Consider the following 57671-nt stretch of genomic DNA (forward strand, 5'->3'; position numbering starts at 1 on the left):
TACCGCCTATGCCGGCATGGGCGCCTCGCGGTTCATGCTGACCTACGAAAGCGAAGACCCGAACCCGAGCTATGGCCATTTGATCGTGCGCACCTCGTCGCTTGCGGTGATCGAGGACGAGATGAACGCGCTCGAGGAATTCGCGCTCGAGGCGGTGCCGCAAGGCGAGTTCCGCGTCAAGCGGTTGGCCTTTGGCCCCGGCGGCGGCGCCCCGATCGAGGTCCGCTTCTCGGGCAGCAACCCCGAGGTGCTGCGCGATCTCGCCGACGAGGCGATGGCGCGGATGGCGGCGGTCTCCGACAATGTGGTCTCGCTGCGCAACGACTGGCGCGAAAAGGAACTAGTGCTGCGGCCGATCTATGCCGAGGACCGCGCCCAGGAGGCCGGAATCTCGCGCACGCAGATCACCGAAACCCTGCAATTCGCCACCGAAGGCACCACCGCCGGGGTGTTCCGCGAAGGCGACCGGCAGATCCCCATCGTGCTGCGCGCCGCACCCGATGCCGATCTTTCCCTGGTCGATCACGTGATCTACTCCGACAGCGGCGGCGGCCTGGTGCCGATGGCGCAGATGATCGACGGCTTCCGCTTCGAACCGCAGGACACGCTGGTGCATCGCCGCGACCGGGCCAATGTGATCACTGTCGGCGCCGACATTCCGCGCGGCATGACCGCCACCGAGGTGCTGACCGAGGTACGCGGCACCATCGAAGAGATGACGATCCCCGAAGGCTACACCATGGCTTGGGGCGGCGAATACGAAAGCTCGACCGATGCCCAGGCCTCGCTCGGCGGGCAATTGCCGCTCAGCCTGATCGTGATGGTGCTGATTTCAGTGCTGCTCTTCAACGCTCTGCGCCAGCCGGTCATCATCTGGCTGCTGGTGCCGATGTCGGTCAACGGTGTCAGCCTGGCCCTGCTGGGCGCCGGCCTGCCCTTTACCTTCACCGCGTTGCTGGGCCTCTTGTCGCTCTCGGGGATGCTGATCAAGAACGGCATCGTGCTGGTCGAAGAGATCGACCTGACCCGCGAGGCCAACCCCGACATGCCGCTGGAAGAGGCCATCGTCAGTGCCTCGACCTCGCGTCTGCGGCCGGTGTTCCTGGCGGCGGCGACCACGATCCTCGGCATGTTGCCGTTGCTGTCGGACGCCTTCTTTCAGTCGATGGCGGCGACGATCATGGGCGGTCTGGCCTTTGCCTCGGTGCTGACCCTGATCGCGGCCCCGGTGCTCTACTACCTGTTCTTCAAACGCACGGCGCGCCGGGCCCAGGCCGCCCTGCCCGCCACCGCCTGACGACAAAGAAAGGGCCGCGCGGCAATCAGCCACGCGGCCCTTTCATATGGGGTCAGGGCGCGCTCAGCGGCCGATGAGGTAGTCCGCCGCGACATAGCCGGTGACACCGGGCGCATCCGCCAGGGCCACCCGGCACCAGAGCTGGCCCAGCTCGGTCACACAATCCTTTTGCCGCAGCTGCGTGCCATCGGGCAGCCCCAGGATCACCCGAAACCCCAGGCCCGGTCCGGCCCGCAGCTTCAGAAACTCGCCCTCATCGACCCGATCCACCGTGGTCGGCGTGCCCGTGACGCTGCCACATGCGGCGAGCAGAAGGAGCGAGAGGAAAACGGAATGAGTGGTACGGCGCATGGTCTGCCCCCGGCTGTTTCTGGAGCCGCCTGTGTCGCAGAGCCAAGGGTCCGAGTGAAGAAAAATCTGGCCCTGTCCCCGGGTCTTGTGCGGGCGGCTGGGGATATGGGGGGTGGCGGACAGTGAGGGATTCGAACCCTCGAGACGGTCTCCCGCCTACACACTTTCCAGGCGTGCGCCTTCGACCACTCGGCCAACTGTCCGTGCGCGGGTGTTTAGCCCCGACCTTCACCGGGTTTCAAGGGCAAATCGAAGTCATTCGCACAATTGATGTATTCCGGTGTCAACAGGTCGATTCTCAGCTGTCGAGGATCACGTTCAGCCGCCGGTTCTGGCGGCCCTTCTTCTCGATCTTGCCCAGCCGGATGGCGCCGATCTCGCCGGTGCGTGCCACATGGGTGCCGCCGCAGGGCTGAAGATCGACCTGGTCGCCGCCCTTGCCGATCCGCACCAGACGCACCCGGCCCTGGCCGCGCGGCGGCTTGACCGACATGGTCTTGACCAGCTCGGGCGTCGCCTCGAGCACGGCATCGGTGACCCAGGTCTCCGACACCGGCAGATCGCGCTCGATCAGCAGTTGCAGCGCCTCTTCGATGATGTCGCGGTCTGCCGGGGCCTCGGGCATGTCGAAATCGAGCCGGCCCTTCTCGCTGGTGATCGCCCCGCCGGTCACCGGCAGCGGCACCACGACCGACAGCAGGTGCAGCGCGGTATGCACCCGCATGTGGCGGTGGCGGCGCTCCCAGTCGAGGTATTGCATTACATGGGTGCCGGTGCCCGGCAGCGGCATCGGTTCCGCCGGGACAAGCACCACCGCCCCGCCCTCGCCCTTGACGGTGGTGGCGATGGGCATCTCGATCCCGTCCCAGACCAGCAGGCCGCTGTCGCCGGGCTGGCCGCCGCCGGTGGGATAGAACACCGATCGGTCAAGCACGATGCCTCCTTCGGGCGTGTGGCCGGTCACCCTGGCCGGGGCCTCGCGGAGATAGGGGTCTTCGCGAAACAGCAGCGCTGTCATCGCTCGCCCCCGGCGTCTCCGGTCACATCGCCGGTGCCGTCGCCCGGCGAAGGCTCGCGCTGGGGCGCGGCGCCGGTGTCCTCACGGGCCGGGGCGTCCTCTTCTGACGCCTTCGGCGCCTCCTGCGGGCGCAGCGCCTCGGGGTTGCGCAGCCAAATGTCGCGCTGAGCATAGGGGATCTCGATGCCTTCCTTGGCAAAGACCTCGACGATCTGATGGCGCATCTCGGTACGCACGCCCATGCCTTCGCCAATGTCGCGCAGCACGGCCCGGATCCGGAAATCGAGCGAATCCGCCCCGAAGCCCATGAAATCCACTGCCGGCTCGGGGTTCATCAGCACCTGATCGTGGTGCCGGGCGACCTTGAGCAGCAGGTCCTGCACCTTGCGGGTGTCCGACCCGTAAGCCACGCCGACATCGATGATGATCCGGCCGATCGAATTGCCGCGGGTATAATTGGCCACCCGGCCCGAGACGAAATCGGCGTTGGGGATGATCACGTCGTAGCGGTCGAAGGTTTCGAGCTTGGTCGAGCGCACCGAGATCCGCTTGACCGTGCCGTGGATGCCGCCGACCTCGATCCAGTCGCCTTCGGCGATCGGCCGTTCGATCAGCAGGATGATCCCCGAGACAAAGTTCGACACGATATTCTGAAGCCCGAAACCGATCCCGACCGAGAGCGCACCAGCGACGATGGCGAGCGACGACAGGTCGAGCCCGGCCGAAGTGATCGCCACCAGCGCGGCAATGAAGATACCGACGTAGCCGATGCCCGAGATGATGGCGTTCTGCCCGCCGGTGTCGATCTTGGTCTTGGGCAGGATCGAGTTCTTGAGCGCGCCCTGAAGCAGACGGGTCGCCATGTAGCCGGCGACAAAGACCAGCAGCAGCACCAGGAAATCCATCGGTGAAATGCGGCTGTCGCCAATCGCAAAGCCTTCGCCGATCTGGGTCCAGAGCTCGGTCAGGTCGGCCACCCGCGCGCCCCAGAGCAGCGCCAGGAAAGGCAGCGCCGCGAGCGCGAGGGTAAACCCGATCAGCACCGTGATCAGGCTGTCGGCCTCTTCCTCGGACTGGCGCATCACGTAGCGGTAAAGATCGTTGGTAAAGCGTTGCAGCACCACGATCAGCCCGAGCAGGCCCAGCGTCGCGATGGTCGGAAAGATCAGCCGCGAGGCGGCGGTGCCATAGCCGGTGGCTGCCAGCACCGGGCCGACGATCGACACCAGGATGACGATCCGGCCGAGAAAGCTGACCACCCGGGCGCGCACCAGGCGTTCGGTGTTGGCACTGTCGAACTTGATATGGGTGATCATCAGCTGCCCGAGGCGGAACAGGATCAGCGCCGTCACCACCAGCAGCGGGAATTCGAGCACCGAGACCGTGGCCTCGTCATAGCTCTCGATCTGGGCGAATTCATGAATCGCGTCACGCAGCACCAACAGGATCGCAAGGGTGCTGGCATAGGTCCGTGCCTCGCGCCGCTGGCTCCGTGCCATCGGCAACATGCGGTCGCCGTCGTGCTGTGAAAACAGCCGGTCGACCAGCCAACGCAGCCCGAGGATCACCAGGCCCCAGGCCGGAAGATTGTCGAGCAGCAGGGTGGTCAGCGCGCCCGGCGTGCCGGTGGCAAAGATCGCCTCGGTCAGCGCGTAAAGGCCGATCAGCGGAAGCGCGATCTGGCCGACCGAGACAAGGAAGCTGAAAACCGCGCCGCCGCGGGCCGAATTCTTTCGCATCCAGTTGCCGCCGTCGCGCGCCCAGGCCCGGCCGCGCAGCACGAGCACGCCCCCCACGACCAGCAGCAGCAGCACCATCGGCAGGTTGCGGCGCAGTTCAGCCTGGCCGATGTCGGAGCTCCAGGACTTGTCGATCTCGCTGCCGATGGCGGTCCAGGTCTGGCCCAGGTCGCCCAGGGCAATCGCCCAGTTCTCCGGCATCAGCGGGATCGGCCCGAGCTCGAACAGCGCGTCGGTCTGGCGGGCGCGGATCAGCGCGTCGATTTCCCGGATGATGCCGTCGGCGCGGTTATAGGCCTCTTCCGCGGCGCGGATCGGGGCGCGCAGCTCGGCAAGCTGTTCGTTCAGCTCGACCCGGCGATTTGCCACCTCTTCGGGCTCGGTCTCGCCCTCGGCCGGGGCCTCGCCCAGGGCATCGAGCTGCGACTGGATGGTGCGGATCCGCGATTGGTTGGTGTCCTGCGCCGTCAGAAAGCGCGCACGCCAATCCGCCAGCTCGCGGCGCAGCGTCTCGAAGGCGCTGTCAGAGGCGCGGCCGGCGGCCAGTGCGCTCTCGGCGCGCCGCGCCAGCTCGTTCCAGGCCTCGAAATCGATCGGCTCGTCAGCGGCGGCCAGCGACATTCCGACTTGAAGATCCGGCTCGATGTCTCCGACCGAGATATCTTGCGCATGCAACGCACGCGTGGAGAGAACAAGGCTCGCGAACAGGGCCAGCAACAGCGCCGGCAGAAAGGCAGGCATACGCATCAGCTGTCCTCGAACACGCCGGGGATCGAGGCCGGTGCGCGGGTCAGCCAATCGGGTGTCGGCAGGCCCTTGTCGCGCAGGAACTCGGGGTTGAACAGCTTGGACTGATAGCGCGTGCCATAGTCGCAGAGGACGGTGACAATGGTGTGCCCCGGCCCCATTTCCCTGGCCAGCCGGATCGCGCCCGCGACGTTGATGCCGGACGACCCGCCAAGGCAGAGCCCTTCGTTCTTGAGCAGGTCAAAGACGATGGGCAGCGCCTCGCTGTCCGGGATGTTGTAGCTGAAATCCGGGGTGAAGCCTTCGAGGTTGGCGGTGATCCGCCCCTGGCCGATGCCCTCGGTGATCGAGCTGCCTTCGGCCTTGTGCTCGCCGTGATTGTAGAAATGGTTCAGCGTCGCGCCATCGGGATCGGCCAGTGCCATCTTGACGCCCTTGGGTTGCAGCGCCATGCCGACACCGGCCAGCGTGCCGCCCGAGCCCACCGCCGCGACAAAGCCGTCGACCTTGCCACCGGTCTGCTCCCAGATCTCGGGGCCGGTGGTTTCGACATGCGCCTGACGGTTGGCGACATTGTCGAACTGGTTGGCCCAGATCACGCCCTTGTCCGAGCTCTCGTTCATCTTCTCGGCCAGGCGCCCCGAGTAGCGCACGTAGTTGTTGGGGTTGCGATAGGGCGCCGCCGGCACCTGCACCAGCTCGGCGCCGGCCAGACGGATCATATCCTTCTTTTCCTGGCTTTGGGTCTCGGGGATGACGATCACCGTCTTGAAGCCCATCGAGGCCCCCACCAACGCCAGACCGATGCCGGTGTTGCCCGCCGTCCCCTCGACGATCGTGCCGCCGGGTTTGAGCAGACCTTTCTCCACCGCGTCCTTGATGATGTAGAGCGCGGCGCGGTCCTTGACCGACTGGCCGGGGTTCATGAACTCGGCCTTGCCCAGGATGGTACAGCCGGTTTCTTCGCTGGCCTGCTTCAGCTTGATCAACGGGGTTTTGCCAACGGCGTCGGCCAGATCGGATGCAATGCGCATAATGTCCGCTCTCCTCTAAGGATTTGTCGTTGTGTATGCGCCGTGCGGCGTGAACTCAAGGGCGCGCAACAAGCCCGCCCCGGCGCAATTTCTCACGATGCCGTGCAAGCCAGAGCAGCATCATCGCCAGAGGCCCGGCATTGGCCTCGCCGCTTTCAACCAGCGTCATGGCCCGATCAAAGGAAATCACATGGCTGCGGATGTCTTCGTTTTCATGTGCCAGCCCGGCCAGACGGCCCTCCTCGGCCGAAAGATCGCAGAGCCCGAGATAGCAATGAAAGAACTCGGTCGAATAACCCGGCGAGGGATAAACCCGCGTCATCAGCCGCAGGTCGCCCAGCTCCAGCCCCGCCTCCTCCATCGCTTCTCGCCGGGCGCAATCGGCCGGGCGTTCGCCGGCGTCGACCAGCCCGGCGATGGGTTCCAGCATCCAGGGCACCGGATCACGCCGCCAGACCGGGCCAAAGCGGAATTGCTCGACCAGCATCACCTGATCCTGCACCGGGTCATACGGCAGCACCAGCGCCGCATCATAGGCCTGAAACGCCTCGCGCCCGATGGTGGCGCTGCGGGCGCCGTCGAACCGGCGGAAAGAGATATCAAAGGCGCGCAGGCGGAAAAAGCCGTCATAGCCCGGCCGCGTCGCTTCGATCCGGTAATCGTCCGGCGCCGGCGCCCGGCGCACCGTCGTCGGCGCCGCCTCCTGCGCCAGGCATTGCGCCCAGCCGCGCGCCCGGATCCAGGGAAACAGCCGGTCGATGTCCTGCGGCGTGGTCACGCCGAACCGCTCCATCACCTCATCCGCCGCCGCCAGCGTCAACGGGCCGAAGCGCGCCACCCAATCGGCCAGCCGCCAAGGCGCGCCCGCCGGCCAGCGCGCGCCCTCGGGCAGATAGACCAGCGCCTGGCAGGCGCCCTCCGGCGTCGTCACCTCGAGCGGTTCGAGCGCATAGCCGAACCCGCCTTCGTAGTGATCGAGCCGCGCCAGCGCCTCTTCATCCAGATCGAGCAACAGCAGGCCTTCGGCGCGCCCGCGGGCTTCGGCCCGGATGGTCGGAAAACATTCGCCCGCCGCCCAATAGACCGCCCAGCCCGGCAGCACCGCCGGGCTCAGCGCGATCTCGGCCGCGGGCCGGCCCAGCACCCGCTCCAACAGCGGCACATGGCACAGAGTGCCGTAGAAAAACAGATCGGCCATCGGCTCAGTTCCAGCGCAGCGAGGCAAGGTAGGTCAGCAGCCCGGCCAGCACCCCGCCCACCGCCAGGGTCAGGATCACGTCGAGCGTGAAGACCTGCGCGCCGAAATCGACGCCGATCTGAAACACCGCCGCAATCGCCTCGATCGGCCCGTCATAGCGGTGCCGCATGGCCAGCCGGGTCATTTCATTGGCCGACTGCGCGAACAGTGCCACGAAGGTGAGGATCGCCGCGCCGGTCAGGCCAAAGCTGATCGCATCGGCCAGCCGCGTCGTCGACAAGGGCCCGGTGTAGAACCAGCCCGTGAGAAAGCCAATTGCCATGTTGAGCGGCAGGAATATCCCGAAATCCGTCGCCTCGGGCATCACGTCCATGACCATCTTGGACACGACATAGGCCAGAACCGAGAGCACAATCGCGGCAACGAGCTTGGGGATGGTGGGCATCAGGCGGCGGGCCTCCGAACGGTGATCTGCGTTACGTCGCAGTTACCGCTGTGAAAGGTCGCCGCGCAAGAGGTGAGATAGAAGTTCCACATCCGCCGGAACCTCTGGTCAAAGCCCAGCCGGGCCACCTCGTCCCAGCGGGAATTGAAGGTTTCGTGCCAGCGGCGCAGGGTCTGGCTGTAGCTCTCGCCGAATTCGACCGAGCGCAGCACCCCCAGACCCGCCTGCTCGATCTCGTCCAGCAGCGCCTTGCGCGAAGGCAGCATGCCGCCGGGAAAGATGTATTTCTGGATGAAATCGACCCCGCGTCGATAGACCTCCCAGCGCTTGTCCTGCACGGTGATGATCTGAAGCGTCGCCGATTTTCCGGGCCGCAGCCGTTCGCGCACTGTGTCGAAATAGACCGGCCAGTATTTCTCGCCCACCGCCTCGAACATCTCGATGCTGGCGATGCCGTCGTATTGCCCGCGCTCGTCGCGATAATCCTGCAACTTGAACTCCACCTGCCCGGCCAGCCCCGCCCGCGCGATCCGGTCCCGGGCATAGTTGAACTGCTCCTTGCTGATCGTCAGCCCGGTCACCCGCAGCCCGCGCTCGCGCGCGGCATATTCGGCAAACCCGCCCCAGCCACAGCCGATCTCGAGCACATGATCGCCGGGCTGCACCTCCATCTGATCGACCATCGAGGCATATTTGGCGATCTGCGCGTTTTCCAGGCTTTCCTGACCGGTCTCGAACAGCGCCGAGGAATAGGTCATCGTGTCATCGAGCCAGAGGCCGTAGAATTCATTCCCCAGATCGTAGTGATACGAGATATTCCTGCGCGCCTGCCGCCGCGAATTGCTGTTGAGCCAGAACCGCAGCCGTTCATAGGCGCGCACCAGCGACATGCCGGGAAAGCCGTCATACAGATCGTCATTGTCGGCATGCACCAGATCAAGAAAGGCCATCAGGTCGGGCGTGTCCCACCAGCCATCGAGGTAGGCATCGCAAAACCCCAGATCGCCCTCGCGGATCAGCCGGGCAAAGACATCGGTGTTGTGAATGGCCAGCTCGGCCACCGGCCCGGCGGCCCGGCCCTCGGCACGAAACCGCCGCCCGTCGGGCAGCACGAAATCGAGCCGGCCATGGTTCATCTCGCTGGTGGCCGCGAAGACCTGGCTGAAATACCGCGGCAGGTTGGCCTGCCCATGCGTCGACGTGAGATACATTGCCCACTTCTTCCCTGTTATATGAATAGTTTAGGCGCGATTTTCATCATCTGGCAAGTCGCGGATCAGAAGCCTCTGTTCTCATAGGCGGTCAGCGCCCTTTGCCGGCCTTCGTCGAGCCTGACGACCGGCTCGGGATAGGGATCGTCGGGCGACATGTTCCAGCGCCGGGGGATCGACTCGAAATAGGCCAGCGCGGTCTCCGGCGGATCGTCCTGCCCCTCGGCGATCCAACGGGTCACATAGGCGCGCCGGGGATCGAATTTCTCGCGCTGGGTGACCGGGTTGAAGACCCGGAAATAGGGCGCGGCATCCGGCCCCGACCCCGCCACCCATTGCCAGCCCATGGCATTCGACGCCGGATCCCAATCGGTCAGGCAATCCTCGAACCAGCGCAGCCCCACCTTCCAATGGGTCATCAGGTGCTTGGTCAGGTAGGAGGCGACGATCATCCGCACGCGGTTGTGCATCCGCCCGGTGACATACATCTCGCGCAGCCCGGCATCGACCAGCGGAATGCCGGTGCGCGCCTGTTTCCACGCCTTGATCTCGGCGGCGCGTTCGTCGTCCCGCCAGGGAAAGCCGTCCCATTCCTCGCGCCAGTTGTCCGTCAGAATGCGCGGCATGTTGACCATCAGGTGATAGGCAAACTCGCGCCAGCCCAGTTCGCGCAGAAAGGCCTCGGCGCCCGGCTTGCCCTCGTGACGTGCTCTCTGGCCCGCGTGCCAGCACTGGCGCGGGCTGATCTCGCCATAGGTCAGATATTCCGACAGGCCCGAGGTGGCATCGTCCGCCGGAAAATCGCGCCGGTCCTTGTAACCGGCGACATCCTCGTCGATGAACCGCGCCAGCCGCGCCTGCGCCGCCGCCTCGCCGGGATCGGTGTAACGGCGCACCACCTCCGCCCCGCACCGCATTGCTTGGCCCAGGTTCCAGTCATTCAGGTTTTCGCTTGTAGCCCATTGACTTGGTGTCGGAATCTTATCCGGCGCTTTAAGATTGGCGCCCACATCGCGGCCCTTGACCGCCTTCCAATATGGTGAAAACACCTTGTATGGCCCGCCGCTCTTGGTCTCGACCGAGCGCGGATCGAAGATGACATGCCCTTCATGCATCTCAAATTCAATATCTTGCGCGTCGAACTTCTCCTTTAACTTGAAGTCACGACGCTCGATCTCCGGGTGATAGCTCCGGGAACAGAGGATGCGGGTCGCCCCGGTGTCCTGCACCAGGTCAGTCAGAACCTCTGACGATTTTCCCGAACGCAGGATCAGTCTGCTGCCCTTGTCCTCCAACATGCTGGCCAGCGCCTCGAGGGACAGGCCCAGCCGCCATTTCGGAGCGGCGCCAAGCCTGTCGACGCTGGTGTCTCGGATAAAGACCGGCACCACCGGGCCCCGCTTGCAGGCCGCCGTCAAAGCCGGGTGATCAGAGAGCCGCAGATCGCGGCGGAACCAGAGAAGTGTTGTCACGAATGCCCCCTTTTTCACTGATACGCAGCCCGGCAACCCCCGGATCACACGAGATGTTCTGAGCTGACGCAAAGGTATGGCGAAATCCTTTCCTGCCAAGCCGCGCAGGTCTAGTCTGGCCGCACCGAAGTTTTCGAAAGGTGCCTGTGTGACCTGCGCCCTGATCCTGCCCGCCGCCGGCCGCTCCAGCCGGATGCGCGGCGCCGACAAGTTGCTTGAGGACGTGGGCGGCATGCCCTGCCTGCGCGCCATGGCCCTGCGCGGGCTCAGCGCCGGGCTGTCGGTGATCGTTACCCTGCCCGGCGCCGATCATCCGCGCGCCCAGGCCTTGGCGGAAACCCCGGTGCGGCGCGTTCTGGTGCCAGACGCCGCCGAAGGCATGGCCGCCTCGCTGCGCGCCGCCGTGGCGGCCCTGCCCGTGGGCACGTACGCCGCGCTCGTCCTGCCGCCCGACATGCCCGATATCACCAGCGCCGATCTGCGCGCGCTGGTCCGCGCGGCCGAGGCCGACCCGGAGGCGCTGATATTTCAGGCCACGACCCGGGACGGCGCGCCAGGCCATCCGATCCTGTTTCGCAACGCCTTGTTCGACGCGTTTCACCAGCTCACCGGCGACACCGGCGCGCGGAGCATCCTTCAGGCGCACAAGGCGGCGCGCCGGCTTGTCGCCCTGCCGGGCGACCGCGCCCGGCTCGATCTCGACACGCCCGAGGCCTGGGCGGCCTGGCGTCAGCGCAAGACGGCCTAACCGGCAAACAGCACCCGCGCCTGATGCGCCTTGAGCGTGGCGCGGGCGGCAGGATAGACCTGATGCAGGTTGTCGCGCGCAGCCAGCTCCGGGAACAGCGCCAACAGCTCGGCCCGCTGATCGCCGTCAAGCGCGGCCAGGGTCATGTCGCCGGGCTGAAAGCTCTCGGTCCAGATTCCGTCGCTCAGCACCACTTCGTGCTGGTCGAAAAGGATGTGGACATAGGTCACCGGCGCTTCGGCCCCGGCCACCTCGACCCCGTCGAGACAGGTCAGATGGGTGGCGGCAACAAGCACCTCTTCCTCGCCAAACCACATCTGCGTCGCGGCATTGCCCACCAACACCCGGTGTTGCGGCGAGACCTTCATGTCGCGGTCCGGCATCTCGGGGCCAAGCGCGCCACGGCGGATGTGGATCGGCCGCAATGCCGGCGCCCCGGCCAGCTGACTGGCGTCGAGCCGGCGCGCCCCGACCCAGCGGATCATCTGATAGCCATTGTCGCGGGTCAGCACCCGGTCGCCCACGCGCAGCGCCTCGACAGGCACTTCTCCCCTTAAGGTCTTGATCAAGGTTCCCGGCGTAAAGCACGGTATATAATCAACATTCTCGATTTCCGAGAAGGTCAGGGAACCGCCGTCAAGCCAGGTGACCGTGCCGCTTTCCAGATCGGTCTCGTCATAGGTGATGACGGCCGGGCCGGTGATCACCAGCGTGTCGTTGTCCTCCCCGCCAGACCCGCCGTCAACCACGTCGCCGCGGCCGCCGTGGATGATATCGGCACCGTCGCCACCAAGAATGGAATCCGCGCCCTCGCCACCATCGATCAGATCGTTGTCAGCGCCGCCGTCGATGGTGTCGGCCGCCTCGCCACCGCTGATCGTGTCATCGCCGGCGTAGCCATGGATCGTGTCGGCGGTGCCGTCGCTGCCATCGGTCTGGTCGCCTTCGGCATCGACGTAATCCACCCCCATGGCATCGCCGGCCGACGTGCCGTCAACGATCCGGTTCGACGGAATGCCGATGGCCACCAAGAAATCGAGATCGGCGGCGGTGTCCGGCGCGATGCCCACCAGCGTGATGCTTTCACCGCCCGGAAAGGTCAGAACGGCATTGCCGGTGCCATCGTCGCTCACCCCCACGTCGCGGGCAGTGACCGGGGTCACACCGCCATCCGTGGTAAGCCCGCTGACATCCAGCGTGTCATTGGCGCTGAGTGTACCGTCGGCCCCCACACTCGGCGCGGCAAAGCCCTCGACGATGTCCGCGCCACCGAAATCGGCCAGGGTCAGCGTGTCATTGCCGCCGCCCAGAATGATGTTTTCGATATCGGTAAAGGTGGCGGTCGCGGTGCCGTCGGAAAAACTGCCGTTCTCGGGGTTCACGTCGCTCAGATCGATGCTCAGCCCGGTGGTGGTGCCGCTCAGGTCGAGCGTGTCGCCCGACGTCTCGGCCAAGGCGTCGCCATCGATCGTGTCATTGCCGAAATTGTCCTCGATGACAAAGGTGTCGTCGTTGTAGCCGCCCCAGATAGAATCGTCGCCGGCCCCGCCATAAAGGACATCCTCGCCAAAGGAGCCGCGCAGGAAATCATTGCCGTCACCGCCGAAAAGCGTGTCATTGCCGGTGTTGCCATAAACGGTGTCGTCGCCGGTACCGCCAAATTGCAGATCGTCGCCAGAGCCGCCGTCAAGCGTGTCGGACCCGGCGCCGCCGCGCAGCGTATCGTCGTTCTCATCGCCAAAAAGCGAGTCGTTGCCGCCGCCGCCGTCCAGGCTGTCGTGGCCGGTGCCGGCATACAGCGTATCGCCGCCTTCGCCGCCGTCCAGCGTATCGGCGCCCTGCCCGCCATGCAGAAGATCGTCACCGGCGCCGCCGGAGAGGCTGTCATTGCCAAGGCCGCCCTCCACCGTATCATTGCCGAGCCCGGCAACCACCACGTCATCGCCGGCGCCGGCATCGACGGAATCGGCATTGCTGCCGTCGCTGTGATCCAGCGCATCGATCCGGTCGCCCTCGGGGTCGGCCAGATAGCCGGCATCGATGGTGTCATTGCCGGCGGTGCCCTCGACAACGAAGTTTCGCGCAACATCCAGAGACAGATTGTCGAGCGCGATGCCGGTCAGCGTCTGGGCGCCGGGATCATTGTCGGTCGCGATGGTGAAATCCGAGGCGCTCTCGGTCGGGGTGAAGGTAAAGCTCACTTCCTGCCAATAGGGCGCCGTCACCCCGGTGCTGTCGATTGGTATGCTGAACGTCTGGCTGCCGATGGTCACGTTCAGATTGGTCGCGCCCGGCTGGTTGACCGAGCCGTCGGAGTCGTTGACGTAATAGTCGAAGGTAAAGGTGTAGGTCTTGCCCGCTTCAACCGGCGCGGCCAACGTAGTGGTCAGCCCCTCGTTGTAGCTCTCGTTGGAATACATCGTGATGTAGCCAGTGCCGTCCGCCGCATCGAGATCGGCGGGCATCCAGCTTCCGGCCCATTCAAAACCGCCATCGGTCTGAAGATCGGGCGAGCCTTCGGTGCGGGTCCAGCCTGCCGGGGCCTGATTGCTGCCCGAGGCGGTATTGGTCTCGAAGACACCGTTCGAAATGAGATTTGCCATCGATCAGCCCCCCGCGATCCGGGTGCGGTCTGTCGGCTTGCGGTCTGACGGGCTGGCCTTGGCCCGGCCTTCGGTGATCCGTGGGCGAATTCTTCCCCGGCGGCGCAATTCTTGCATCTGTAACTGGTTACCCCCTTCACTTGCCTCCGGCGCACACCGAAGACCACACCGGATGCGCCGGCGTGCAGGCCCAGATGTGACCGGACTTTGGGTCAGCGATGTGGTGGCTTGCGGGAAAGATCATGGAGCGTTGGCCCGGCGAGGCAAAAGCCAAAGCGGTTCAAACTTTGACGCCGCGGGCGATGTTTCCAAAGTGGAAACACTGTAATCACATGAAAATTTTTGATAAATTCCGGCCGACGTGGACTGGCCCCGCCGCCCGCGCTGACGACAACGCGCGACACGCTCAAAACGCGCCGCTGAAATGTGGCGATTTCGCGGCGAGATCGGCGAAGATGCGGCCAGAGCCGGTCCTGCCGCCCCTGGCCATGATAGACAGGCGCCCCCCGTAAAGAGGGACGCCCGTGCGCTGCATAATCAGAACCTAGCGGACCAGAAGCTTGGCTTCGTGCTTCTTCAGCGACCGGCGGGCGGCCGCGTAGTCTTGCAGCCCTTCGGCGGTCTGAAGCTCGGGAAAGAGCTCGTAGATTTCCGCCTTGGGCTTGGCGCCCATGCTGTCCATGGTCTGATCGCCGGGCTGGAAGCTTTCGGTCCAGACGCCGTTCGACAGAACCACTTCGTGTTGATCGAACATGAAGTGGATATAGGTGACGCCCAGGGTGCCGACTTCGTCGACGCCGTCGAGATCGGTCAGGTGCTTGGCCGCCGCCAGAACCTCGCGTTCCTCGAAAAAGAGCTGCGCCTTCTCGCCGCTCATCAGGATGCGGTGCTGCGGGCTGACCAGAATGTCCTGCTCGGGCAGGTTCGGGCCAAGGCTGCCGGCCTGGATCAGGATCGGGCGCAGATGCGGCGCGCGCGCCAGCTTGTGCCCGGTCAGCTCGGTGATGCCGATCCAGCGGATTTCCTGCAACCCGTTGTCACGGGTGATGATCCGGTCGCCCTCGCGCAGATCCTCGATCAGACGCTCGCCGGTGGGTGTGGCGATGGTCGTGCCGGGGGTAAAGCAGGGAATGACGTTCTCGATGTCCTCGAAAGTCGAGCTGCCGAGCAGCGCGCCGGTGTCGTCGAAATATTCGACAAAGCCGTCTTCGCGGTCGGCCGTGGTATAGGTCACCGAGAGGCTGCCGCCCGCCGGCGCCGAGCCGGTCAGATCGAGCGTGTCATAATCGTTGGGCAGACCGTCCGCGCCGTCGCCGGCCGGGCCGTCGCCGCCATCGACGCTGTCGCCGACGTTCGAGCCGATGATGGTGTCGCGTCCGTCGCCGCCAAGGACGGTATCGGCGCCCGCGCCACCTTCGAGCAGGTCTTCGTCGATCCCGCCATCGATCACGTCGTCGCCTTCACCGCCCAGGAGCGTGTCGTCGTCGTCACCACCGAAGATGGTGTCGTTGCCCATTTCGCCATCGACGAAATCACGATCATTGTCCGGCACCGGATCGGTGGCGTCGGGTTCGTTGTTGAACAGCATCGAACTGGTCTGCGAGCTGGCGTCGATCGAATCGTCGCCGTCATAGCCCAGGATGGTATCCGAACCATGGCCGCCGATCAGGCTGTCGTCGCCGGTCCAGCCGTCGATGTAATCGTCGTCGATGCCGCCGTCGATGGTATCGGCGCCGTCGCCGCCATCGATGGTATCGGCATCGTCGCCGGTCGCGATCAGATCGTCGCCCGCGCCGCCCATGACGGAATCGCGGCCGTCGTCGGTGTTGGGATCGGACAGGATTCCGCCGATCGGCAGGTTCGGATCGTCGCCTTCATAATCCGAGAAGGTGTCGATCCCGGCGATGATCGTGTCATTGCCGTCGCCGCCATCGATGGTGTCGGCGCCCTGAATATCGTTGATGCTGTCGTTGCCGCCGCCGCCGGTCACCAGGTCGTCGTCGATGCCGGGGGTGATGACGTCATCCCCTTCGCCGCCGTCGATGGTGTCGCGGTCATCGCCGGTCGAGATGGTGTCGTCGCCCGCGCCGCCCGACACGCTGTCGCGGTCGTTCTCCGGGTCGTCGTCGACCGGCACGCCGGGAAAGGTCGGCACGTCGATCGCCTCGTCATTGGCGTCGGACATCAGCTCGTCATTGCCGGCGCCGCCGTTGAGCGTGTCGCTGCCGTCGCCCGCGCGCACGGTATCATGGCCATCGCCGGCATCGACAGAATCGTCGCCATCGCCGGCGAGGACGGAATCGTTGCCCTCGTAGGCTTCGATGATGTCGTCTTCGGCATCGGCCGGATCGGTCGAGAAGATATTGTCGCTGAAATCGACGCGGTCGCCCTCGGGATCGCCGGTATACCCCGCGTCGATGGTATCGTCGCCGGAGGTGCCTTCGACAATGCCGTCGAGACCGCTCGAGGGGCCGCCGTCATTGCCGCTTTGCTGCGTGGTGGGCGGGGTGTTGTTGTTGTTCTCTGATACGGGCACGTTAGGAACGCCTCCCTTCGTCAATGCTGTTGAAATATGTTTCGATCTGCATCATCGCTTCGCGGATGCCAAAAACGATCCGCCAAGACGGCGGTTGAAGGTCACCACTAGTCTTTCTGGTCTCAGGCATCGCGCCCCCTTTACCTTTTAACGCTCGGATCACCGTGCAGACTGAAAACGCCCGGATCACGCGCCGCTCTTGAAAGTGCCATACGAACTGGGATGCAGACAGGATCTCGGGTCCGGCAAAATCCGCCGGATGCCTTCGGATGCAGTGCAATCGCACCCGTCCAACTGATCGTGTCCGTCATCAGAAGTATGACTGTTTAGCGGCCGCCCCCGTGGCCAGCAGTTACCCCCCAGTGGGCAGGATTGAGAGTATGGCGAGGCGTTGCTCAAACAAAGCAGAAATTGTTCGGAAAACAGACCGTCTCTTGCGGGGAAACGGGTTGAGCCGGGCCCGCGGCACCTGTCGTTTCGCCACGTCCGGTCAGAGCGTTCCTGCAAATTTCCCCATATTTTTAGGGAAATTAATGAATTGTTAACCGGTACGCTGCTGCGGGCCTGGCTTCGTCCGGGATGGTTTTTCCGGCCCGGAGCCCCCCGCATTTTCCCATGGCGCCACGAAAATTGTGCAATAACAACGCCGAGGATTGTTGGCGTTCTGTCGCCAATGGCCTGTTTTCCGGGGGACTGATTACAACTGAACGATGAGCCGAATAGCTCGAATTGATTCGAAATATCGGCGGGTTAAGCTCCGAATGGCTGTTTGGTGCCGTCACGGCAGGTAAAATGATACTGCTTTTCGCGCCAATTGCGCTGCCTTTCTCCGCCGAATTCCGCGCTTTCGACCCTAGCGAAAGTCGTCGTTCCTGTCGCCGGACATTCCGCAGTGCTGACCTGTGCATAGGGATAGGCCGCAATCGCCGGCCGCGTCCATTGCCAATCGGGTCACGGCCGGAACGACCGTGGCGGTCGGCCGTATTGCGCCACGAAGGCCCGCGTCATTGCCGCCGCGCCGGCATAGCCGCAGCGCAAGGCGATCTCGGTGATGGAATAATCCGATTGTTCCGCATACCGCCGCGCCGCCGCCAGCCGCAGCCATTTGTAGACCGCTTTCGGCGCCGCCCCCAGATCGGCCTGAAACGCCCGTGTCAGGGTGCGCTGCGTGGTCTGCAAGCGCGCCGCCAGGGTGGCAATCGGCAGCGGCGTCTCGAGCGCGCCGGACATCAGGGTGATCGCCTGTTCCACCAGCGGCGAGGCAGGGCCGCGAAACATCCGGTCGACCGGCGGCTCAGCGGTGCGATGCAGGAAAAACGCCGAGACCTCGAGCCCCAGCGCTTCGCCATGGGCGGCGCGGATCATCGCCAGCACCGTGTCGAAGGCCGCCATCGCCCCGCCCGACGTGGTGCGGTTGCCGCAGGTCACCACCCGGTCAGAGACCGTCTCGATCGTGTCGAACCGTTCGGAAAACGCCGTCATCTCGGCCCAGTGGATTGTCGCCCGCGCGCCATCGAGCAGCCCGGCCTGGGCCAGAAGCCAGGCGCCGGTGTCCATCCCCACCACATGGCCGAACCGGTGCGCCGCGGATTTCAACGCGGCCGCCGCCGCCGGGGTGGCGTGGTGGCGCACGTCGTAGCTGGACAGAACCACCAGGTGATCTCCGCCGGGATGGTCGCGCAGCGGCCCATGCGGCAGCACCGGCAATCCGCTCGAGGATTCCACCGTCTCGCCGTCGAGCGTGACGAAGCGCCAGCGATAGGCCTCGCGCATCAGGATTTCATTGGCGGCGCGCAGCGGCTCGACCGCATTGGCCAGACAGAGGTTGGAGAACCTCGGAAAGAGGAGAACCGCCACCTCCTGCGGCGCGACGGCCGGATTTGTCCAGTTTCGCATGTTTTCTGTCTAGAAGCGCATCCTGCCGGGCGTCAAGCCAGATAGCTCTGGGGCAACGCAGCACCGGGAGAGCGCCATGCAGTTCGGACTGACCGCGGAACAGGAGATGATCGTCTCCACCGTCCGCAGCTTTGTCGAGAAAGAGATCTATCCGCATGAGGCCGAGGTCGAGCGCAGCGGACAGGTGCCGCCGGAGCTTGCCGCCGAGATCAAGCGCAAGTGCCGCGCGCTCGGGTTCTATGCCTGCAATTTCCCCGAAGAGGTTGGCGGCGCCGGGCTGAGCCAGCTGGATTTCACCCTGGTCGAGCGCGAACTGGGGCGCGGCTCGATGGCGCTGACGCATTTCTTTGGCCGGCCGCAGAACATCCTGATGGCCTGCGACAGTGCCCAGCGCGAACGCTACCTGCTTCCGGCGGTACGCGGCGAGAAAATGGATGCCCTTGCGATGACCGAGCCCGACGCCGGGTCGGACGTGCGGGGGATGAAATGCACCGCGGTGCGCGAGGGCGGCGACTGGCTGGTAAACGGCTCCAAGCATTTCATCTCGGGCGCCGAACACGCGGATTTCTTTATCGTTTTCGTGGCCACCGGCGAGGACGAGACGCCGAAGGGGCCCAAGAAGCGGATCACCACCTTCCTCGTCGATCGCGGCACGCCGGGGTTCGAGGTGCGCGAGGGCTATGCCTCGGTCAGCCATCGCGGCTATCGCAACTCCATTCTGGATTTCGACAATTGCCGCCTGCCCGACGCCCAGGTTCTGGGCGCGGTCGACGGCGGCTTCGAGGTGATGAACACCTGGCTCTACGCCACCCGGTTGACGGTGGCGGCCTTTTGCGTCGGCCGGGCGCGGCGCTGTTTCGATCTGGCGCTGACCCAGGCCGCCGAGCGCCGGCAATTCGGCCAGCCGATCGGCAGGTTTCAGGGCGTGGGCTTCCAGATCGCCGACATGGTGACCGAGATCGACGCCGCCGACTGGCTGACCCTGGCGGCGGCCTGGCGGCTCGATCAGGGCTTGCCAGCAAACCGCGAGATCGCCTCGGCCAAGCTCTACGCCTCGGAAATGCTGGCACGGGTGACCGACAGCAGCTTGCAGATTTTCGGCGGCATGGGGCTGATGGACGACTTTCCCATCGAGCGGTTCTGGCGGGATGCGCGGGTGGAGCGGATCTGGGACGGAACCTCGGAAATCCAGCGGCACATCATCAGCCGCGATCTGCTTCGGCCCTTGGGGGCGTGATGGCCGGGCGTGATACATGCTGGGATCAGGGCGGCTCCTCGGGGCTCGAGCGGCTGTTGCGGCCGCGTTCGATCGCGGTGATCGGCGGCGGAAGCTGGTGCAGGAATGTCATCGAGCAATGCCGCAAGATCGGGTTTGGCGGCGAGATCTGGCCGGTGCATCCGACACGCGCGACGGTTGGCGGGGTGGCGTGCTTCCCGGATGTCGGCGCCCTGCCCGGCGTGCCGGATGCGGCCTTTGTCGGGGTCAACCGCGAAGCGACCGTCGCGGTGGTGCGGGCGCTGGCGGCGCGGGGCGCGGGCGGCGCGGTCTGTTTCGCCTCGGGCTTTCGCGAGGCCCGGGGCGAGACCGCGGATGGCGCCCGGTTGCAGACGGCCTTGCTGGAGGCGGCGGGCGGCATGACGCTGCTCGGGCCGAATTGTTACGGCTTTCTCAATTACCTCGACGGCGCGGCGCTCTGGCCGGATCAGCATGGCGGCCTGCCCGTGGCGCGCGGCGTGGCGATTGTCACCCAATCGTCGAACATCGCCATCAACCTGACCATGCAGGCGCGCGGGCTGCCACTGGCCTATGTGGTGACCGTCGGCAACCAGGCGCAGACCGGCCTGTCGGACGTGTCGCGGACGCTGTTGCGCGACCCGAGAGTGACGGCACTGGGGCTGCATATCGAAGGGATCGACGATCTGCGGGCCTTCGAGGCGATGGCGGCCGAGGCGCAGGCGCTGGGCAAACCGGTGGTGGCGCTCAAGATCGGCCGGTCCGATCAGGCGCGCGCGGCCACGGTCACCCATACCGCGTCGCTGGCCGGCAGCGACGCCGGCGCGCGGGCGCTGTTGCACCGGCTGGGGATCGGCCAGGTGGCTTCCCTTCCGGTCCTGCTCGAAACGCTGAAGCTCCTGCATGTGACCGGGCCGCTGACCTCCAACCGTATCGCCTCGATGTCCTGTTCCGGCGGCGAAGCCAGCCTGATGGCGGATATGGCGGAAGGCTCCGGGCTGGTCTTTCCGCCGCTCGACGCCACCCGGCGGGCGGCCTTGCGGCGCGTGCTCGGACCCAGGGTGGCGCTGGCCAACCCGTTGGATTACCACACCTATATCTGGGGCGACATCCCGGCGATGATCACGGTGTTCAGCGCGATGACGGGCGGCGATCTGGCACTGGGCTGCGTGGTGCTGGACCTTCCCCGCGCCGATCGCTGCGACCCGGGCGCCTGGACGCCGGTGATCACCGCGATGGAACGCGCCCGGGATGCGACCGGCACCCCCCTGGCGCTGGTCAGTTCCCTGCCCGAGACCTTGCCGGAAGAGGTTGCTTTGCGGTTGATGGACAACGGCATCCTTTCTTTCGGCGGCATGGCCGAGGCCATCGCCGCCCTTTCCGCCGCCGCCCGGATGCGCCCGGCCGAGGGCGCGCCGCTGCTGGTGCCGCCGGTCGCGCCGCAGGGCCGGACTTTGAGCGAGGCCGAGGCCAAGGCGGCCCTGGCCGCCGACGGGCTGCGCATCCCGGCTTCGGCGCCGGCCGCAACCCCCGAGAGCGCCGCCACCGCAGCGGCGCGCATCGGATGCCCGGTGGTGCTCAAGGGCTGCGGCATCGCGCACAAGACCGAGGCCGGGGCGGTGGTGCTGGGGCTGGCCACGCCCGACGCCGTGGCCCGGGCGGCGGCGGACATGCCGGGGCCGAGCTTTCTGGTCGAGGAGATGGTGACCGACGGCCTCGCCGAAGTGCTGATCGGCGTCGTCGCCGATCCGGCGCATGGCTATGTCCTCACCCTGGCGGCGGGTGGTACGCTGACCGAAATCCTCGAGGATCGGGTCTCGCTGCTGGTGCCTGCCAGCCGCGCGGAATTGCGCCAGGCGCTCTCGCAACTCAGGATCGCGGTGCTGCTCCAAGGCTATCGCGGGCGCCCCGCCGCCGACATCGACGCCCTGCTTGACGCGGTGATGGCGGTGCAGGCCCATGTAGCCAGAACCTTGCCGCAGGAACTTGAAATCAACCCGCTGATCTGCACCGCCACCGGCGCGGTGGCGGCGGACGCATTGATCCGAACCGGAGAGGAATGATGACCGAAAGCCCGATCAAGACCCACCGCCGCGGCCATGTGCTGGAAGTGACGCTGGACCGGCCCAAGGCCAATGCCATCGATCTGGCCACCAGCCGGATCATGGGCGATGTCTTTACCGCGTTTCGCGACGATCCCGATCTGCGGGTGGCGCTGCTGACCGCGGCCGGCGAAAAGTTCTTTTGCCCCGGATGGGATCTCAAGGCCGCCGCCGAAGGCGACGCGGTGGACGGCGACTATGGGGTCGGCGGCTTTGGCGGCTTGCAGGAGCTGCGCGGGTTGAACAAGCCGGTGATTGCCGCGGTCAACGGCATCTGCTGTGGTGGCGGTCTGGAACTGGCGCTGTCGGCCGATATCATCCTCGCCGCCGATCACGCCAGCTTTGCCCTGCCCGAGATCCGTTCGGGCACCGTCGCCGATGCCGCCTCGGTCAAGCTGCCCAAGCGCATTCCCTATCACATTGCGATGGAAATGCTGCTGACCGGCCGCTGGCTCGACACCGCAGAGGCGGCGCGCTGGGGGCTGATCAACCACGTCTATCCGGCCGGCGAACTGATGGCAGAAGCCCGCAAGCTGGCCGATCTGCTGGCCGCCGGGCCGCCACTGGTCCAGGCGGCGATCAAGGAAGTGGTGCGCGAGGCCGAGGGCATGAAATTCCAGGATGCGATGAACCGCATCACCAAGAGCCAGTTCGCCACGGTCGAGCGGCTCTATCGCTCCGAGGACCAGAAGGAAGGCGCCCGCGCCTTTGCCGAAAAACGCGATCCCGTTTGGAAGGGGAAATAGATGCCATTGAACATGAACCGCAACGTCTTCATCACCTGCGCGGTGACCGGATCGGGCGGCACGCAGGACAGAAGCCCGCATGTGCCGCGCAGCCCGGCCGAGATCGCCGAGAGCGCCATTGACGCCGCCAAGGCCGGCGCGGCGGTGGTGCATTGCCATGTCCGCGACCCCGAGACCGGCGCGCCCTCGCGCCGTCTGGAGCTCTACCGCGAAGTGACCGAACGCATCCGCGCCGCCGAAGTCGACGTGGTGCTGAACCTGACGGCGGGCATGGGCGGCGACATGGTCTTTGGCCCGCCCGAGGCGCCGCTGCCGCTGAACGAGACCGGCACCGACATGATCGGCGCGGGTGAACGCATGGCGCATGTCCGCGCCTGCCTGCCCGAGATCTGCACGCTCGATTGCGGTACGATGAACTTTGCCGAGGCCGACTACGTGATGACCAACACGCCCGGCATGCTGCGCGCCATGGGCGGGATGATGACTGACCTGGGGGTGAAGCCCGAGATCGAGGCTTTCGACACCGGCCATCTCTGGTTTGCCAAGGAGCTGGTGCGAGAGGGCACCCTGGCACCGCAGGCGCTGGTGCAGCTCTGCATGGGGGTGCCCTGGGGCGCGCCCAATGATCTCAACACCCTGATGGCGATGGTCAACAACATCCCCGAGGATTGGACCTGGTCGGCGTTTTCGCTGGGCCGCGATCAGATGCCCTATGCCGCCGCCGCGGTACTGGCCGGCGGCAATGTGCGCGTCGGGCTGGAGGACAACCTCTTTCTCGACAAGGGCGTGCTGGCCACCAGCGCGCAGCTGGTCGACCGCGCGGTGACGATTGTCGAGAACATGGGGGCAAAGGTGATCGGCCCGGCAGAGGTCCGCGACAGGCTGGGGCTGGTGAAACGCGCGCCGCAAGGAGGTGCCGCATGACCCGCAAGGCAGCGATCATCGGCGGCGGCGTCATCGGCGGCGGCTGGGCCGCGCGCTTTCTGCTCAATGGCTGGGACGTGGCGGTCTTCGACCCCGACCCCGAGGCGCGGCGCAAGATCGACGAGGTGCTGGCCAACGCCCGCCGGGCCCTGCCCGCGCTTTATGACAAGGCGCTGCCACCCGAGGGAAATCTGAGCTATCACTCGGATTTGCACGCGGCCGTGGCCGGCGCGCTCTGGGTGCAGGAGAGCGTGCCCGAACGGCTCGACCTCAAGCACCGGGTGCATGACGCAATCACCCGGGCCGCCGATGCCGAGGCGGTGATCGGCTCGTCGACCTCGGGCTTCCGCCCCTCGCAGCTGACCGCCGAGGGCGCGCGGGTGATCGTCGCCCATCCGTTCAACCCGGTCTACCTGCTGCCCCTGGTCGAACTGGTGGGCGAGGCCGGGCATTGCGCGCGGGCGGCAGAGATGCTGCACGAGATCGGAATGTCTCCCCTGACGCTGCGCAAGGAGATCGACGCCCATATAGCCGACCGGCTGCTCGAGGCGGTCTGGCGCGAGAGCCTCTGGCTGGTCAAGGACGGCATCGCCACCACCGAAGAGATCGACGAGGCGATCCGCATGGGCTTCGGGTTGCGCTGGGCGCAGATGGGGCTGTTCGAGACCTATCGCATCGCCGGCGGCGAGGCCGGGATGAAGCATTTCCTGGCCCAGTTCGGCCCGGCGCTGCAATGGCCCTGGACCAAGCTGATGGATGTGCCCGAGTTCACGCCCGAGCTGGTCGACCTGATCGCCGGGCAATCAGAGGCGCAATCCGGGCATCTCTCGATCCGCGATCTCGAGCGGCTGCGCGACGACAACCTTGTCGGCATGATGCGGGCTCTGCGCAAGTCCGGCAGCGGCGCCGGCGGCACGATCACCGCGCATGAGGCGGCCTTGCCCGATGCCGCGTCCGCCGACCTGCCGGTGACGGTGGACCGGGTGATCCCGCAGAGCTGGACCGACTACAACGGCCACATGAACGAGGCGCATTATGTCGAGGTCTCCTGTCAGGCCACCGACCGTTTCATGGAGATGATCGGCGCCGATGCCGCCTATGTGGCGGCGGGCGGCAGCTATTTCACGGTCGAGAACCACGTCCGCTACCTGGCCGAAATGCGCGCCGGCGGGCGGGTGACGGTGACGACCCAGGTGCTCGCGGGTGCCGGCAAAAAGATGCATCTGTTCCACCGTCTGCTGATGGCGGACGGCACATTGGCCGCCACGGTCGAAACGCTGCTCCTGCATGTCGACATGGCCACCCGCCGCAGCGCGCCGCCGTCGACGGAGGTCGCCGGAGCGCTCGGCCGCTTTGCCGAGGCCCATGCCGGCCTGCCGAAGCCGAAGGGGGTCGGGCTTGCGGTGGGTCACCGGGGCTGAGCCACGCGCGGCCCCGAGGCCGGGCGTTTGTGCGGGCCGGGCGTTCGTGCGGGCCAGGAGGTCCCGGATCGGGGTCCGGGACGCGACAGGCTATTGCCCGCCGATTCTCTCGCGCGTCCCGGCCGCCGCGCCGGGGCCTCACCCTGCCCCGCGCCCCCGCCTGCGCCGCAAAACCCGCACAGATCGCCCCGCCCCGACTTCCCGCTTGTTCCTCTTGAATAATCTCTGCCGAAAGATACGGTGGCAGGCATAAATCAAACGGGAGGAACAATAACATGAAACTTGCCAGATACTTTGCCATTGCCACACTGGTCGCCGCCACCCCGGCGCTGTCGCAGATGCAGCTCTCGATCGCCACCGGCGGCACCGGCGGCGTCTATTACCCGATGGGCGGCGGCTTGGCCGAGGTGATCAACAATCACGTCGACGGCTACAGCGCGACCGCCGAGGTCACCGGCGCCTCGGTCGAGAACATGGGGCTGATCGCGACCGGCGACGCCGATTTCGCCATCGGCCTCGCCGACACCGTGCAGCAGGCCTATACCGGCACTGGCCGTTTCGAGGGCCAGCAGCTGCCGATGATCCGCGCCGTGGGCTCGCTTTATGCCAATATGGTGCAGATCGTGACCCTGGCCGACAGCGGCATTGAGGGGCTCGACGATCTCAAGGGCAAGCGCGTCTCGGTCGGTGCACCGGGCTCGGGCACCGAGGTCAATGCCCGCACCCTGCTCGAGGCCAATGGCATCAGCTTCGATGATTTCGACGCCCAGCGGCTGAACTTCAACGAGACCGCCGATGCGCTCAACAACGGCGATATCGACGCCGGCTTCTGGAGCGTCGGCGCGCCGACCTCGTCGATCCTCAACCTCGCCACCACCAACTCGATCCGCATGATCGGCCTCAATGACGAACAGCTCGCGGCGGCCGATGCAGCCGACGAGACCTTTGCCCCGCTGAAGCTCGCGGGCGGCGTCTATCAGGGCGTCGATGATGAAGTGTCCACCGTGGGCGTGCCCAACGTGCTGGTGGTGTCGTCCGAGATGGACGCGGACACCGTCTATCAGATTACCAAGGCGATGTACGAGAACATTGCCGACATGCAGGCGGTGCACCCGGCGGCGAACGAGACCACGATCGAATTCTCGATGAACGCCACCCCGGTGCCGCTGCACCCCGGTGCGCTGCGCTATTTCGAGGAAGCCGGCGCCACCGTTCCCGACCATCTGCGCCCGTGATCGGCGCTTTCGGAAGAGGGCTTGCGGCCCTCTTCCTCACCGTTTCGACCGTCCAGGCCGGCGTTCTGACCGCCACCCTGCCCGACGGCACCGAGATCGGCCGCATTGCCGTCGCCGAGGGCGGTGGATGGTGCGTGCTGTGGAACCATTCGGTGCAGGGCTTTCCGGTGCAGGATTGCTACCAGAACCGCCAGGGTCGCATGGTGCTCACGCGCTCGCACCAGCCCGATTTCGCCGCCGGTCTCGGCCATCTGCCCGGCCGGGGGCGGCAGGTCTCCGACGGCGCCGGCGGCTATTGGATCGAAGACATCGACGAGCCGGTCCCGGGGGATGCCTATGTGCTCCGCCCCGGCCGCGCTGCCGTCAATCACAGGATCGTTGCAGGTAACGCCGAAATCCCGCTTTCGGCCCGCGCCGCGCGCCAGCGGGTCCGGATCGCTCTGCAACCGGGAGACCCCGAATGACCGACACCTATGAAGTCAAGGCGCCCGGCGCCGACCGCCAGCCGCGCTCGGTGCTGATGGCGATCGCCATCGTCGCCATCACCCTGTCGCTGTTCCAGCTCTATGCCGCCGGCATCCAGCCGCTGGGGCTGTTCTTTCAGCGGCCGATCCACCTGGGCTTCATTCTGGTACTCTGTTTCCTGATGTATCCGGTCACCGGCAACCGGCCGCGCGGGCTGGTCGGCTGGGCCATCGACGGGCCGCTGATCGCCTGTGGCGTGCTGGTCGGCTATTGGGTGCCGGCCAATATCGACGCCATCGCCAATGCCATCATCCCGCGGCAGCAGGATGTCGTCGTCGGCGTCATCACCACCCTCGTGGTGCTCGAGGCGGCGCGGCGCGCCATCGGCCTCGGCATGACAATCATCGGCGCCATGTTCATTCTCTACGCCTTTGCCGGGTCGCGCGGCGAACTGCCCTGGCTGGCCGACTGGATGCCCGGCATCCTCAACCACCGGGGCTATACGCTGGACCGGCTGGCCAGCCAGATGACCCTGGGCGCCGAGGGCATCTTCGGCCTGCCGCTGGGCGTGGCCGCCACCTTCATCTTTGTCTTCGTGCTGTTCGGCGCCTTTCTCGAAGTCACCGGCGCCGGCAAGTTCTTCATCGACCTGGCCTATGCCGCCACCGGCCGCCAGCGCGGCGGCCCGGCCAAGGCGGCGGTGATCGCCTCGGCCGGCATGGGGTCGATTTCGGGCTCGGCGATCGCCAATGTGGTGACGACCGGCGCCTTTACCATCCCGCTGATGAAACGCCTCGGCTACCGCCCGGCTCAGGCCGGCGGCATCGAGGCCGCGGCCTCGACCGGCGGCCAGATCATGCCGCCGCTGATGGGGGCCGGCGCCTTCCTGATGAGCGAATTCACCCGCGTGCCGTATATCGAGATCGTGCTGGTCTCGATCTTTCCGGCCGTCCTCTATTTCGGCGCGGTCTATCTGCTGGTGCATATCGCCGCCGTCAAACAGGGCATGAAGGGCCTTCCCTCGGCCGATCTGCCCCGGGTGCGCGAGGTGCTGGCCGAGGGTTGGCATTTCCTCTTGCCGCTGGTGGCGCTGGTCTGGCTGCTGGTGGTCGGCTATTCGCCGATGCGCGTCGGCTTTTACGCCATCCTCGCGGTGATCGGCGCCGCGGTGCTGCGCGGGCTGATGCAATATTTCGCCGCCGGCCCGACGCTGGCCGGACTGGTGGCGCTGGCCAGGGCAGGCTTTGCCAAGACGCTCGAGGCGCTGGAGCTGGGCGCGCGTAATGCCGTTGCCGTCTCGATGGCCTGCGCCGTGGCCGGGATCGTCGTCGGCGTCGTCGGCCTGACCGGGCTGGGGCTGAAGTTCTCGGCGATGATGCTGGCCTTTTCCAATGGCAACCTGCTGCTGGCGCTGCTTTTGGTGGTGATCGCCTCGCTGATCCTCGGCATGGGGCTGCCGGTGACCGCGGCCTATATCGTGCTGATCATCCTCGTCGGCCCGGCGCTGACCGAGGAATTCGGCATCCCGCTGCTGATCTCGCATCTGGTGGTCTTCTGGTGGAGCCAGGACAGCAACGTCACGCCACCGGTGGCGCTCGCCGGCTTTGCCGGCGCGGCGATTGCCAATGCCTCGCCGATGGAGACCTCGGTGCAGGCGTGGAAATACGCCAAGGGGCTCTACCTGATCCCGCTTTTCATGGTCTACAACCCGTCGATCATCGAAGGCGGGCCGGTGCCGCTGGTGCTCTGGAACGGCTTTATCGCGATCCTGGCGCTGACCGCCTTTGCCGCCGCGCTCGAGGCCTATCTCTTCGGCCCGATGCCGCATTGGGCACGGCTGCTGGTGGTGCCGGGAATGATCGCAGTGTTCTGGCCCAGCCTCCAGATCGAGATCGCGGGCGCCCTGCTGCTCTGCGCGCTGCTGGCGATGAACTGGTTCGGCGCGCGCGGCCACAGGCAACCGGCACCGGGATGAGACGGCACATGAAATCCGGCTGATTGATTGCGGTTGCGGGCGTCCCGGCCGATAAAGGCGCCGATACCCAGTTGCCGGAGTGTGCCGCCATGACCCTGCGCTTCATCCATGCGTCCGACCTGCATATCGGGCGCAAGTTCGCCAATATCCCACAGCCCGAAGACGGCAACATTCGCGGCCGGTTGATGGAGGCCCGCCATGGCGCGATCGCCCGGCTAACCGAGGTGGCGCAGTCCCGCGATGCCGGCCATGTTCTGCTGGCCGGCGACACCTTTGACACGGCCACGCCCTCGCCTGCGGTGATCCGGCAGGCGCTGGCGGCGATGGGCGAAGCCGGCGGCGTGACCTGGTGGCTCCTGCCCGGCAACCACGACAACCTGCGCGATGCCGAGCCGCTCTGGGAGGCGATCCGCCGCGACGCACCCGCCAATGTCGTGGCGCTCACCGAGGCGGACCCGCAACCACTGGGCGACGTGGCCACGCTGCTGCCGGCACCGGTGGCCTTTCGCGCCGGGGCCAGCGATCCGACCGAGCCGCTGGTGCGCATGGAAAGCGAGGCCGGCCGGATGCGCGTGGGGCTGGCCCATGGCGGCGTCACCGATTTCACCGGCTCGGGCGAGGCCATCGCCCCCGACCGCGACCGCAGCGCGCGGCTCGACTACCTGGCACTGGGCGACTGGCACGGGCGGCTGCCGGTCTCGGACCGGGTGCACTATTGCGGCAGCCCCGAGCAGGACCGTTTCAAGCATGGCCGGCGCGGCGTCTGCCTTGCGGTCACGCTTGAGGGCCCCGGCGCCCCGCCGCAGGTCGAAGAAGTCGAGACCGGCGCCTTTCTCTGGACCGAGCGCCCGCTGGCGCTGCACCCGCGGCAGGACGCGGCGCAGGCGCTGGCGACGATCCTGCCCGAAACCGGGCGGCGCGACGTGCTGTTGCGGGTGCGGGCCAATGGCTGGGCCGGGCTGTCGGATCAGGCCGATCTGCGCCACGCGGCGGATCGGGTCGCCCCCGATTTCGCGCATTTCGAGCTGCTGACCGACGAACTCGGCACGCAATACGATGCCGGCGACCTCGACGAGATCGACCGCGCCGGCGCCTTGCGGCTGGCCGCCGAGAGCTTGCAGGAGGCGGCGCAATCCGAAACCCTGTCGCACCAGGATCGGCAGGTGGCCGGGGATGCGCTTGCCCGGCTCTACGCCTATGTTCGGGAGGACGCGCAATGAAGCTCCGCGCCATCACCGTCAACAATGTCCGCCGTTTCACCGATCCGGTGGCGATCGATGCCATCGACGACGGGCTCAACCTGCTCTGTGCACCGAATGAACACGGTAAATCCACGCTGTTCGACGCGATACAGGCGCTGTTTTTCAAACCGCATGGCTCGCGTGACAAGGAGGTCACCGCGCTGCGGCCCCATGCCGGCGGATCGCCCGAGGTCAGCGTCACGGTCGAGACCGAGGCGGGGCGCTTCACCCTGTTCAAACGCTGGCTTGGCAAGGCCGCCGCGACGGTGCACCGCGACGGCACGCTGATCGCCCAGGCCGATGAGGCCGAGGCCTGGATCGCCGAACTTCTGGGCGGTGACGGGGGTGGGCCTTCGGGGTTGATCTGGGTGCGGCAGGGCATGACCGAGCTGACGGGCGGCACCACCAAGGAGCAGAAGCTGGCGCTCGAGGCACGGCGCGATCTGATGACCTCGGTCGGCGAAGAGGTCGAGCAAATGACCGGCGGGCGGCGCATGGACATGGCGCTGGCCAGATGCCGCGCCGAACTCGACGATCTTGCCACCGGCAAGAACCGCAATCCGCGCAAGGGCGGCCCATGGCGCGCCGCGCTCGACCGGGTGGAAACGCTGACCGAGCGGCGCGACAGTCTCGCTGCCACGGCGGAGGCGCTGCACGCGGCCCTGGCCGAGCGCAAGCGGGCCCGGCGCGATCTGCATGCCTGGGAGGCGCCCGAGGCGGTGGAAGAACGCCGCGCCCGGCTCGAGGCGGCCGAGGCGGCGCATACCGCCGCCAAACGCCATGCCGAGGATGTCGCCGCCGAGGCGCAGAAGCTCCAGACCGCCCGGCTCACCGCAGAGACCGCCCGCACCCGCCTGAATACCCTGCGCGAAACGCTGGCCGAACATGACGAGGCGGCCAGGCTCCTTGCGGCGGCCGAGCAGGAAGCGGCGCAGGCCCGTGCCACGGCCGAGACCGCCCGCGCGGCCCGAGATGCCGCCGAAGGTGATCTTGCCACCGCGCAAGAGGATTTGACCGAAGCGGAAACACAGCGTGCCGCCGCCCTGCGCGCCCAGGCGGCGCGCGATGGTGCCGACCGCAGGCGCGCCCTCACCGCGCGCATCGCCGAGGCCGAAAAGACCCGCAGCGCCATGGAAGACGCCGCCGCCGCCGCGCGTCAGGGCCCCGACGACACGGCGCTGCGCCGGCTCGAAACCCTCGCCACCGCGCATGCCACGACCAAGGCCGCGCGCGAAGCCACGGCCACTCAGGTCATTGCCCGCTACGCCCCGGGACAGGACGGCGCCATATCGCTGGGCGACCGCGCCCTGCCCGAGGGCACGGCCACCGCCCTGCCCCGCGCCACGCAACTGACCATCGCCGGCATCGGCACGCTCGAGGTGCGCCCGGGCGAAGGCCAGCACGACGATACCTCGGTCGAGGCGGCGGCGCAGGCGCTGCGCAATGCGCTCGAGTCACTGGATGTCGAGACCCTCGAGGCCGCCCGCGCCGCGGGCGAAACCCGCGTCGCCGCCGAACACCGGGCCGGCGAGGCCCGCGCGGTCCTGGCCAGTCTCGCGCCCGATGGCATCGATCAATTGCGCGCGGCGCTGGCCGCCATTCCGCAGCCCGAAGACCGGGCCGAGGCGCCCGATCCCGAGGCGGCGGAACAGGCGTTGAGCGCCGCGAGACAGGCCTTTGACGCCGCCCGCATCGCACATCAGACCGCCGCCGACCACTTCGCCGATGCCCGCAACGACGCGACCCGCAGCGATACCGCGCTGACCTCTCTGCAAGACCGGCTGGCCCGCGCCGAGACAGCCCGCGCCCGGCTGGGCGACAGCGCAGAAGAGACGCTGGCCGCAGAACTGCATCAGGCGGAAACGGCGCTGCGCGCGGCCGAGACCCGCCATGCCGACAAGGCCCGCGGCGCCCCCGATCCGGCCAGCACCGAAGCGGCGCTGAACCGCGCCACATCGGTCGAACGGAACGCAAGGGAAGAGATCACCCGGCTGAAGCCGCTGCTGGCCCGGCTCGACGAACGCATCGGCCGCTCCTCCGGCGAGGCGGTCGAGGAACGGCTGGAGGAAACCCGGCAGGAACTTGAAATCGCCGAGGCCGCGCTGGCGCGGATCGCGCATGAAAAGGATGTGCTGATCCGGCTCGAGGCGGCGCTCGAAGCCGCCCGCACCGAAGCGCGGGAGCGCTATTTCAGCCCCATCGCCCGCGAGCTGAAGCCGCTGCTGCACCTGCTCTGGCCTGAAGCCGAGCTGACCTGGGGCGACAGCTCGCTGCTGCCCGACGCGCTGGTGCGCGATGGCCGGGAAGAGCCGATCACCATCCTTTCGGGCGGTACCCAGGAACAGGTGGCGCTGCTGGTCCGGCTGGCCTTTGCCCGGCTGCTGGCGGCAACCGGGCGGACGGCGCCGGTGATCCTCGACGATGCGCTGGTCTTTACCGATGACGACCGGATCGAGCGCATGTTCGACGCGCTGCACCGCCAGGCCGGCGATCTTCAGATCATCGTGCTGAGCTGTCGCCAGCGGGCGTTTCGCGGGCTCGGCGGCAACAGTCTGCATCTCACGCCGGTCCCCGCTGCCAAGGCCGCCGAGTAAGGCTCAGCGAAAAATTGCCGCCCGCCGGCGGCCACGCGACGTCAACCAGAGCATGAAAGTTCTCAGCTCTGGACTATCGACACGATCTTGGTGATGTTTGGCGTCTGTCTCACGGGCCCGCGACAAAAGAGGCCCGGACGCAATCGCGAGAAAGGGAGATCTCGACAATGACACGCCATCTTTTGCTGACAACGGCCGCCGCAGTCCTGCTGGCCGCCAGCGGCACCACGCTTGCCGCACAGGATACGCACCCCGAAACCGGCGAACCCCTGGCTGAAACCCAGGTGTTCAAATATCGTCTGCTCGACCAGTTCCCGACCATCGATCCGCAACTGATCGAGGAAACCGCCGGCGGTCATGTGGCGCGTCAGATCTTCGAAGGGCTGCTGACCCAGAATGCCGACGGCACCCTGCGCCCCGGCGTCGCCACCGAATGGTCGAGCGAGGACAACCAGACCTGGACCTTCACGCTGCGCGACAATGCCAAGTGGTCGAACGGCGATCCGGTCACCGCCCATGACTTCGTCTATGCCTGGCGCCGGGCCGCCGATCCGGCCACCGCCTCGGAATATGCCTGGTATGTCGAGCTGACCCAGATGCAGGGCGCCAAGGAGATCATCGCCGGAGAGGCCGCCACCGACACGCTGGGCGTGCGCGCCGTGGATGACCATACGCTCGAGGTCACGCTGACCCAGCCGCTGCCCTATTTCCCGCAGATGGCGGTGCATTACACCCTGATGCCGGCGCATCAGCCCACCATCGAGGCGCATGGCGCCGATTGGACCGACCCCGAGAACATCGTGGTCAATGGCGCCTATACCCTGGCCGAAATCAGGGTCAACGAATTCTTCCGGCTCGAGCGGAACCCGGAATACTGGGGCGCCGAGGATGTCATCATCGACGAGGTCTATGGCTATGTCATCAATGACGCCAATCAGGCGCTGAGCCGCTTTCAGGCCGGCGAATTCGACATGATGGACGACCTGCCCGCCGGCTCCTATCCCGATCTCGAAGAGGAAAGCCCCGAGACCGCCCATGCGGTGCCGCGGCTCTGTTCCTACTACTACACTTTCAACCAGTCCGAGAGCGGGCACGAGGCGCTCAAGGATCCCAAGGTCCGCAAGGCGCTGAGCTATGCGGTGCGCCGCAATGTGATCACCGACCAGATCCTACAGGCCGGTCAGAAGCCCGCCTACAGCTTTACCCATTGGGCGACCGCCGATTTCGAACTGCCGACCATCGATTATTCGCAGATGTCGCAGGACGCGCGGATGGAAAAGGCCATGGAGCTGATGCAGGAGGCGGGCTATGGCCCCGACAACCCGCTTGATCTCGACCTGATCTACAACACTTCGGAAAACCACAAGCAGATCGCCATCGCGGTCAGCCAGATGTGGAAACCGCTGGGCGTCAACATCACCCTGTCGAACTATGAATGGCAGTCCTACCTCGACATTCGCGGCAATCAGCAATTCGACATCGCCCGCTCGGCCTGGTGCGCGGATTACAACGAAGCCTCGACCTTCCTGGACCTGCTGACCTCGAACAATGCCAACAACGACGGCAAATACATCTCGGAAGAGTTCGACCAGCTGATGGACGAGGCCGCCAAGGCCGATGATCCGCAGCCGCTTTACACCCAGGCGGAAGAGGTGCTCGCCCGCGACATGGCGATCATCCCGATCTACCACTACACCCAGAACTTCGTGCTGAACCCGGAGGTCAGGAACTGGCCGATGGAGAACGCCGAGAACAACTGGTACGTGCGCGATCTCTACCGCGCCGCGGCCGAGTAACAGGTGCGCGCCGGGGCGGGCTGAGCTTGCCTGCCCTGGCGCCACACACTCCGCATGACAGCCTTCATCCTTCGCCGCCTTCTGTTCGCGATCCCGGTCCTTTTGATCCTGATCGTGCTCACCTTTGTCCTGATGTACACCGCGCCGGGCAGCCCCTTTGCCTCGGATCGCGGGGTGCCGCCGGCCGTGCTGGCCAATCTCGAGCGGGAATACGGCCTCGACCGGCCGTTCCTCGCCCAGATCGGCACCTATATCTGGAACATCGTCACCCAGTTCGATTTCGGCCCCTCGTTCCAATACCGCGATCAGGACGTGAACGACCTGATCGAACAGGGATTTCCGGTCACCCTGACCTATGGTTTCTGGAGCTTCCTTGTCGCCGTTGTCGTCGGCGGCACGCTGGGCGTTGTCGCGGCGATCCGGCAGAACACCTGGCTCGATTACTTCGCCGTCGGCATTTCCATCGGCGCGCAGGTGCTGCCCAACTTCGTGATGGCGCCGATCCTGGTGCTCGTCTTCACCCTCTGGCTGGGCTGGCTGCCCGGCGGCGGCTGGCAGGGCGGGCAGATCGAATACCTAATCATGCCGGTGATCGCGCTCTCGACCTCCTTCATGGCCTCGATCGCGCGGATTGCGCGGGCCTCGATGCTCGAGGTGATGACCTCGAACTTCATCCGCACCGCCCGCGCCAAGGGCCTGCCGGGGCGCACCATCGTGCTGCGCCATGCGCTGAAGCCGGCGCTCCTGCCGGTGATCTCCTATCTCGGGCCGGCCTTCGTGGGGATGATCACCGGGTCGGTGGTGATCGATCTCTATTTCTCCACCGGCGGCATCGGCCAGTTCTTTGTCGCCTCGGCGCTGAACCGCGATTACGGCGTGATGATGGGGATCACGGTGCTGCTGGGCGCGCTGACGATCCTGTTCAACCTCTTGGTCGATATCCTCTACGCGTGGATCGACCCCAAGATCCGGTACTGACGCAATGGTTGTCTCCCATTCCCAATCGGCGGCTCTGACCGCCGCGGCCCCCATGGGGCCGCCCCGCTCGCTCTGGGCCGATGCCCGGGCGCGCTTCTTCCGCAACCGCGCCGCCGTTGGCGGGCTGGTGGTTCTGGGCCTTGTGGCCGGTTTTGCGATCTTCGGCCCCTTCGTGGCGCAGCATTCCATCGAGGAAATCAACTGGTCGATCCTCGGCAAGGTCGATGACGCCGGCGGCCCCTGTTTCCTGTCAGGCCCCGACAACGAGATCCCGCCCTGTTCCGAGACCGGCCATTGGTTCGGCACCGATGCCCAGGCCCGCGATCTCTTTGCCCGCACCGTGCAGGGCACACAGATCAGCCTGATGGTCGGCGTGGTCGGTGCGTTGATCGCGGTGCTGGTCGGCACGATCTATGGCGCGGTCTCCGGCTATTTCGGCGGCAGGCTCGACAACATGATGATGCGCGTGGTCGATGTGCTGATGTCGGTGCCCTACATGTTCGTTCTGATCCTTCTGCTGGTGGTCTTCGGCCGGTCGATCCTGATGCTTTTCATCGGCATCGGCCTGATCTCCTGGCTCGACATGGCGCGGATCGCGCGCGGCCAGACGCTGAGTCTTCGTAGTCGCGACTTCATCGAAGCCGCCATTGCCACCGGCGTGCACCCCTTCCGCATCATCCTGCGCCATATCGTGCCCAACCTTTTAGGCGTGGTGATCGTCTATGCGACGCTGCTGGTGCCCTCGATGATCATCTACGAAAGCTTCATCTCCTTCCTCGGGCTCGGCGTACAGGAGCCGCTGACCTCCTGGGGGGCGCTGATCAACGAAGGCGCAGACCAGATGCGCCAGGGACTTTGGATGCTACTGATTCCACTCGCTTTCTTTGTCGTCTCGCTGTTCGGCTTCTTCTTTGTCGGCGACGGGCTGCGCGACGCGCTTGACCCGAAGGACCGCTGAGATGACAGAGCACCTTCTCTCCGTCCGCGACCTCTCGGTCAGCTTCGACACGCCCGATGGCACGGTGAGCGCGGTCAACGGCATCTCGCTCGATCTGGCGAAACGCGACACGCTGGCGATTGTCGGCGAAAGCGGCTCGGGCAAGACGCAGCTGGCCTTTGCCATGTTGGGGCTGCTCGCGCGCAATGGCCGTTCGGAAGGCTCGGTCAGGATCGAGGGCCAGGAGATTCTCAACCTGCCCGAGGCCAAGCTGAACAAGGTCCGCGCCGAACGGGTGGCAATGATCTTTCAGGATCCGATGACCTCGCTGAACCCCTATCTCAAGATCGGCACCCAGATGGCCGAGGTGCTGCAACTGCACCTCGGAAAGTCGAAGCGCGCGGCAATGGAAGATGCCGCGAGGATGCTCGACGCGGTGCGCATTCCCGATGCCAAACGCCGGCTGGGCATGTACCCGCACGAGTTTTCCGGCGGCATGCGGCAGCGGATCATGATCGCCATGGCGCTGCTCTGCCGTCCGGCGCTGCTGATCGCCGACGAGCCGACCACCGCGCTCGACGTCACCGTGCAAGCGCAGATCATGGAGCTTCTGACCGAGGTGCGCGAGGAATTCGGCACCGCGATCATACTGATCACCCATGACCTCGGCATTGTCGCCGGCTCTTGCGAGCGGACCATGGTGATGTACGGCGGCCGGGTGATGGAAACCGGCCCCACGGACAAGCTCTTCGAAGCGCCCTCGCATCCCTATACGCTTGGCCTTCTGGCGGCCGTGCCCCGGCTGGATATTCCGCAGGAGGACCTGCTGACCATTCCCGGCGATCCGCCGGACCTGCTGGGCCTTTCGGGCGGCTGCCCCTTCACCCCGCGCTGCCCGCTGGCGCATGAGCCCTGCCCGCAGCGGATGCCCGATTTGGTGTCTTTCGACACCGACCGCAAGCGCGCCTGCCACGCCGCAAGGGAGGATGTTCACCGATGACCGACGTGTTGCTGGAAACCCGCGATCTCGACGTCACCTTCGACATTGCCAAACGCGGCGCCATGCCCTGGACCCGGCCAGACGCGCTTCAGGCGGTGTCAAAGGCCAATCTGACGGTGCACCGAGGCGAGACCCTGGGCCTTGTCGGCGAAAGCGGATCGGGCAAGTCGACGCTGGCGCGCGCCATCGTCGGCACGGTCAGGCCCACCGGCGGCCGGGTGTTGTGGAAAGGCCGCGACATCACCGCCCTGAAGCCGGCCGAACGCCGCGCCCATGGCCGCCATGTGCAGATGGTATTTCAGGATCCGCTGGCGGCGCTCGATCCCCGGATGAACGTCGGCCAGATCATCGCCGAACCGCTGAAAACCCATCGCGGCGACCTCGACGCCAAGGAACAGCGCCGCCGCGTCGGCGAGATGATGGAGCGCGTGGGCCTCCTGCCCAACCTGCAAAACCGCTATCCGCATGAATTCTCCGGCGGCCAATGTCAGCGCATCGGCATCGCCCGCGCGCTGATCACCGAGCCGGAGTTGGTGATCTGCGACGAGCCGGTCTCGGCGCTTGACGTCTCGGTCCAGGCGCAGGTGGTCAACCTGTTGAAAGGGCTGCAAAAGGACATGGGGCTGAGCCTGATGTTCATCGCCCATGACCTCTCGGTGGTGCGCCATATCTCGAGCCGCATCGACGTACTCTACCTTGGCCGCATCGTCGAGACCGGCACCGCGGCAGAGGTCACCGGCGCGCCGAAACACCCCTATACCCGCGCGCTGATCTCCTCGGTGCCGATCCCCGATCCACGGCTGGAACGGACGCGCCACCGGCCGGTGCTCAAGGGCGAGCTGCCCTCGCCGATGGACCCACCGTCGGGCTGCGTGTTTCGCACCCGCTGCCCGATCGCCCGCGAAAGCTGTGCCGAGGCCCGGCCGCCGCTTCTCGAGGCCGCGCCGGGCCATTGTGTCGCCTGCCCGTTTTACGAGGATGCCGGGGCCATGGGCGGCGCGGTTTCAGCCTGAGCAGTCAGAGAATGGCGCCGATGCGGTCGATGGCCTTGCGGATGTTCGCCTCGGAATTGGCGTAGGAAAAGCGCAGATAGTCTTCGCCCATGGCGCCAAAGGAGGTGCCGGCGACGGTCGCGACCCCGGCCTCGTCGAGAAAGCGGTTCTGCGCTTCCATCGCGCTCATTCCGGTGCCTTCGATATTCGGGAAGGCATAAAATGCTCCACCCGGATCGGAACAGCGCACGCCGGGCAGATCGTTCAGCGCCGCGACGATCACCGCGCGGCGGCTGTCGAATTCGGCCACCATGTCGCGCACCGCGTCCTGCGGCCCGGTCAGAGCGGCGAGACCGGCATATTGCGCCGCGGCGTTGACGCAGGAATGGTCGTTGATGCAGAGCCGGGTGACATGATCGACCGCCGCGTCGGGCCAGACCGCGAAGCCCAGCCGCCAGCCGGTCATCGCATAGGTCTTGGACCAGCCGTCGAGCAGGATCAGCCGGTCGCGGATCTCGGGATATTGCAGCAGGCTGACATGCTCCTGCCCGTGATAGAGCATCTGGGAATAGATCTCGTCCGACAAAAGCGCCACCTGCGGATGCTCCATCAACCCGGCGACCAGCTTGTCGATCTCTTCGCGCGGGGTGACGCCGCCGGTGGGATTGGCGGGCGAATTGATGATGATCAGCCGGGTCCTGTCGGTGATCTGGCCCAGCACCTCTTCGGCGGAAAAGGCAAAGCCGTTCTCTTCGCGCAGGCGGATCGGCACCGGGGTCGCACCGGAATACTTGATGACGGACTCATAGATCGGAAACCCGGGGTTGGGGTACATGATTTCCGTGCCCGGCTGGCCGAACATCAGCACGGCAAAGAACATCGTCGGCTTGCCGCCCGGCACAACCACCACGTTGTCGGGGTTGACCTCGGCACCGTGCCGGTGATGCAGATCGGCCGCCACCGCCTCGCGCAGAACCGGCAACCCGTTGGCGGGGGTATAGCCGTGATGGCCGTCGCGCAGCGCCTTGATCCCGGCCTCGACGATATGTTCGGGTGTCTGGAAATCCGGCTGGCCGATGCCCAGGTTGATGATCTCGCGGCCCTCTGCCGCCAGTTTCGAGGCGCGCGCCAGCACCATGAAGGCGCTTTCGGTTCCCAGCCGCGAGAGGCTGTCGGCAAAGATCAAGTCGGACATCGGGGAGCTTTCGTACTGGTGTCGGGGAGCGGTTTCGCGCGGATGCTACACCGCGGCGCCGGGAATGGAAAACCGGGTTTCGTGCGGCGGTCGTGCGGCCGTGGCTGCCCGATTTTCCGCCCCGTGCGGCCGCTGCCCGGCCGATTTCAGCCCAGCCGGGTTTGCCGCCTTGCCGCCGGCGTCAAAATAACGGTCATACTTGCCGGATAGACTGACGCCGAGACATCCGGGATTCGCCCATGCCCAATCCGCTTGCCAATGTCACCGTGCTCGACTTGACCCATGTGCTGGCCGGGCCCTTCGCCACCATGACGCTGGCCGATCTGGGCGCGCGGGTGATCAAGGTTGAACGGCCCCGCAGCGGCGATGACACCCGCGCCTTTCCCCCCTTCAAGGATGGCAAGAGCGCCTATTTCTCGGCTCTCAACCACTCCAAGAAAAGCATCGCGCTCGATCTCAAGGCCGAGGACGACCGCGCGGTCTTTCACCGGCTGCTGGCGCGCGCCGACGTGATTGTCGAGAATTTCCGCCCCGGGGTGATGGAGCGGCTGGGATACGGCTGGCGCGATCTGCACGCCGCCTATCCCCGGTTGATCTACGGCGCGGTCTCGGGCTTTGGCCACACCGGGCCGGATGCCCGGCGTCCGGCCTATGACATGGTGGCCCAGGCGCGTGGCGGGGTGATGTCGATCACCGGCGAAGCCGGCGGCGACCCGGTGCGCGTCGGCGCCTCGATCGGCGACATCGTGGCCGGCATGTATCTGACCCAGGGCGTGCTGGCGGCGCTGTTCGACCGCGAGACCACCGGCAAGGGCCGCAAGATCGATGTCGCCATGCTCGACAGCCAGCTCGCCATTCTCGAACATGCCATTGCCATCACCACCGCCACCGGCACACCGCCGGGGCGGACCGGCGCACGCCACCCGTCGATCACCCCGTTCGAGACCTTTCATGCTTCTGACGGGCTGTTTGTGATCGCCGCCGGCAACGACCAGCTCTTCGAGCGGCTCTGCGTCTGCCTCGCCCTGCCGATCGCCGAGGATCCGCGTTTTGCCACTAACCCGGCGCGCTGTAAAAACGCCCGCCTTCTCAAACGTTTGATCGAGGCGGTGACGCTCGACAATACCGCCGCCTTCTGGATCGCCAAGCTCGGCGCCGCCGGCATTCCGACCGCCCCGATCCAGGATGTGGCCCAGGTGCTCAAGGATCCGCAGATCGAGGCGCGCAGGATGGTTGTCGACGTGCTCGACCGCAACGGTCGCCACGCCTTTACCGCCGCCGGCAACCCGATCAAGCTCTCCGGCATGGAGGACCGCACCACAAGACGCCCGGCCCCCGATCTCGACGGCAATCGCGGCGAAATCCTGCATTGGCTGGAGGACGACACCGGCGGCTGACGTATCCGCGGCGGCGCTTGCCGCTTGTGGGCCTTTTACTCAGCCCTGTCGTGCCTATAGTCGCGCCAAACGCGCGAAAGAGAATCCCATGTCCTCCCAAGATCCCCTTGTCGTCTTTACCCCCTCCGGCAAACGCGGCCGCTTTGCCGCCGGCACACCGATCCTGACCGCCGCCCGGCAGCTGGGCGTCGATCTGGATTCGGTCTGCGGCGGGCGCGGCATCTGCTCCAAGTGCCAGATCACCCCGGGGGTGGGCGAATTTTCCAAACATGGCGTGACCGTGGCGCCCGATGCGCTGTCGGCGTGGAACGCCGTCGAAGAGCGCTATGACCAGAAGCGCGGGCTGAAACCGGGGCGACGGCTGGGCTGTCAGGCGACGGTGCAGAGCGACGTGGTGATCGACGTGCCGCCCGAAAGCCAGGTGCACAAGCAGGTGGTGCGCAAAGCGGCAAGCGCCCGCGCCATCCTCATGGATCCGGCCACCCGGCTGTTCTTCGTGGAGGTCGAAGAGCCCGACATGCATGAACCCACCGGCGATTTCGAGCGGCTGGAACGCGCGCTCGAAAAGCAATGGGATATCAAGGGCCTGCGCGCCGACCTCAGCCTGATAGGCAAACTTCAGAAGGTTCTGCGCAAGGGCGACTGGCGGGTGACCGTGGCGCTGCATCACGATCATCGGGCCGCGCGATCCACCGTCATCGACATCTGGCCGGGGCTGCATGAGGCCGGGCTTTACGGGCTGGCGATCGACCTTGGCTCCACCACCGTGGCGGCGCATCTGACCGATCTCGAGACCGGCGAGGTCAAGGCATCCTCGGGCATCATGAACCCGCAAATTCGCTTTGGCGAAGACCTGATGAGCCGGGTGTCCTACGCGATGATGAATCCCGGCGGCGAGGTCGAGATGACCGCCGCCGTGCGCGAGGCGCTGAACACGCTGGCCGAGGAAATCGCCAAAGAGGCCGAGATCGACGCCAGCCTGATTGTCGAGACGGTCTTTGTCTGCAACCCGGTGATGCACCACCTGCTGCTGGGCATCGACCCGGTCGAGCTGGGACAAGCGCCCTTTGCGCTGGCGACGTCTGAGGCATTGCGGATTGACGCCAAGGAACTCGACCTGACCGCCATCAACCCGCGCGCCAAGACCTATGTGCTGCCCTGCATCGCCGGCCATGTCGGCGCCGATGCGGCTGCCGTGGCGCTGTCGGAGGAGCCGGGCAAATCCGAGGATCTGGCGCTGATGGTCGACGTTGGCACCAATGCCGAGATCCTGCTGGGCGACAAGAGCCGGGTTCTGGCCTGTTCCTCGCCCACCGGGCCGGCCTTTGAGGGCGCACAAATCTCTTCCGGCCAACGTGCCGCCCCCGGCGCGATCGAGGCGATCCGCATCGACCCCGAGACCAAGGAACCGCGGTTCCGCGTCATCGGCTGCGATCTCTGGTCCGACGAGGAAGGGTTCGCCGAAGCCACGGCGGCCACTGGCATCACCGGCATCTGCGGCTCAGGCATCATCGAGGCGGTGGCCGAGATGCGGCTGGCGGGCCTTGTCGATCCCTCGGGGCTGATTGGCGGCGCCGAAAAGACCGGCACCCCGCGTTCGGTCCCCGAGGGCCGCACCCATGCCTATCTGATCCATGACGCCAGCGCCGAGGGCGGGCCACGCATCACCGTGACCCAAGGCGACATCCGCGCGATTCAGCTTGCGAAGTCAGCGCTTTATGCCGGGGCGCGGCTGTTGATGGACACCCGCGGCGTGGACAAGGTGGATCGGGTGGTGCTGGCCGGGGCCTTTGGCGCGCATATTTCGCCGCTGCATGCCATGGTGCTGGGGATGATCCCCGACGTGCCGCTCGACAAGGTGACCAGCGCCGGCAACGCCGCCGGCACCGGCGCCCGGATCGCGCTCTGCAATATCGCCGCGCGCAAGGAGATCGAGCGGGTGGTGCGCCAGATCACCAAGGTCGAGACCGCCATCGAGCCGAAATTCCAGGAGCATTTCGTCAACGCCAATGCCATCCCGCATGCCACCGATCCGTTCCCTGAACTGCTCAAGCACGTCACCCTGCCTGACGTGAGCTTCAACACCGGCGGCGACGATGGGGAAAGCGGTGGCCGCCGGCGGCGCCGGCGGCGCGGCTGATCCCGGGGGCCGGCGCAACAGGAGAATGCAGATGTCCGACAACGACGCCCAGGCCGATTATTGGAGCAGCGACGCGGGCCGCAAGTGGATCACCCATGAGGCGGCAATGGACGCCTCGATGACAGCGGTGCTCGACCGCGTTCTCGCCCTGGCCGCGCTGGCGCCGGGCCAGCGGGTGCTCGATATCGGCTGTGGCGCCGGGGCGACAACCGGAGCGGCGGCGGCCCGTGTCGGGCCGACCGGTCATGTTACCGGGGCGGATATCTCCGCGCCGCTGCTGGCACGGGCACGCGAACGTTTCGCCGGCGCGGACAGGATCGATTTTCTGCGGGCCGATGCGCAGACGCATGACTTTGGCGGCGCGCGGTTCGACCGGGTGATTTCCCGGTTCGGCGTGATGTTCTTTGCCGATCCCGAGACCGCCTTTGCCAATATCCGCCGCGCCATGCTGCCCGGTGCGCGTCTGGCCTTTGCCTGCTGGGGCGATCCGGCGCATATCCCCTGGTTCGCGATCCCCGCCGGGATCGCCGCCGCCCGCCTCGGCCCGGCCCCCGAGGCCGAGCCGACCGCCCCCGGCCCCACGGCCTTTCGCGATGCGGCGCGGGTGCGGGATATCCTCTCCGCCGCGGGGTTTTCCGACGTGGGGTCTGTCACCGAAAATATCCCGATCCGCCCGCCCGGTACGCTGCGCGACGTGGCCGAACTGGCCGGCAATCTTGGGCCTGCATCGTTTCTGTTGCGCCACCACGAAGGTGACGCCGAGGATCGCCGGTTCATCGTCGACGGCATCGCGGCGGCGCTGCCCCCCTATGAGACCGAAACCGGCATTACCCTGCCCTGTGAGGTTCACCTGATCACTGCCACCGCCTGAGCTGCCCCGACACACGGGCGGGTGAGAAATCGTGACAGGGTCCGACCGGCCGAAAGCGCTAGATTATCTGTGCAATCAAAAGGGAGGACACTGAGATGACCAAACATATTTTCGCTCTGGCGCTCGCAGCGGCCGCGGCCACCGCCAACGCGCAGGATGCGCCGTTCGGCACCGAGGCCGACGCGGCCTATGCCGCCGATCTCTGGAGCGTGATGGAAGAGCTGCGGATGGTCGGCGACGGCATGATCCACGCGATCCCCTATGAGGGCATCGAACCGCATGGCCTGATGCTCGAGACGTTTTTCACCGAAGGCACCGTCGATGGCCATACCGGCACGCTGATCGTCAAGCGCAACTACGGCCCGGCGGGCGTCTCGGCCGACGAGGTGCAGGCCGCGCCCGAAGAGCATCTCGGATCGATCACCGTCATGTTCCGCCGCGAGCAAGGGTATGACGCGGACAATCAGGATTGGTTCTGGGTGAAATACCTGCCCGACGGCACGCTTGATCAGAACCCGGCCGGGATGCAATTGGCGGGACGGGTGGCCAAGGGCGCCGATGCAGGCTGCATCGCCTGTCACTCCGGCTCGGACAACTATCTCTTTACCAATGCGGCGATTACCCCGTAACTCCGCGCCAGCGCGGTCTCGCGGCGTCACGCTGCGGGACACGCGGCATCACGTAACCGTGATCCAGGTAAACTAATTCGTTGGTGATCCCGTACTTCCTTGCATCCCGCGCCGATGACGGTGCGGCGACTTCAAAGGGAGACACCTTCATGACACGTATTCTTTCCGCGACCGCGCTCGCCGCCAGCATGGCGACTGCCGGCTTCGCCGCAAGCCATTCCGAAACCGAAAATCCGATGGTTGGCGGCGCCGCGATGTTTGCCGACAAGACGATTGTCGAAAACGCCGTCAATTCCGCCGATCACACCACGCTTGTCGCCGCCGTCAAGGCCGCCGGGCTGGTCGAAACGCTGTCCGGCGAAGGCCCATTCACCGTCTTTGCGCCCACCAACGACGCCTTTGCCGCCCTGCCCGACGGCACCGTCGAGGCGCTGCTGCAACCTGGCATGAAGGACGAATTGACCGAGGTGCTGACCTGCCACGTGGTGGCCGCCGATGCGATGTCGATGGCGATCAAGGGCATGATCGACGACGATGGTGGCACCCATCCGGTGTCGACGGTGGGCGGCTGCACCCTGCAAGCCACCTATATGGGTGACAAGATCATGATCGAGGACGAACAGGGCCGGACCGCGACCGTCACCATCGCCGACGTCAAGCAATCGAACGGCGTGATCCATGTCATCGATACCGTACTTCTGCCCGCCGAGGACGCGGCGATGGAAAGTGACGCCGCTATGGAAACCGATGCGGCGATGGAAATGGCGGACGCCGATGTTCCGATGGTGGGCGGCGCCAAGATGTTCCCCAACAGAACCATCGTCGAAAACGCGGTGAACTCGGCCGATCACACCACCCTGGTCGCCGCCGTGAAGGCCGCCGGTCTGGTCGAAACCCTGTCGGGCCCCGGCCCCTTCACCGTCTTTGCCCCCACCAATGACGCCTTTGCCGCCCTGCCCGACGGCACCGTCGAGACCCTGCTGAAACCCGAGAACAAGGACCAGCTGACCAAGATCCTGACCGCGCATGTGGTGGCCGGCAGCTGGACCGCCGAAGACATCATCCGCGAGGCACGCAAGAGCCGCGACAACTTCTATCACTTTGCAGCGGTCTCGGGCGATGCGCTCTCGGCCAAGGTGACGGCCGGCAATCGGGTGTTCATCTTTGACGAAAACGGCAATGCCTACGAGGTGACCCAGGCCGATGTCATGCAATCGAACGGTGTCATCCATGTGGTCGAAGGCGTGCTCCTGCCGCGCTGATCTCCGATCTTGCCACCCACAGAGCACAAAGGGCCGCCCCGCAACGCCGGGGCGGCTTTTTCGTGCCGGCTGCCGGATGCGGATCCTGCGCCATGGCTCTTGCAGAGCGTCGCGCTCTGCGCTATTTCGACGATCCAGAGCGCGGGTATGGTGAAAAGGTATCACGCGAGCTTCCCAAGCTTAAGTTACGGGTTCAATTCCCGTTACCCGCTCCATTTTCCCCACTCCAGGCCCAGTGTCGGGCCCGCTTTGCCGCCGCCTCTGCCAGCTCGCCGACCTCGGGTCTGACCGGCCCCGGGCGCGCCGCATCCTGCAACGTGGTGGTGAGATAGGCGGGCACCGGGCCGCGCTGTCGCACCCAGGTCAGGTCGCGCAGGATCGCAGAGGCCGCGCCGCCCAGCCTGTCGGGCAGTTCCTGCCCGCTCAGCACGCCCCAGACCCCGGTCCAGAGCCGCCCGACACTCCAGGGGTTGTAGCCACCGCCACCAAGCACCAGAAGCCGCGGCGCTGCGCCGTGCAGCCGCGCCACGAGGTCGAAATGCGCCCGGTTCGACAGTTCCAGTCGCGCCAGCGGATCTTCGGCCACCGCATCCGCGCCGCATTGCAAAACGATCGCCTGCGGATCGAGCCGGTCGATGGCGGGCAGGATCACCCGGTCGCGCAGCACGGCGAATTCGCTGTCATTCAGCCCGCGCGGCACCGGAAGGTTGAGCGCCGCACCGCCGGCCCGGTCCGCAAAGGCGCCAGTAAACGGCCAGCGCTGCGCCTCATGCACCGAGATCATGCGGATGTCGCCGGCGCCGGCCAGCGCCGCCTCGACCCCGTCGCAATGATGCGCATCGATGTCGAGATAGAGAATGCGCCGCAGCCCCTGCGCCCGGAACGCCAGCAAGGCCAGCACCGGATCGTTGAGATAGCAGAAGCCCGCCGCCCGGTCGGCCATGCCGTGATGGGTGCCGCCCCCGGGATTGAACACCACGCCGCCGTCGCGCAGCAATGCCGCGGCCAGCAGCGACCCGCCGGCGGCCGTGGCCGGCCGGCGGTACATCTCGGCATAGACCGGGTTCGACAGGGTGCCGAGCCCGTGCAGCGCGCGCATCTCATCGCTCACCGCCTGCGCCGCCTCGGCCGCCAGCAGCGCCGCGATATACCCCGGCGTGTGAAAGGCCTGAAGCGCCGCCGGCTTGGCCCGGGGCGAAACCCGGTAGCGATCCGGCGGCAACCAGCCCAGCGCGCGCGACAGGTCGATCACCGTCGGCACCCGCGGTATGCTCAGCGGATGACGCCGGCCGTAGGTCGAGCCGCGATAGATGCCCGAACCGATGAAAACTGCCTCTGTCATGCCGCCAGTCTGACCGGTTTTCACGCCGAGCGCGAGCCCATCGCAAGTTCGGCCGGCCCGGCCTTCACCTCCCTGACGTCGCGGTATAGAACGCCGGCAATGACTTTTCGCACTGTCTGTCTTACCTGTCTCCTGCTTCTGGCCTGCGGTCTGTTCGGCGCGCTGGCCGCGGCCCTCGGGCTGCCGATGCCCTGGATGATCGGCGCGCTGATCGGCTCGGCGCTGGCGGTGGCGGTGTTTCAGAACGGGCCGCTGGCCAGTTACGACTTCCCGATGCGGCTGCGCACCGGGTTCATCACCCTGATCGGCGTGATGATCGGCACCCAGGCCACGCCCGACCTGCTGTCCCAGCTGCAATATCTGCCGCTGACCCTGGCCGCGCTCATCGTCTTTATCGCCTGCGCCCATGCCGGCAATGTCGTGATCTTCCGTCGTCTCGGCGGCTACGACCGCACGACCGCCTTCTTCAGCGGCACCCCCGGCGGGCTGATGGAGAGCATTCTGCTGGGCGAAAGCGCCGGGGCCGATCTGCGCCTGCTGACGATCCAGCAGTTCCTGCGGATCATTGTCGTGGTCTCGCTGGTGCCCGCCGGTCTTTCGCTCTGGCTCGGCCACCCGGTGGGCAGCGCCGCGGGCGCGCTTCCCGGCGAGACGGCGCAGATCACCGCGGGCGAGCTGCTTCTGGTGCTGATCGCCGCCGCTGTCGGTCTGGCGCTGGCGCGCCTGCTGCGCCTGCCTGCGGGCCAGATCACCGGCCCTTTGTTTCTCACCGCCGGGCTGTCGATGGCGGGTTATATCGATCTGCATGTGCCGTTCTGGATGATCGCCACCGCGCAGGTCGTCGTCGGCGCCAGCCTCGGGCTGCGGTTCAAGGGGGTCACGGCGCGGATGCTGCGTCGCTCGGTCTGGCTGGCGCTGCTCTCGGTGGGCTTCATGCTGATCCTCGGCGCCGGGCTGGCCACCGGCCTGCATATTGCCACCGGTCTGCCCTTCCTGGTGCTGCTGATCAGCTTTGCCCCGGGCGGCGTGACCGAAATGTCGATCATCGCCCTCAGCCTCGCCGCCAGCCCGGCGCTGGTCAGCCTGCACCACGTGCTGCGCATCCTGCTGACGGTGGTGGAGCTGACCCTGCTGACCCGCGTGCAAACGACCAGACAGACCGCAAAAGTCCCGTCCGAGAACGACCCGCCCCGGCGGTGATCCAGCGGGCGTCCCGGCCACCGGGCGGACCCGGCGCAAAGACCGGGACGCGCGCCAGACGGTCAGGCCCGCCCCGGGGCCACGCGCCCAACCCGCCTCAGCCGGCCTTTTCTTCCAGCGTCAGCCATTCCTCCTCGGCCGCCTCAAGCTTGTCCTGGCGTTCGACCAGCGCCTCGGTGGCCTTCTTGAACTTCACCGGTTCGCGGGTGAACAGCGCCGGGTCGGCCAGGAGCCCCTCGAGCTTGCCGATTTCCGCCTCCAGCCGTTCGATCACCGCCGGCAATTCCTCGAGCCGGTGCTTCTCGGTAAAGCTGAGCCCGCCGGCGGGTGCCTTCATCTGCCGCTTCACCTTCGGCTTCGACGGCTTTGGCGTCTCGGCCTTTTCCACCACCGCCTCCGGCTGGCGCTGCGACTGGTAATCGCTCCAGCCGCCGGCATAGGCGGTCACCTTGCCATTGCCCTCCATGGCGATGGTCGTGGCCGCCACCCGATCAAGGAAATCCCGGTCGTGGCTGACCAGCAGCACCGTGCCGTCGTAATCGCCCAGCAGGTCCTGGAGCAGGTCCAGCGTCTCGACGTCGAGATCGTTGGTCGGCTCGTCGAGCACCAGCAGGTTGCTTTCCCGCGCCATGATCTTGGCCAGCAGCAGCCGCGCCCGTTCGCCACCGGAAAGCGAGGAAATCGGCGCCCGCGCCTGGCGCTCGTCGAACAGGAATTCCTTGAGATAGCCCACCACATGCTTGGGCTGGCCACGCACCATGATCTGATCGGCCTTGCCGGAAACCCGCATCTCGGGATCGCCGGTCAGATTGTCCCAGAGCGTCGCCTCCAGATCGAGCCGCGCCCGCGCCTGATCGAAGACCACCGGCATCAGGTTGGTGCCCAGGGTGACACGCCCGGCATCCGGCGCGATCTCGCCCAGCAGGATCTTCAGCAGCGTCGTCTTGCCCACGCCATTGGGACCGACAAAGGCCACCCGGTCACCGCGCTGGATCCGCAACGAGAAATCGCGGCAGATCGGCTTGTCGCCAAAGGTCTTGGAGATCGCCTCGGCCTCGATCACCTTGCGGCCCGATTTCGGCCCCGCCTCCAGCGCCATCGCCGCCGTGCCGGCGCGTTTGATCATCGAGGCGCGTTCCGCCCGCAGATCGCCGAGCGCGCGCACCCGGCCCATGTTGCGCTTGCGCCGCGCGCTGATGCCCTCGACCGCCCAGCGGGCCTCGCTCTTGATCTTGCGGTCGAGCTTGTGGCGCGCCTGATCCTCTTCTTCCCAGGTCTTGTCGCGCCAAGCCTCGAAATCGGCAAACCCCTTTTCCTGCCGGCGGGTCATGCCCCGGTCGATCCAGAGCGTCGCCCGGGTCAGCGCATTGAGAAACGCCCGGTCGTGCGAGATCAGCACAAAGGCGGCGCGCGGCGCCTTCAACTCGCGCTCCAGCCAGCCGATCGCCTGGATATCCAGATGGTTGGTCGGCTCGTCGAGCAGCATCAGGTCGGGCGCCTCGGCCATCAGCTTGGCCAGCGCCGCGCGCCGCCGCTCGCCGCCCGAGGCGGTCGCCACCGGCCGCGCCGGATCGAACTTCAGCCCCTCGCCGGCGCGCTCCACCTTGTAAAGCTCGCCCGGCTCCAGCCCGCTGGCCGCGAAATCGCCCAAGGTGGCAAAGCCCGAGAGGTCGGGCTCCTGCTCCATGTAGCCCACCGAAACGCCCGGCGGCACCACGCGGCTGCCGCGGTCGGGCTCGACCAGCCCGGCCATCACCTTCATCAGCGTCGACTTGCCCGAGCCGTTGCGCCCGACCAGCGCCACCCGGTCGCGCTCCTGCACCACCAGGTCGAGAGAATCGAACACCGGATCGCCGCCGAAGGTCAGGGAAATGCCGGAAAGTTGCAAAAGGGGTATCTGTGCCATGGCTCGCAGCTAGAGGCGCCACGCCCGATGGTCAAGGCCCGACACCGCTGCTTCCTCTTGCCGAAAATACCTTCTGCGCCGGCCAGATCGCGCGGTCGGCGCCGGCCTCCCGACACCGCCGCAAGCCGGGGCCGCGGGCCCGCACCCGATCCCGGCCGCCACCCGAACCGGCAGCTATCCCGCCACCGCCCGGAGCAGCTTCTTGCGGGCCGGCGGAATCGCCCCGATTTCCACCCCGGTAAAGACATGCAGCGTGTTCATCTGCCGGTCCACCACCGCATGATCCGACACCCAGCCGCCCATCATCAGATAGGTGCGCAGCAGGGGCGGCATCCGCCGCATGGCGAGCTTCATGTCGGGTTTGCGGCGCAGCCGGGCGGCAAAGCGAAAGACATTCGGCGCCTTGACCTTGGGCAGCCAGCGTTTCGGCCCGAGGTGGCGCTCCTTGAGCATGGCGAAGGCGTCGTAGTATTCGCCGGCCTCGGTGCCCCGGAACGAGGCGCAGCCAAACAGCAGCTCGACCGCATTGTCATCGACATAGGCGGTCATCGCCCCCCAGGCGACGCGCAGCACATCGGCGTCGGCCACCTCGGGATGCACGCAGAACCGGCCCATTTCGACCATCCGTCCCTGATAGGCGGAAAGCGCCGAAAGCTCGTAATATTGCGCCGAATAGCTGCGCGCGATCTCCGAGCCGCCGGTCAGCGGCAGGATGCGGAAACAGCAGACCAGCCTGTTGTCGCGCCGGTCCTCGACAAGCAGATGGGTGCAGTCGGCATCGAATTCATCGGCGTCGCGGCCCGGGCGGCCGTGAAAGGCCAGATGGCGCAGCGCCTGGGCGGCCGCGACATCCTCGGCGGTCTCGGCGATCCGCGACATATACCGGCCCTTGATCAGTGCTTTCATCAGAATGTTCCGCCTGGCAATGACCAACAGCTGGTCGGCCTCCTGCTGTCAGACAAGTATGACGGATTGATGACCACACGTCACGCCGCACCCGCGCTGTGGCGCCGCGGCCCGGCTCAGCCGCCGTCGCCGATGCCACCGAGGTTGATGCCGCCGATGTTGCCAAAGAGCTGGCGGATGAAGCCGATGTCGCCATCGCCGGTCACCGTCACCCGGCGTGTCAGCGCGACCACGCGACCATCCTCGAGCCCGTAGCGGGTGATATTGCGCACCACGCCATCGGCATCGAATTCCACCGCCACGATCTCGCGTTCGACGATTTCCGGCGGAAAGGCGCCGTAGTGGCGCACCCGGCTGCCGACGTAATAATAATTGCCCTGATCCAGAACGCCGCTGGTTCCGGGCACGCCGATGGTCTCGGCCACGGTGTCGCGGGTGTCGACGCCGACGATCACATCGGACAGTTCGCTGTCGCTGGGCAGGTAGCCGTGATTGCGGTATTGTGCCACGCAGGCCGACAGGACGGCGGCGCAGGCCAAGGCAACCACCATGCGCATGGCTTTGGTTCTGCCTGTCATTTCTGCCCTCTTGCTTTGCACCTGCCGTACTTTATATCCCGCTTACAGAAGGTTGGCCCGTGGTTCAAGAAAGGATGCGCTCAGGTTCATGTCACAAGAGATCGATTACAGCCGCCATGCGCTGGTGGTCACCGCCCTGCCGCAGAACCGGCCGCATCGGTTCGCCCTCGCCCCGACCGAGCCCGAACGCCGGGCGCTGGCGGCCGATTTCGACCTGAGCGCGCTGCGCAAGCTGCGCTTCGAGGGCGAGATCCGCAGCGCCGGAAAACGCGACTTCGTGCTGACCGGACGGCTTGGCGCGACGGTGGTGCAGCCCTGCGTGCAGACGCTCGAGCCGGTGACCACGCGGATCGAGGCCGATGTCGAACGCCGTTATGTCTCGGACTGGCAGGAGACCGTGCAAGAAGGCGCCGAGACCGAGATGCCCGAGGATGACACCGCCGAGCCGCTGGCCAGCCATATCGACCCTCATGCGGTGATGCTCGAGGCGTTGGCGCTGCATATCCCCGACTATCCGCGCGCCGAGACTGCGCCGCCTCTGGGCGAAATGGTGGTGACCGAGCCGGGCAAGACACCGCTGCGCGACAAGGACACCAAACCCTTTGCCGCCCTGGCGGCCCTCAAGGGCAAGCTGGAAAACGGCGAGGGCGAGGTCTGAGCCATGCCCGCCCGCGCGCCCCGGACCCCGATCCGGGGCCTCCTGGCCGCCACAGCCACCGGGCCCGGGACGCGGGTTGCCTGCGACAAAGGAATCGCTTGCAAGGGGGCCGAAAAGTCGTATTTTCGCGCCCTCTGAGAGATTTGGGGTTGTATATACCGCACATGTGCGCGTATCTGCCCGGAACCATCCGAAACCGCGGGCGCGGCTGACGTGCCCCCCGAGAAAGACTTGAGATTGAGCCATGGCTGTTCAGCAGAATAAAGTGTCCAAATCGCGCCGGAACAACCGCCGTGCGCATGATTCCCTGGTCGCTGCCAACCCCAACGAATGCGACAACTGCGGTGAGCTGAAGCGCCCGCACCATGTCTGCCCGTCCTGCGGCCATTACGCGGAACGTGAAGTCGTTGCCGTGGCAGACGAAATCGAGCTGGACGAAGACGCAGCCTAAGGCTTCCTCTGGCAAGGCCTCTCCCTCATGACCGCACCCACGAGACAGACTGCGGCAGAGGCCGGGCCGGGTGACAGGCGTGTTGTCTTGTCGATCGACGCGATGGGCGGGGACCGAGGTCCCGGCCCCGTTGTCGCGGGATGTGACCGCTCGGCACGCAAAAACCCCGATCTGGGCTTTATCCTGCACGGTCCCGAGGACGAACTGCGCGCGCTTGTCGCCAAGCGCAAGACGCTGCGCGGCCGCTGCGAGATTCGCAATGCCGAGGGCGTTGTCGCGATGACCGACAAGCCCAGCCAGGTGATGCGCCGTGGCAAGGGCACCTCGATGTGGTCGGCGCTGGAATCGGTGCGCGACGGCGAGGCGGCCGTGGCGGTCTCCTGTGGCAATACCGGCGCGCTGATGGCGCTCTCCATGGTGCGTCTGCGCAAGCTGCCGGGGGTGAACCGCCCGGCCATCGGTGTGCTCTGGCCCTCGCGCAACAAACAGGGGTTCAACGTCATGCTCGACGTCGGGGCGGATGTCCGCGCCGATGCGCATGATCTGTTCCAATACGCGCTGATGGGCGCTTCTTATGCGCGCAACGGCCTGCATGTCGATCCGCCGCGCATCGGGTTGCTCAACGTCGGCACCGAGGAACACAAGGGGCGGCAGGAGCTGCGTGAGGCGCATGACCTGATCCGCAACCACGCCCAGAACGGTCGCTATGAATTCGTGGGCTTCGTCGAAGGCGGTGACATCCCCGGCAACCGCGCCGACGTGATCGTGACCGACGGCTTCACCGGCAATGTCGCGCTCAAGACTGGCGAAGGCACCGCCAGCCTGATCGGCGACTTTCTCAAGGAAGCCTTCAAATACACCCCGCTGTCGCGGCTGGCGGCGCTTCTCGCCCTGCCCTCGCTGCGCCGGTTGCAAAAACGCATCGATCCGCGCCGGGTCAATGGCGGGGTTTTTCTCGGATTGAACGGAACTGTGGTAAAATCCCACGGATCGGCCGATGCCATGGCGGTGAGCGCCGCGGTCAAGCTGGCGTTCAAGCTGGCCAATGCCGGGTTCAACCAAAAAGTGGCTGCCCATATCGCGGCAGCCGCGCAGGTCGCCGAACAAGCCAGGGAAGACAACGCCCAGGGTGACGGAGCGACCACAGGAGAGCATATATGACGCGACGCGCGGTTGTTATCGGTGCAGGTCATTACCTGCCCGAACGGGTGGTCGAAAACGCCGAATTCGAAAAGACGCTGGATACCTCCGATGAATGGATCCGCTCGCGATCCGGCATCGAACGTCGCCACTTCGCCGCCGAGGGCGAAACCACCTCCGATCTTGCCACCAAGGCAGCCCAGCGCGCGCTGGACCAGGCCGGGCTCGCGGCCAATGACATCGACGCCATCGTCCTGGCTACCTCCACCGCCGATCTGACCTTTCCCTCCGCCGCCAGCATGGTGCAGGCCAAGCTGGGCATGGACCACGGCTTTGCCTTCGATCTTCAAGCAGTCTGTGCCGGCTTTGCCTATGCGCTGACCAACGCCAATGCGCTGATCCTCTCGGGCCAGGCCAGCCGGGTGCTGGTGATCGGTGCCGAGACCTTCAGCCGGATCATGGACTGGAACGACCGCTCGACCTGCGTGCTGTTCGGCGATGGCGCCGGCGCGCTGGTGCTTGAGGCGCAGGAGGGGAACGGCACCCCGGAGGATCGCGGCATCCTGGCCACCGATCTCAATTCCGACGGCCGCCACAAGGACATTCTCTATGTCGATGGCGGCATCTCGACCCAGACCACCGGCTTTCTGCGCATGCAGGGCAAGGAGGTCTTTCGCCATGCCGTCGAAAAGCTGGCCGCCACCGCCGTCAAGGCGATGGACAGCGCCGGCGTGTCCTCGGAGGATGTCGATTGGGTGGTGCCGCATCAGGCCAACATCCGCATCATCCAGGGGACCGCGCGCAAGATGGGCCTGCCGATGGACAAGGTGGTTGTCACCGTTCAGGACCACGGCAACACTTCGGCGGCATCGATTCCTCTTGCCCTCTCCGTCGGCGTCGAGCGCGGGCAGATCAAAAAGGGCGATCTCATCGTGACCGAGGCAATCGGCGGCGGCCTGGCCTGGGGAGCGGTGGTTCTGCGCTGGTAATCGCCGGTTTTTGCACGGGTTTTTCGCCTTTGCCCCGGTCGTTCATATTGACTCGGATTTGCTCCCCCGCCTAAGCTGTGGAAAATCTGGGGAGATTTCTGATGAGCGACAAGACACTGACACGTATGGACCTCAGCGAAGCGGTGTTTCGCGAAGTCGGGCTTTCGCGCAACGAAAGCGCCGAACTCGTCGAACGTGTGCTCAGCCTGATGTCCGATGCGCTGGTCGCCGGTGAGCAGGTCAAGATCTCGTCCTTCGGCACCTTTTCCGTGCGTGACAAGGCCGCGCGCGTCGGCCGCAACCCCAAGACCGGGCAGGAAGTGCCGATCGAGCCGCGCCGCGTCCTGACGTTCCGGCCATCGCACCTGATGAAAGACCGGGTCGCCGCGGGCAACCGGCGCTAAAGGGCGCGGGCGATGCCGAGCAAATCCCCCGACGCCTTTCGCACCATTTCCGAGGTCGCCGATTGGCTGAACACCCCGGCGCATGTGCTGCGCTTCTGGGAAAGCAAGTTCAGCCAGGTCAAGCCGGTCAAACGCGCCGGCGGACGGCGCTATTACCGCCCCGCCGACATGACGCTGCTCGGCGGCATCAAGAAGCTGCTGCATGACGACGGCATGACCATCAAGGGCGTGCAGAAGATCCTGCGTGAACAGGGGATCAAACACGTTTCGGCCATGTCGCCGCCACTCGAGGAAGATCTCGAGGCGATGATCGAGGCGACTCCACAGGCCACGCCGGCACCCATGGCACCGGAAACCGGTCAGGTGCTGGATTTCACCAGTCGCAGCGGCCCGGGCGACGCCCCGCCGGACACGCCCGCCCCGAGCGAGCCCGAATCCGCCGTGCCCCTGTCCGCGCCGAACGAGACACTTCGCGAGGCGACGCCCGAGATCACCGATCTCTTTGCGCCCGAAGGCACCGGCAGCGACAATGCCTTTGCCTCGCCGGAGAAAGCCACACCCGCCCCGAGCGCGCCGGACAGCCCGGCCGAAACGGCCGACACCGAGGGTCTGCCGGACTTCTTGCAAAAACCGATGTCGGAACGTCTGGCCGAGACGCCCGGCGGCCCGTCGGCGACACCGCTGCCCGAAGAGGCGCTCGACAATCCGCCGCCGGCTGATCCGGCCGAGACCACGAAGGCCGCCGAAGATGCGCCGCAGGCCCCCTCGGAGCCGGAGCCAGACCCGCTGTCTCATGCCCTGCCCGACCCGGCGCCGGAAGCCACGGCACCGGTCCCGTCACAGGCGTCGCCCGAAGACGACGCCGCGCTGTTGGCCGCCGTCCTGCGCGACTCCGAGGCCGAGGAGGAGGACGACGACGATGATGCACCGCGCGTCCGCGACATCGATGTCCCGCCCGATCCGAGCGACCACGAGGTTGCCGCCGCCCCGGGCCTGCTGACCCTGCTCACCGCACCGAAAACCCGCGACCTGGGGCTGAGTGCCGAGCAGATCGAGACGCTGATCGTGCGGGTCCGCGACCATGCGCGCGCAATGAGTCACGCCGCCAGAAACTGACTTTGAAAATGTTGGCAATTACCTCTTGCCCCGCCGCCGAAAACAGGTATGTAGGCACTCCAGTCGGGCTATGGCGCAGCCTGGTAGCGCGTCCGTCTGGGGGACGGAAGGTCGCAGGTTCGAGTCCTGCTAGCCCGACCATTATACTCCTCCCCCAAAAGACACCCTGCGGTGTGTCGGGTCCTTGTTCGAAAGGAAACCGCACATGACAGGTGTACTCGCAAGCCAGCACATCAGCGATCTAATCGCCCAGGGTGCCCTTACCGGCAATCCCGAGATCATCGAGGCGCAGATTCAGCCCGCCAGTCTCGATCTGCGGCTGGGTCACAAGGCCTATCGCGTGCGCGCCTCGTTCCTCGCCGGACAGAATCGCAAGGTCTCGGATCGGCTGGAAGAATTTGGCATGCACGAGATCGACCTCAGCGCCGGCGCGGTGCTGGAAAAGGGCGCGGTTTATGTGGTGCCGCTGATGGAATCGCTCGCCCTGCCCGCAGGTATCCAGGCGGTGGCCAATGCCAAGAGCTCGACCGGCCGGCTCGACCTGCTGACCCGGCTGATCACAGATCAGGGCACCGAGTTCGACCGCATCCCCGATGGCTATAATGGCCCGCTTTATGCCGAGATCTGCCCGCGGTCATTCTCCGTGCTTGTCCGCCCCGGCATGCGGCTCAACCAGATCCGTTTTCGCAAGGGTCAGGCGGTGCTGGACGACGCCACCCTGCGCGCTGTCCACGCCGAGACACCGCTTGTCGACAGCGAGGCGGTGATCGACGGCGGCCTCGGCTTTTCCGTCGATCTGGAGCCGGCAGAGGGCACGCTGGTGGGCTATCGCGCCAAGCCCCATACCGGGGTGATCGATCTAGACCGGATCGGCCATTACGATCCGCTGGAGTTCTGGGAAGAGCTGCACAGCACCAGCGGTCACCTGATCCTCGACCCCGGCGCCTTCTATATTCTGGTCAGCCGCGAGGCCGTGCATATCCCGCCCGCCTACGCCGCCGAGATGGCGCCCTATATCGCCATGGTAGGCGAGTTCCGGGTGCATTACGCCGGCTTCTTCGATCCCGGATTCGGCCATGATGCCGCCGGCGGTCAAGGCGCGCGCGGCGTGCTCGAGGTCCGCTGTCACGAGGCGCCCTTCGTGCTGGAACATGGCCAGATCGTCGGCCGGCTGGTCTATGAGCGGATGCAGGCACAGCCCGACGTGCTGTATGGCGCCGGCTTGCAGTCGAATTACCAGGGCCAGGGGTTGAAGTTGTCAAAGCACTTCAAGTAAGGCGTTTTTTAATTGCAAAACAATCTTTTACGTGGCGATCCTAATGCAAAGCCATAAGCCGGAAGGGAAGGTTCACCCATCACATGAAGTTGAGGCATTACCTTAACTTCATGCAATACCTTAAGTTAATGAATCGCGTTAAATTCATGCAACACATGAAGAGACGCTTACAACCGACCAGCCCGCCGCGCCATGCGGATTGCGCGCTTGGCCTGTTGCGCCTGAGCCTTGGTTTGCTTTGGGCTGTTTCCCCGCGCGCCGCTGCGTTTGGTGACC

General features: G+C 66.2%; 47 protein-coding genes, 3 tRNA genes and 1 pseudogene (2 of these 51 cut by a window edge). 33 read left to right on the forward strand and 18 right to left on the reverse strand.

Annotated elements, in window-relative coordinates:
- Window positions 1–1297, forward strand: the end of a protein-coding gene (locus BMW90_RS06560; RefSeq protein ID WP_074835675.1) for an efflux RND transporter permease subunit. The gene continues 1757 nt to the left of window position 1, outside the view; 1297 of the gene's 3054 nt are visible here — the last part of the coding sequence; the start codon falls outside the window, past its left edge; its stop codon occupies window positions 1295–1297.
- A 63-nt stretch (window positions 1298–1360) separates the two neighbouring features.
- Here BMW90_RS06560 and BMW90_RS06565 read toward each other — a convergent pair whose 3' ends face one another.
- The 9 genes from BMW90_RS06565 to BMW90_RS06605 form a co-directional block, all read right to left on the reverse strand.
- The gene (locus tag BMW90_RS06565; RefSeq protein ID WP_074835677.1) at window positions 1361–1648 is read right to left on the reverse strand and encodes an SH3 domain-containing protein; all 288 of its coding nucleotides are present in this window, start codon (window positions 1646–1648) and stop codon (window positions 1361–1363) included.
- A gap of 113 nt (window positions 1649–1761) precedes the next feature.
- Window positions 1762–1851, reverse strand: a tRNA-Ser gene (locus BMW90_RS06570).
- Window positions 1852–1946: 95 nt separating this feature from the next.
- Window positions 1947–2666, reverse strand: coding sequence for an alanyl-tRNA editing protein (locus BMW90_RS06575; RefSeq protein WP_074835678.1), 720 nt, complete (start codon window positions 2664–2666; stop codon window positions 1947–1949).
- Window positions 2663–5152: a DUF3772 domain-containing protein gene (locus tag BMW90_RS06580; RefSeq protein ID WP_139211241.1), complete on the reverse strand. Its 2490-nt coding sequence runs from the start codon at window positions 5150–5152 to the stop codon at window positions 2663–2665. Before BMW90_RS06580 ends, BMW90_RS06575 begins: the two co-directional genes overlap by 4 nt.
- On the reverse strand, window positions 5152–6186 hold the full coding sequence (locus tag BMW90_RS06585) for a cysteine synthase A (RefSeq protein WP_074835680.1): 1035 nt from the start codon (window positions 6184–6186) through the stop codon (window positions 5152–5154). Before BMW90_RS06585 ends, BMW90_RS06580 begins: the two co-directional genes overlap by 1 nt.
- Window positions 6187–6241: 55 nt before the next feature.
- The gene (locus tag BMW90_RS06590) at window positions 6242–7384 is read right to left on the reverse strand and encodes an NUDIX domain-containing protein (protein ID WP_074835681.1); all 1143 of its coding nucleotides are present in this window, start codon (window positions 7382–7384) and stop codon (window positions 6242–6244) included.
- Window positions 7385–7388: 4 nt separating this feature from the next.
- A complete protein-coding gene (locus BMW90_RS06595; protein WP_048531839.1) occupies window positions 7389–7829 on the reverse strand; it encodes a TrgA family protein in 441 nt (146 codons plus the stop codon).
- The gene (locus tag BMW90_RS06600; RefSeq protein ID WP_074835683.1) at window positions 7829–9040 is read right to left on the reverse strand and encodes an SAM-dependent methyltransferase; all 1212 of its coding nucleotides are present in this window, start codon (window positions 9038–9040) and stop codon (window positions 7829–7831) included. The genes BMW90_RS06595 and BMW90_RS06600 overlap by 1 nt, the downstream gene beginning before the upstream one ends.
- A gap of 65 nt (window positions 9041–9105) precedes the next feature.
- Window positions 9106–10512, reverse strand: a complete 1407-nt coding sequence (locus tag BMW90_RS06605) for a cryptochrome/photolyase family protein (RefSeq protein WP_074835684.1) — start codon at window positions 10510–10512, stop codon at window positions 9106–9108.
- Window positions 10513–10660: 148 nt separating this feature from the next.
- Here BMW90_RS06605 and BMW90_RS06610 point away from each other — a divergent pair, with 148 nt between their 5' ends.
- Window positions 10661–11260, forward strand: a complete 600-nt coding sequence (locus BMW90_RS06610; protein ID WP_170850512.1) for a nucleotidyltransferase family protein — start codon at window positions 10661–10663, stop codon at window positions 11258–11260.
- Here the strand turns inward: BMW90_RS06610 and BMW90_RS06615 are convergent.
- From BMW90_RS06615 to BMW90_RS06625, 3 genes are all read right to left on the reverse strand, one after another.
- Window positions 11257–13863 (reverse strand): Hint domain-containing protein, encoded by a 2607-nt coding sequence (locus BMW90_RS06615; protein ID WP_074835686.1) that lies wholly within the window; start codon window positions 13861–13863, stop codon window positions 11257–11259. The two genes, BMW90_RS06610 and BMW90_RS06615, sit on opposite strands and share 4 nt — an antisense overlap.
- 544 nt (window positions 13864–14407) lie before the next feature.
- Window positions 14408–16399, reverse strand: a complete 1992-nt coding sequence (locus BMW90_RS06620; RefSeq protein ID WP_083415979.1) for a Hint domain-containing protein — start codon at window positions 16397–16399, stop codon at window positions 14408–14410.
- Window positions 16400–17350: 951 nt separating this feature from the next.
- A complete protein-coding gene (locus tag BMW90_RS06625) occupies window positions 17351–18295 on the reverse strand; it encodes a GlxA family transcriptional regulator (protein WP_074835687.1) in 945 nt (314 codons plus the stop codon).
- Between the two features lie 76 nt (window positions 18296–18371).
- Between BMW90_RS06625 and BMW90_RS06630 the strand changes: the two genes are divergently transcribed.
- From BMW90_RS06630 to BMW90_RS06700, 15 genes are all read left to right on the forward strand, one after another.
- The gene (locus tag BMW90_RS06630; protein WP_074835688.1) at window positions 18372–19532 is read left to right on the forward strand and encodes an acyl-CoA dehydrogenase family protein; all 1161 of its coding nucleotides are present in this window, start codon (window positions 18372–18374) and stop codon (window positions 19530–19532) included.
- A complete protein-coding gene (locus BMW90_RS06635; RefSeq protein WP_074835690.1) occupies window positions 19532–21592 on the forward strand; it encodes an acetate--CoA ligase family protein in 2061 nt (686 codons plus the stop codon). The genes BMW90_RS06630 and BMW90_RS06635 overlap by 1 nt, the downstream gene beginning before the upstream one ends.
- Window positions 21592–22377 (forward strand): carnitinyl-CoA dehydratase, encoded by a 786-nt coding sequence (locus tag BMW90_RS06640; protein WP_074835691.1) that lies wholly within the window; start codon window positions 21592–21594, stop codon window positions 22375–22377. Before BMW90_RS06635 ends, BMW90_RS06640 begins: the two co-directional genes overlap by 1 nt.
- Window positions 22378–23301 carry a 3-dehydrocarnitine:acetyl-CoA trimethylamine transferase BcoG gene (locus tag BMW90_RS06645; RefSeq protein WP_074835693.1) on the forward strand — a complete coding sequence of 308 codons (924 nt, stop codon included), beginning with the start codon at window positions 22378–22380 and terminating at the stop codon, window positions 23299–23301.
- A complete protein-coding gene (locus BMW90_RS06650) occupies window positions 23298–24722 on the forward strand; it encodes a carnitine 3-dehydrogenase (RefSeq protein ID WP_074835694.1) in 1425 nt (474 codons plus the stop codon). The genes BMW90_RS06645 and BMW90_RS06650 overlap by 4 nt, the downstream gene beginning before the upstream one ends.
- Window positions 24723–24997: 275 nt before the next feature.
- Window positions 24998–25957, forward strand: a complete 960-nt coding sequence (locus BMW90_RS06655; RefSeq protein WP_074835696.1) for a TAXI family TRAP transporter solute-binding subunit — start codon at window positions 24998–25000, stop codon at window positions 25955–25957.
- Complete coding sequence (locus tag BMW90_RS06660; RefSeq protein WP_170850516.1) at window positions 25954–26421, forward strand: DUF1850 domain-containing protein; 468 nt, start codon at window positions 25954–25956, stop codon at window positions 26419–26421. Before BMW90_RS06655 ends, BMW90_RS06660 begins: the two co-directional genes overlap by 4 nt.
- Entirely contained in the window at window positions 26418–28397 is a 1980-nt protein-coding gene (locus tag BMW90_RS06665) for a TRAP transporter permease (RefSeq protein ID WP_074835697.1), read from the forward strand. The genes BMW90_RS06660 and BMW90_RS06665 overlap by 4 nt, the downstream gene beginning before the upstream one ends.
- Before the next feature lie 89 nt (window positions 28398–28486).
- Entirely contained in the window at window positions 28487–29617 is a 1131-nt protein-coding gene (locus tag BMW90_RS06670) for a metallophosphoesterase family protein (RefSeq protein WP_074835699.1), read from the forward strand.
- A complete protein-coding gene (locus tag BMW90_RS06675; protein WP_074835700.1) occupies window positions 29614–32232 on the forward strand; it encodes an AAA family ATPase in 2619 nt (872 codons plus the stop codon). The genes BMW90_RS06670 and BMW90_RS06675 overlap by 4 nt, the downstream gene beginning before the upstream one ends.
- 167 nt (window positions 32233–32399) lie before the next feature.
- Window positions 32400–34028 carry a peptide ABC transporter substrate-binding protein gene (locus BMW90_RS06680; protein WP_074835702.1) on the forward strand — a complete coding sequence of 543 codons (1629 nt, stop codon included), beginning with the start codon at window positions 32400–32402 and terminating at the stop codon, window positions 34026–34028.
- Between the two features lie 54 nt (window positions 34029–34082).
- Window positions 34083–35006: an oligopeptide ABC transporter permease OppB gene (gene oppB, locus BMW90_RS06685; protein ID WP_074835703.1), complete on the forward strand. Its 924-nt coding sequence runs from the start codon at window positions 34083–34085 to the stop codon at window positions 35004–35006.
- A gap of 4 nt (window positions 35007–35010) precedes the next feature.
- Window positions 35011–35964, forward strand: coding sequence for an ABC transporter permease subunit (locus BMW90_RS06690; protein WP_074835705.1), 954 nt, complete (start codon window positions 35011–35013; stop codon window positions 35962–35964).
- A gap of 1 nt (window position 35965) precedes the next feature.
- Window positions 35966–36943: an oligopeptide/dipeptide ABC transporter ATP-binding protein gene (locus BMW90_RS06695; RefSeq protein ID WP_074835706.1), complete on the forward strand. Its 978-nt coding sequence runs from the start codon at window positions 35966–35968 to the stop codon at window positions 36941–36943.
- Window positions 36940–37956 (forward strand): ABC transporter ATP-binding protein, encoded by a 1017-nt coding sequence (locus BMW90_RS06700; RefSeq protein ID WP_074835708.1) that lies wholly within the window; start codon window positions 36940–36942, stop codon window positions 37954–37956. The genes BMW90_RS06695 and BMW90_RS06700 overlap by 4 nt, the downstream gene beginning before the upstream one ends.
- A gap of 4 nt (window positions 37957–37960) precedes the next feature.
- Here the strand turns inward: BMW90_RS06700 and BMW90_RS06705 are convergent, their stop codons facing one another.
- Window positions 37961–39130 (reverse strand): pyridoxal phosphate-dependent aminotransferase, encoded by a 1170-nt coding sequence (locus tag BMW90_RS06705; RefSeq protein WP_074835710.1) that lies wholly within the window; start codon window positions 39128–39130, stop codon window positions 37961–37963.
- A 239-nt stretch (window positions 39131–39369) separates the two neighbouring features.
- Here BMW90_RS06705 and BMW90_RS06710 point away from each other — a divergent pair, with 239 nt between their 5' ends.
- The 7 genes and pseudogenes from BMW90_RS06710 to BMW90_RS06735 all read left to right on the forward strand — a co-directional run bounded on the left by BMW90_RS06710 (window position 39370) and on the right by BMW90_RS06735 (window position 45644).
- Window positions 39370–40527: a CaiB/BaiF CoA transferase family protein gene (locus tag BMW90_RS06710; protein WP_048531875.1), complete on the forward strand. Its 1158-nt coding sequence runs from the start codon at window positions 39370–39372 to the stop codon at window positions 40525–40527.
- A gap of 88 nt (window positions 40528–40615) precedes the next feature.
- Window positions 40616–42667 carry an ASKHA domain-containing protein gene (locus tag BMW90_RS06715; protein WP_074835711.1) on the forward strand — a complete coding sequence of 684 codons (2052 nt, stop codon included), beginning with the start codon at window positions 40616–40618 and terminating at the stop codon, window positions 42665–42667.
- Window positions 42668–42698: 31 nt separating this feature from the next.
- On the forward strand, window positions 42699–43538 hold the full coding sequence (locus BMW90_RS06720) for a class I SAM-dependent methyltransferase (protein ID WP_074835811.1): 840 nt from the start codon (window positions 42699–42701) through the stop codon (window positions 43536–43538).
- Window positions 43539–43633: 95 nt separating this feature from the next.
- Entirely contained in the window at window positions 43634–44167 is a 534-nt protein-coding gene (locus tag BMW90_RS06725; protein ID WP_048531880.1) for a cytochrome P460 family protein, read from the forward strand.
- A 149-nt stretch (window positions 44168–44316) separates the two neighbouring features.
- A pseudogene (locus BMW90_RS26975) lies at window positions 44317–44874 on the forward strand (fasciclin domain-containing protein); the annotation flags it as partial.
- A 12-nt stretch (window positions 44875–44886) separates the two neighbouring features.
- Window positions 44887–45429: a fasciclin domain-containing protein gene (locus BMW90_RS26980; protein ID WP_244526451.1), complete on the forward strand. Its 543-nt coding sequence runs from the start codon at window positions 44887–44889 to the stop codon at window positions 45427–45429.
- A 141-nt stretch (window positions 45430–45570) separates the two neighbouring features.
- Window positions 45571–45644, forward strand: a tRNA-Gly gene (locus tag BMW90_RS06735).
- Here the strand turns inward: BMW90_RS06735 and BMW90_RS06740 are convergent.
- Window positions 45623–46771, reverse strand: coding sequence for an arginase family protein (locus BMW90_RS06740; protein WP_074835714.1), 1149 nt, complete (start codon window positions 46769–46771; stop codon window positions 45623–45625). The two genes, BMW90_RS06735 and BMW90_RS06740, sit on opposite strands and share 22 nt — an antisense overlap.
- Before the next feature lie 99 nt (window positions 46772–46870).
- Here BMW90_RS06740 and BMW90_RS06745 point away from each other — a divergent pair, with 99 nt between their 5' ends.
- Complete coding sequence (locus tag BMW90_RS06745) at window positions 46871–47971, forward strand: AbrB family transcriptional regulator (RefSeq protein ID WP_074835716.1); 1101 nt, start codon at window positions 46871–46873, stop codon at window positions 47969–47971.
- Window positions 47972–48068: 97 nt separating this feature from the next.
- Here BMW90_RS06745 and BMW90_RS06750 read toward each other — a convergent pair whose 3' ends face one another.
- The 3 genes from BMW90_RS06750 to BMW90_RS06760 form a co-directional block, all read right to left on the reverse strand.
- Window positions 48069–49877, reverse strand: coding sequence for an ABC-F family ATP-binding cassette domain-containing protein (locus BMW90_RS06750; protein WP_074835717.1), 1809 nt, complete (start codon window positions 49875–49877; stop codon window positions 48069–48071).
- Between the two features lie 174 nt (window positions 49878–50051).
- Entirely contained in the window at window positions 50052–50783 is a 732-nt protein-coding gene (locus tag BMW90_RS06755; protein WP_074835813.1) for a GNAT family N-acetyltransferase, read from the reverse strand.
- 116 nt (window positions 50784–50899) lie between these two features.
- Entirely contained in the window at window positions 50900–51361 is a 462-nt protein-coding gene (locus BMW90_RS06760) for an outer membrane protein assembly factor BamE (RefSeq protein ID WP_074835719.1), read from the reverse strand.
- An 88-nt stretch (window positions 51362–51449) separates the two neighbouring features.
- Between BMW90_RS06760 and BMW90_RS06765 the strand changes: the two genes are divergently transcribed.
- The 8 genes from BMW90_RS06765 (at window position 51450) to BMW90_RS06800 (ending at window position 57395) form a co-directional block, all read left to right on the forward strand.
- Window positions 51450–52019, forward strand: coding sequence for a YceD family protein (locus tag BMW90_RS06765; RefSeq protein ID WP_074835720.1), 570 nt, complete (start codon window positions 51450–51452; stop codon window positions 52017–52019).
- 244 nt (window positions 52020–52263) lie between these two features.
- Window positions 52264–52470, forward strand: a complete 207-nt coding sequence (gene rpmF, locus BMW90_RS06770) for a 50S ribosomal protein L32 (protein WP_048531890.1) — start codon at window positions 52264–52266, stop codon at window positions 52468–52470.
- 27 nt (window positions 52471–52497) lie between these two features.
- Complete coding sequence (gene plsX, locus BMW90_RS06775) at window positions 52498–53631, forward strand: phosphate acyltransferase PlsX (protein ID WP_048531891.1); 1134 nt, start codon at window positions 52498–52500, stop codon at window positions 53629–53631.
- On the forward strand, window positions 53628–54599 hold the full coding sequence (locus tag BMW90_RS06780; RefSeq protein WP_074835722.1) for a beta-ketoacyl-ACP synthase III: 972 nt from the start codon (window positions 53628–53630) through the stop codon (window positions 54597–54599). The genes plsX and BMW90_RS06780 overlap by 4 nt, the downstream gene beginning before the upstream one ends.
- Window positions 54600–54700: 101 nt before the next feature.
- Window positions 54701–55003 carry an integration host factor subunit alpha gene (ihfA, locus tag BMW90_RS06785; RefSeq protein WP_048531893.1) on the forward strand — a complete coding sequence of 101 codons (303 nt, stop codon included), beginning with the start codon at window positions 54701–54703 and terminating at the stop codon, window positions 55001–55003.
- Window positions 55004–55015: 12 nt separating this feature from the next.
- Window positions 55016–56119, forward strand: coding sequence for a MerR family transcriptional regulator (locus BMW90_RS26985; RefSeq protein ID WP_074835723.1), 1104 nt, complete (start codon window positions 55016–55018; stop codon window positions 56117–56119).
- A 64-nt stretch (window positions 56120–56183) separates the two neighbouring features.
- Window positions 56184–56260: transfer RNA gene (locus BMW90_RS06795), tRNA-Pro, on the forward strand.
- Between the two features lie 64 nt (window positions 56261–56324).
- Window positions 56325–57395, forward strand: a complete 1071-nt coding sequence (locus tag BMW90_RS06800; RefSeq protein ID WP_074835725.1) for a 2'-deoxycytidine 5'-triphosphate deaminase — start codon at window positions 56325–56327, stop codon at window positions 57393–57395.
- A gap of 167 nt (window positions 57396–57562) precedes the next feature.
- On the opposite strand, the gene BMW90_RS06805 is transcribed toward BMW90_RS06800, so the two are convergent.
- Window positions 57563–57671: the 3' portion of a hypothetical protein gene (locus BMW90_RS06805; protein WP_074835726.1), read on the reverse strand. The gene runs 86 nt beyond the window's last position; only the last 109 of its 195 coding nucleotides appear in the window; its start codon lies beyond the right edge, outside the window; the stop codon is at window positions 57563–57565.

It is taken from the genome of Marinovum algicola (assembly GCF_900109145.1).
In the GTDB taxonomy this organism is placed as follows: domain Bacteria; phylum Pseudomonadota; class Alphaproteobacteria; order Rhodobacterales; family Rhodobacteraceae; genus Marinovum; species Marinovum algicola.

Excerpts from the sequence above, each read along its gene's own strand:
- BMW90_RS06565 (WP_074835677.1), bottom strand. The coding sequence starts at position 1,648 with ATGCGCCGTACCACTCATTCCGTTTTCCTCTCGCTCCTTCTGCTCGCC.
- BMW90_RS06585 (WP_074835680.1), bottom strand. The coding sequence starts at position 6,186 with ATGCGCATTGCATCCGATCTGGCCGACGCCGTTGGCAAAACCCCGTTG.
- BMW90_RS06700 (WP_074835708.1), top strand. The coding sequence starts at position 36,940 with ATGACCGACGTGTTGCTGGAAACCCGCGATCTCGACGTCACCTTCGAC.
- BMW90_RS26980 (WP_244526451.1), top strand. The coding sequence starts at position 44,887 with ATGGAAAGTGACGCCGCTATGGAAACCGATGCGGCGATGGAAATGGCG.
- BMW90_RS06655 (WP_074835696.1), top strand. The coding sequence starts at position 24,998 with ATGAAACTTGCCAGATACTTTGCCATTGCCACACTGGTCGCCGCCACC.
- BMW90_RS06745 (WP_074835716.1), top strand. The coding sequence starts at position 46,871 with ATGACTTTTCGCACTGTCTGTCTTACCTGTCTCCTGCTTCTGGCCTGC.
- BMW90_RS06765 (WP_074835720.1), top strand. The coding sequence starts at position 51,450 with ATGTCACAAGAGATCGATTACAGCCGCCATGCGCTGGTGGTCACCGCC.
- BMW90_RS06710 (WP_048531875.1), top strand. The coding sequence starts at position 39,370 with ATGCCCAATCCGCTTGCCAATGTCACCGTGCTCGACTTGACCCATGTG.
- BMW90_RS06650 (WP_074835694.1), top strand. The coding sequence starts at position 23,298 with ATGACCCGCAAGGCAGCGATCATCGGCGGCGGCGTCATCGGCGGCGGC.
- BMW90_RS06675 (WP_074835700.1), top strand. The coding sequence starts at position 29,614 with ATGAAGCTCCGCGCCATCACCGTCAACAATGTCCGCCGTTTCACCGAT.
- BMW90_RS06665 (WP_074835697.1), top strand. The coding sequence starts at position 26,418 with ATGACCGACACCTATGAAGTCAAGGCGCCCGGCGCCGACCGCCAGCCG.
- BMW90_RS06575 (WP_074835678.1), bottom strand. The coding sequence starts at position 2,666 with ATGACAGCGCTGCTGTTTCGCGAAGACCCCTATCTCCGCGAGGCCCCG.
- BMW90_RS06600 (WP_074835683.1), bottom strand. The coding sequence starts at position 9,040 with ATGTATCTCACGTCGACGCATGGGCAGGCCAACCTGCCGCGGTATTTC.
- BMW90_RS06740 (WP_074835714.1), bottom strand. The coding sequence starts at position 46,771 with ATGACAGAGGCAGTTTTCATCGGTTCGGGCATCTATCGCGGCTCGACC.
- ihfA (WP_048531893.1), top strand. The coding sequence starts at position 54,701 with ATGAGCGACAAGACACTGACACGTATGGACCTCAGCGAAGCGGTGTTT.
- BMW90_RS06780 (WP_074835722.1), top strand. The coding sequence starts at position 53,628 with ATGACGCGACGCGCGGTTGTTATCGGTGCAGGTCATTACCTGCCCGAA.
- BMW90_RS06640 (WP_074835691.1), top strand. The coding sequence starts at position 21,592 with ATGACCGAAAGCCCGATCAAGACCCACCGCCGCGGCCATGTGCTGGAA.
- BMW90_RS06670 (WP_074835699.1), top strand. The coding sequence starts at position 28,487 with ATGACCCTGCGCTTCATCCATGCGTCCGACCTGCATATCGGGCGCAAG.
- plsX (WP_048531891.1), top strand. The coding sequence starts at position 52,498 with ATGACCGCACCCACGAGACAGACTGCGGCAGAGGCCGGGCCGGGTGAC.
- BMW90_RS06760 (WP_074835719.1), bottom strand. The coding sequence starts at position 51,361 with ATGACAGGCAGAACCAAAGCCATGCGCATGGTGGTTGCCTTGGCCTGC.
- BMW90_RS26985 (WP_074835723.1), top strand. The coding sequence starts at position 55,016 with ATGCCGAGCAAATCCCCCGACGCCTTTCGCACCATTTCCGAGGTCGCC.
- BMW90_RS06590 (WP_074835681.1), bottom strand. The coding sequence starts at position 7,384 with ATGGCCGATCTGTTTTTCTACGGCACTCTGTGCCATGTGCCGCTGTTG.
- BMW90_RS06705 (WP_074835710.1), bottom strand. The coding sequence starts at position 39,130 with ATGTCCGACTTGATCTTTGCCGACAGCCTCTCGCGGCTGGGAACCGAA.
- BMW90_RS06595 (WP_048531839.1), bottom strand. The coding sequence starts at position 7,829 with ATGCCCACCATCCCCAAGCTCGTTGCCGCGATTGTGCTCTCGGTTCTG.
- BMW90_RS06715 (WP_074835711.1), top strand. The coding sequence starts at position 40,616 with ATGTCCTCCCAAGATCCCCTTGTCGTCTTTACCCCCTCCGGCAAACGC.
- BMW90_RS06690 (WP_074835705.1), top strand. The coding sequence starts at position 35,011 with ATGGTTGTCTCCCATTCCCAATCGGCGGCTCTGACCGCCGCGGCCCCC.
- BMW90_RS06625 (WP_074835687.1), bottom strand. The coding sequence starts at position 18,295 with ATGCGAAACTGGACAAATCCGGCCGTCGCGCCGCAGGAGGTGGCGGTT.
- BMW90_RS06635 (WP_074835690.1), top strand. The coding sequence starts at position 19,532 with ATGGCCGGGCGTGATACATGCTGGGATCAGGGCGGCTCCTCGGGGCTC.
- BMW90_RS06725 (WP_048531880.1), top strand. The coding sequence starts at position 43,634 with ATGACCAAACATATTTTCGCTCTGGCGCTCGCAGCGGCCGCGGCCACC.
- BMW90_RS06750 (WP_074835717.1), bottom strand. The coding sequence starts at position 49,877 with ATGGCACAGATACCCCTTTTGCAACTTTCCGGCATTTCCCTGACCTTC.
- rpmF (WP_048531890.1), top strand. The coding sequence starts at position 52,264 with ATGGCTGTTCAGCAGAATAAAGTGTCCAAATCGCGCCGGAACAACCGC.
- BMW90_RS06800 (WP_074835725.1), top strand. The coding sequence starts at position 56,325 with ATGACAGGTGTACTCGCAAGCCAGCACATCAGCGATCTAATCGCCCAG.
- BMW90_RS06615 (WP_074835686.1), bottom strand. The coding sequence starts at position 13,863 with ATGGCAAATCTCATTTCGAACGGTGTCTTCGAGACCAATACCGCCTCG.
- BMW90_RS06755 (WP_074835813.1), bottom strand. The coding sequence starts at position 50,783 with ATGAAAGCACTGATCAAGGGCCGGTATATGTCGCGGATCGCCGAGACC.
- oppB (WP_074835703.1), top strand. The coding sequence starts at position 34,083 with ATGACAGCCTTCATCCTTCGCCGCCTTCTGTTCGCGATCCCGGTCCTT.
- BMW90_RS06695 (WP_074835706.1), top strand. The coding sequence starts at position 35,966 with ATGACAGAGCACCTTCTCTCCGTCCGCGACCTCTCGGTCAGCTTCGAC.
- BMW90_RS06680 (WP_074835702.1), top strand. The coding sequence starts at position 32,400 with ATGACACGCCATCTTTTGCTGACAACGGCCGCCGCAGTCCTGCTGGCC.
- BMW90_RS06645 (WP_074835693.1), top strand. The coding sequence starts at position 22,378 with ATGCCATTGAACATGAACCGCAACGTCTTCATCACCTGCGCGGTGACC.
- BMW90_RS06580 (WP_139211241.1), bottom strand. The coding sequence starts at position 5,152 with ATGCGTATGCCTGCCTTTCTGCCGGCGCTGTTGCTGGCCCTGTTCGCG.
- BMW90_RS06630 (WP_074835688.1), top strand. The coding sequence starts at position 18,372 with ATGCAGTTCGGACTGACCGCGGAACAGGAGATGATCGTCTCCACCGTC.
- BMW90_RS06720 (WP_074835811.1), top strand. The coding sequence starts at position 42,699 with ATGTCCGACAACGACGCCCAGGCCGATTATTGGAGCAGCGACGCGGGC.